Source organism: Novosphingobium sp. PhB55 (assembly GCF_004368805.1).
Lineage (GTDB): Bacteria > Pseudomonadota > Alphaproteobacteria > Sphingomonadales > Sphingomonadaceae > Novosphingobium.
In genome coordinates, this window is the sequence record NZ_SODQ01000010.1 from 1 (window position 1) to 56,369 (window position 56,369).

General features: G+C 67.1%; 55 protein-coding genes (1 of these 55 running past the window's edge). 26 read left to right on the top strand and 29 right to left on the bottom strand.

All coding sequences use genetic code 11. The features are described from left to right. The 3 genes from EDF57_RS22225 to EDF57_RS22235 all read left to right on the top strand — a co-directional run. On the top strand, positions 1-439 hold a 439-nt coding region (locus tag EDF57_RS22225; protein ID WP_243841232.1), incomplete at its 5' end, for a hypothetical protein. Then, positions 436-789 (top strand): IS66 family insertion sequence element accessory protein TnpB, encoded by a 354-nt coding sequence (gene tnpB, locus EDF57_RS22230; RefSeq protein ID WP_134095894.1) that lies wholly within the window; start codon positions 436-438, stop codon positions 787-789. The genes EDF57_RS22225 and tnpB, both read left to right, overlap by 4 nt. Positions 790-918: 129 nt before the next feature. Next, positions 919-2,505: an IS66 family transposase gene (locus tag EDF57_RS22235; RefSeq protein WP_134095982.1), complete on the top strand. Its 1,587-nt coding sequence runs from the start codon at positions 919-921 to the stop codon at positions 2,503-2,505. Positions 2,506-2,547: 42 nt separating this feature from the next. Here EDF57_RS22235 and EDF57_RS22240 read toward each other — a convergent pair whose 3' ends face one another. The 3 genes from EDF57_RS22240 to EDF57_RS25645 form a co-directional block, all read right to left on the bottom strand. Next, a complete protein-coding gene (locus EDF57_RS22240; RefSeq protein WP_134095895.1) occupies positions 2,548-3,312 on the bottom strand; it encodes a HEAT repeat domain-containing protein in 765 nt (254 codons plus the stop codon). 669 nt (positions 3,313-3,981) lie between these two features. Next, positions 3,982-5,139, bottom strand: coding sequence for an acyltransferase (locus EDF57_RS22245; RefSeq protein ID WP_134095896.1), 1,158 nt, complete (start codon positions 5,137-5,139; stop codon positions 3,982-3,984). 83 nt (positions 5,140-5,222) lie between these two features. Further along, positions 5,223-5,384, bottom strand: a complete 162-nt coding sequence (locus EDF57_RS25645) for a hypothetical protein (RefSeq protein WP_166675361.1) — start codon at positions 5,382-5,384, stop codon at positions 5,223-5,225. A gap of 64 nt (positions 5,385-5,448) precedes the next feature. Here EDF57_RS25645 and EDF57_RS22250 point away from each other — a divergent pair, with 64 nt between their 5' ends. The 3 genes from EDF57_RS22250 (at position 5,449) to EDF57_RS22260 (ending at position 8,678) form a co-directional block, all read left to right on the top strand. Continuing rightward, entirely contained in the window at positions 5,449-6,231 is a 783-nt protein-coding gene (locus tag EDF57_RS22250; protein WP_134095897.1) for a DeoR/GlpR family DNA-binding transcription regulator, read from the top strand. Positions 6,232-6,246: 15 nt separating this feature from the next. Continuing rightward, positions 6,247-7,389: an MFS transporter gene (locus EDF57_RS22255; protein WP_134095898.1), complete on the top strand. Its 1,143-nt coding sequence runs from the start codon at positions 6,247-6,249 to the stop codon at positions 7,387-7,389. 71 nt (positions 7,390-7,460) lie between these two features. Further along, complete coding sequence (locus EDF57_RS22260) at positions 7,461-8,678, top strand: BamA/TamA family outer membrane protein (RefSeq protein WP_134095899.1); 1,218 nt, start codon at positions 7,461-7,463, stop codon at positions 8,676-8,678. Between the two features lie 30 nt (positions 8,679-8,708). On the opposite strand, the gene EDF57_RS22265 is transcribed toward EDF57_RS22260, so the two are convergent. Further along, on the bottom strand, positions 8,709-9,173 hold the full coding sequence (locus EDF57_RS22265; protein WP_134095900.1) for an outer membrane beta-barrel protein: 465 nt from the start codon (positions 9,171-9,173) through the stop codon (positions 8,709-8,711). Between the two features lie 122 nt (positions 9,174-9,295). Beyond that, on the bottom strand, positions 9,296-10,378 hold the full coding sequence (locus tag EDF57_RS22270) for a Gfo/Idh/MocA family oxidoreductase (RefSeq protein WP_134095901.1): 1,083 nt from the start codon (positions 10,376-10,378) through the stop codon (positions 9,296-9,298). Between the two features lie 301 nt (positions 10,379-10,679). Between EDF57_RS22270 and EDF57_RS22275 the strand changes: the two genes are divergently transcribed. Together EDF57_RS22275 and EDF57_RS22280 are read left to right on the top strand one after the other, a co-directional pair. Next, positions 10,680-11,489: a TIM barrel protein gene (locus tag EDF57_RS22275; RefSeq protein WP_134095902.1), complete on the top strand. Its 810-nt coding sequence runs from the start codon at positions 10,680-10,682 to the stop codon at positions 11,487-11,489. A 140-nt stretch (positions 11,490-11,629) separates the two neighbouring features. Next, positions 11,630-12,184 carry a nuclear transport factor 2 family protein gene (locus EDF57_RS22280; protein WP_132268953.1) on the top strand — a complete coding sequence of 185 codons (555 nt, stop codon included), beginning with the start codon at positions 11,630-11,632 and terminating at the stop codon, positions 12,182-12,184. Between the two features lie 48 nt (positions 12,185-12,232). Here the strand turns inward: EDF57_RS22280 and EDF57_RS22285 are convergent, their stop codons facing one another. The 3 genes from EDF57_RS22285 to EDF57_RS22295 all read right to left on the bottom strand — a co-directional run bounded on the left by EDF57_RS22285 (position 12,233) and on the right by EDF57_RS22295 (position 14,881). Beyond that, positions 12,233-13,099 (bottom strand): SDR family NAD(P)-dependent oxidoreductase, encoded by an 867-nt coding sequence (locus EDF57_RS22285; RefSeq protein ID WP_134095903.1) that lies wholly within the window; start codon positions 13,097-13,099, stop codon positions 12,233-12,235. A 13-nt stretch (positions 13,100-13,112) separates the two neighbouring features. Continuing rightward, the gene (locus EDF57_RS22290; RefSeq protein ID WP_166675362.1) at positions 13,113-13,535 is read right to left on the bottom strand and encodes a nuclear transport factor 2 family protein; all 423 of its coding nucleotides are present in this window, start codon (positions 13,533-13,535) and stop codon (positions 13,113-13,115) included. A 152-nt stretch (positions 13,536-13,687) separates the two neighbouring features. Beyond that, the gene (locus tag EDF57_RS22295) at positions 13,688-14,881 is read right to left on the bottom strand and encodes a sulfotransferase (RefSeq protein WP_134095905.1); all 1,194 of its coding nucleotides are present in this window, start codon (positions 14,879-14,881) and stop codon (positions 13,688-13,690) included. A 305-nt stretch (positions 14,882-15,186) separates the two neighbouring features. Here EDF57_RS22295 and EDF57_RS22300 point away from each other — a divergent pair, with 305 nt between their 5' ends. From EDF57_RS22300 to EDF57_RS22310, 3 genes are all read left to right on the top strand, one after another. Next, positions 15,187-16,359, top strand: a complete 1,173-nt coding sequence (locus tag EDF57_RS22300; RefSeq protein ID WP_134095906.1) for a DUF1214 domain-containing protein — start codon at positions 15,187-15,189, stop codon at positions 16,357-16,359. A 45-nt stretch (positions 16,360-16,404) separates the two neighbouring features. Then, on the top strand, positions 16,405-17,580 hold the full coding sequence (locus EDF57_RS22305) for a hypothetical protein (RefSeq protein WP_208324938.1): 1,176 nt from the start codon (positions 16,405-16,407) through the stop codon (positions 17,578-17,580). Between the two features lie 86 nt (positions 17,581-17,666). After that, a complete protein-coding gene (locus EDF57_RS22310; RefSeq protein WP_165921498.1) occupies positions 17,667-18,296 on the top strand; it encodes a TetR family transcriptional regulator in 630 nt (209 codons plus the stop codon). 75 nt (positions 18,297-18,371) lie between these two features. On the opposite strand, the gene EDF57_RS22315 is transcribed toward EDF57_RS22310, so the two are convergent. The 3 genes from EDF57_RS22315 to EDF57_RS22325 form a co-directional block, all read right to left on the bottom strand. Beyond that, a complete protein-coding gene (locus tag EDF57_RS22315; protein ID WP_134095908.1) occupies positions 18,372-19,379 on the bottom strand; it encodes an alcohol dehydrogenase catalytic domain-containing protein in 1,008 nt (335 codons plus the stop codon). A gap of 34 nt (positions 19,380-19,413) precedes the next feature. Continuing rightward, positions 19,414-20,256 (bottom strand): SDR family oxidoreductase, encoded by an 843-nt coding sequence (locus EDF57_RS22320; RefSeq protein ID WP_166675363.1) that lies wholly within the window; start codon positions 20,254-20,256, stop codon positions 19,414-19,416. Between the two features lie 186 nt (positions 20,257-20,442). Beyond that, complete coding sequence (locus EDF57_RS22325) at positions 20,443-21,339, bottom strand: SMP-30/gluconolactonase/LRE family protein (RefSeq protein WP_134095910.1); 897 nt, start codon at positions 21,337-21,339, stop codon at positions 20,443-20,445. A 173-nt stretch (positions 21,340-21,512) separates the two neighbouring features. On the opposite strand from EDF57_RS22325, the gene EDF57_RS22330 reads away from it, so the two are divergent. Further along, on the top strand, positions 21,513-22,469 hold the full coding sequence (locus tag EDF57_RS22330) for an AraC family transcriptional regulator (RefSeq protein WP_243841233.1): 957 nt from the start codon (positions 21,513-21,515) through the stop codon (positions 22,467-22,469). A gap of 10 nt (positions 22,470-22,479) precedes the next feature. On the opposite strand, the gene EDF57_RS22335 is transcribed toward EDF57_RS22330, so the two are convergent. The 12 genes from EDF57_RS22335 to ectA all read right to left on the bottom strand — a co-directional run bounded on the left by EDF57_RS22335 (position 22,480) and on the right by ectA (position 37,371). Beyond that, a complete protein-coding gene (locus tag EDF57_RS22335; protein WP_134095911.1) occupies positions 22,480-24,390 on the bottom strand; it encodes a BCCT family transporter in 1,911 nt (636 codons plus the stop codon). 72 nt (positions 24,391-24,462) lie between these two features. Then, complete coding sequence (locus tag EDF57_RS22340; RefSeq protein WP_134095912.1) at positions 24,463-26,184, bottom strand: SLC13 family permease; 1,722 nt, start codon at positions 26,182-26,184, stop codon at positions 24,463-24,465. Continuing rightward, the gene (locus EDF57_RS22345) at positions 26,181-27,737 is read right to left on the bottom strand and encodes a DUF389 domain-containing protein (RefSeq protein WP_134095985.1); all 1,557 of its coding nucleotides are present in this window, start codon (positions 27,735-27,737) and stop codon (positions 26,181-26,183) included. The genes EDF57_RS22340 and EDF57_RS22345 overlap by 4 nt, the downstream gene beginning before the upstream one ends. 160 nt (positions 27,738-27,897) lie before the next feature. Further along, positions 27,898-28,812, bottom strand: a complete 915-nt coding sequence (locus tag EDF57_RS22350) for a hypothetical protein (RefSeq protein ID WP_134095913.1) — start codon at positions 28,810-28,812, stop codon at positions 27,898-27,900. 1 nt (position 28,813) lies between these two features. Then, a complete protein-coding gene (locus EDF57_RS22355; RefSeq protein ID WP_134095986.1) occupies positions 28,814-30,079 on the bottom strand; it encodes a mechanosensitive ion channel domain-containing protein in 1,266 nt (421 codons plus the stop codon). A gap of 78 nt (positions 30,080-30,157) precedes the next feature. Next, the gene (locus tag EDF57_RS22360) at positions 30,158-31,441 is read right to left on the bottom strand and encodes an MFS transporter (protein WP_134095914.1); all 1,284 of its coding nucleotides are present in this window, start codon (positions 31,439-31,441) and stop codon (positions 30,158-30,160) included. After that, on the bottom strand, positions 31,438-32,673 hold the full coding sequence (locus EDF57_RS22365; protein ID WP_134095915.1) for an MFS transporter: 1,236 nt from the start codon (positions 32,671-32,673) through the stop codon (positions 31,438-31,440). The genes EDF57_RS22360 and EDF57_RS22365 overlap by 4 nt, the downstream gene beginning before the upstream one ends. 14 nt (positions 32,674-32,687) lie before the next feature. Further along, complete coding sequence (locus EDF57_RS22370) at positions 32,688-34,163, bottom strand: aspartate kinase (RefSeq protein WP_134095916.1); 1,476 nt, start codon at positions 34,161-34,163, stop codon at positions 32,688-32,690. Further along, entirely contained in the window at positions 34,160-35,074 is a 915-nt protein-coding gene (gene thpD / locus EDF57_RS22375) for an ectoine hydroxylase (protein WP_132268929.1), read from the bottom strand. Before thpD ends, EDF57_RS22370 begins: the two co-directional genes overlap by 4 nt. Positions 35,075-35,090: 16 nt before the next feature. Next, the gene (locus tag EDF57_RS22380) at positions 35,091-35,507 is read right to left on the bottom strand and encodes an ectoine synthase (RefSeq protein ID WP_132268927.1); all 417 of its coding nucleotides are present in this window, start codon (positions 35,505-35,507) and stop codon (positions 35,091-35,093) included. A 54-nt stretch (positions 35,508-35,561) separates the two neighbouring features. Beyond that, entirely contained in the window at positions 35,562-36,872 is a 1,311-nt protein-coding gene (gene ectB / locus EDF57_RS22385; RefSeq protein ID WP_134095917.1) for a diaminobutyrate--2-oxoglutarate transaminase, read from the bottom strand. A gap of 16 nt (positions 36,873-36,888) precedes the next feature. After that, the gene (ectA, locus tag EDF57_RS22390) at positions 36,889-37,371 is read right to left on the bottom strand and encodes a diaminobutyrate acetyltransferase (protein ID WP_134095987.1); all 483 of its coding nucleotides are present in this window, start codon (positions 37,369-37,371) and stop codon (positions 36,889-36,891) included. 302 nt (positions 37,372-37,673) lie between these two features. Here ectA and EDF57_RS22395 point away from each other — a divergent pair, with 302 nt between their 5' ends. Next, the gene (locus EDF57_RS22395; protein ID WP_134095918.1) at positions 37,674-38,135 is read left to right on the top strand and encodes a MarR family transcriptional regulator; all 462 of its coding nucleotides are present in this window, start codon (positions 37,674-37,676) and stop codon (positions 38,133-38,135) included. 9 nt (positions 38,136-38,144) lie between these two features. On the opposite strand, the gene EDF57_RS22400 is transcribed toward EDF57_RS22395, so the two are convergent. From EDF57_RS22400 to EDF57_RS22415, 4 genes are all read right to left on the bottom strand, one after another. Beyond that, positions 38,145-39,605, bottom strand: coding sequence for an alginate export family protein (locus tag EDF57_RS22400; protein ID WP_134095919.1), 1,461 nt, complete (start codon positions 39,603-39,605; stop codon positions 38,145-38,147). A gap of 59 nt (positions 39,606-39,664) precedes the next feature. Beyond that, a complete protein-coding gene (locus EDF57_RS22405) occupies positions 39,665-40,855 on the bottom strand; it encodes a benzoate/H(+) symporter BenE family transporter (RefSeq protein WP_243841234.1) in 1,191 nt (396 codons plus the stop codon). 10 nt (positions 40,856-40,865) lie between these two features. After that, a complete protein-coding gene (locus tag EDF57_RS22410; RefSeq protein WP_243654401.1) occupies positions 40,866-42,113 on the bottom strand; it encodes an MFS transporter in 1,248 nt (415 codons plus the stop codon). A gap of 204 nt (positions 42,114-42,317) precedes the next feature. Further along, positions 42,318-43,241, bottom strand: coding sequence for a LysR family transcriptional regulator (locus EDF57_RS22415; protein WP_132268978.1), 924 nt, complete (start codon positions 43,239-43,241; stop codon positions 42,318-42,320). 112 nt (positions 43,242-43,353) lie between these two features. Between EDF57_RS22415 and EDF57_RS22420 the strand changes: the two genes are divergently transcribed. The 12 genes from EDF57_RS22420 (at position 43,354) to EDF57_RS22475 (ending at position 53,519) form a co-directional block, all read left to right on the top strand. Continuing rightward, positions 43,354-44,511, top strand: coding sequence for a muconate/chloromuconate family cycloisomerase (locus EDF57_RS22420; protein ID WP_134095920.1), 1,158 nt, complete (start codon positions 43,354-43,356; stop codon positions 44,509-44,511). A gap of 3 nt (positions 44,512-44,514) precedes the next feature. Beyond that, positions 44,515-44,805 carry a muconolactone Delta-isomerase gene (gene catC / locus EDF57_RS22425; RefSeq protein WP_134095921.1) on the top strand — a complete coding sequence of 97 codons (291 nt, stop codon included), beginning with the start codon at positions 44,515-44,517 and terminating at the stop codon, positions 44,803-44,805. A 40-nt stretch (positions 44,806-44,845) separates the two neighbouring features. Next, entirely contained in the window at positions 44,846-45,766 is a 921-nt protein-coding gene (locus EDF57_RS22430) for a dioxygenase (RefSeq protein WP_134095922.1), read from the top strand. 25 nt (positions 45,767-45,791) lie between these two features. Continuing rightward, on the top strand, positions 45,792-47,150 hold the full coding sequence (locus tag EDF57_RS22435) for an SRPBCC family protein (RefSeq protein ID WP_134095923.1): 1,359 nt from the start codon (positions 45,792-45,794) through the stop codon (positions 47,148-47,150). Next, positions 47,147-47,659, top strand: a complete 513-nt coding sequence (benB, locus tag EDF57_RS22440) for a benzoate 1,2-dioxygenase small subunit (protein WP_134095924.1) — start codon at positions 47,147-47,149, stop codon at positions 47,657-47,659. Before EDF57_RS22435 ends, benB begins: the two co-directional genes overlap by 4 nt. Positions 47,660-47,815: 156 nt before the next feature. Continuing rightward, a complete protein-coding gene (gene benD, locus EDF57_RS22445; protein WP_134095925.1) occupies positions 47,816-48,601 on the top strand; it encodes a benzoate diol dehydrogenase BenD in 786 nt (261 codons plus the stop codon). 11 nt (positions 48,602-48,612) lie between these two features. Next, positions 48,613-49,320 (top strand): CoA transferase subunit A, encoded by a 708-nt coding sequence (locus EDF57_RS22450; RefSeq protein WP_134095926.1) that lies wholly within the window; start codon positions 48,613-48,615, stop codon positions 49,318-49,320. Next, entirely contained in the window at positions 49,320-49,967 is a 648-nt protein-coding gene (locus EDF57_RS22455) for a 3-oxoacid CoA-transferase subunit B (protein WP_134095927.1), read from the top strand. Before EDF57_RS22450 ends, EDF57_RS22455 begins: the two co-directional genes overlap by 1 nt. Positions 49,968-49,981: 14 nt before the next feature. Then, the gene (locus EDF57_RS22460) at positions 49,982-50,299 is read left to right on the top strand and encodes a 2Fe-2S iron-sulfur cluster-binding protein (RefSeq protein WP_132268905.1); all 318 of its coding nucleotides are present in this window, start codon (positions 49,982-49,984) and stop codon (positions 50,297-50,299) included. A gap of 3 nt (positions 50,300-50,302) precedes the next feature. Continuing rightward, positions 50,303-51,073, top strand: coding sequence for a 3-oxoadipate enol-lactonase (gene pcaD, locus EDF57_RS22465; protein WP_134095928.1), 771 nt, complete (start codon positions 50,303-50,305; stop codon positions 51,071-51,073). Positions 51,074-51,078: 5 nt separating this feature from the next. Further along, positions 51,079-52,281, top strand: coding sequence for a 3-oxoadipyl-CoA thiolase (gene pcaF, locus EDF57_RS22470; RefSeq protein ID WP_134095929.1), 1,203 nt, complete (start codon positions 51,079-51,081; stop codon positions 52,279-52,281). 2 nt (positions 52,282-52,283) lie between these two features. Next, positions 52,284-53,519, top strand: a complete 1,236-nt coding sequence (locus EDF57_RS22475) for an FAD-dependent oxidoreductase (protein WP_134095930.1) — start codon at positions 52,284-52,286, stop codon at positions 53,517-53,519. A 12-nt stretch (positions 53,520-53,531) separates the two neighbouring features. Here the strand turns inward: EDF57_RS22475 and EDF57_RS22480 are convergent, their stop codons facing one another. Both EDF57_RS22480 and EDF57_RS22485 read right to left on the bottom strand, forming a co-directional pair. Next, complete coding sequence (locus EDF57_RS22480; protein ID WP_134095931.1) at positions 53,532-55,250, bottom strand: peptidase M61; 1,719 nt, start codon at positions 55,248-55,250, stop codon at positions 53,532-53,534. A 115-nt stretch (positions 55,251-55,365) separates the two neighbouring features. After that, the gene (locus EDF57_RS22485; RefSeq protein WP_243654400.1) at positions 55,366-55,845 is read right to left on the bottom strand and encodes an Lrp/AsnC family transcriptional regulator; all 480 of its coding nucleotides are present in this window, start codon (positions 55,843-55,845) and stop codon (positions 55,366-55,368) included. Positions 55,846-55,990: 145 nt separating this feature from the next. On the opposite strand from EDF57_RS22485, the gene EDF57_RS22490 reads away from it, so the two are divergent. Continuing rightward, positions 55,991-56,369: the beginning of an ornithine cyclodeaminase family protein gene (locus EDF57_RS22490; protein ID WP_134095932.1), read on the top strand. Its footprint extends 602 nt past the window's final position; 379 of the gene's 981 nt are visible here — the first part of the coding sequence; it begins with the start codon at positions 55,991-55,993; its stop codon lies beyond the right edge, outside the window.

A 56,369-nucleotide genomic window follows, 5' to 3' on the forward strand; every position in this document is an offset into this window, starting at 1 on the left:
GCATCACGCCCGACGCGCTTGTGCAGGCGAGCGTGCCGGATTATTCAACCGCAAGACTCTCGTTATGACCGAGGGACCGCCGGGGGGCAGGTCAGTCCGCCAGGTTGCTGAACGCCATGAGATTGCCGAGAGCCTGATCTATAACTGGCGGTCGGCGCGCCGCCAGGCAGCAGCCATTGCCAGTGAGGCGCTTGAGTTCATTCCCTACGGCGCGATCATACCGACGGAGCCCGCAGCTGCGCCTGAACCCCAGAAGGCGCCGCGACCTGTTTCGCCGCCGGTGCCATCAGTGTCGGAAGAACTCATCCGCCCCCATCCAGGTGCGCGCCCCGGCGCGATAGACATAGATTTGCCCAGCGGCGTTCGCCTGTCGGTGGACAGCCACGTCAACGAGAAGGCGCTGGCCCGAGTGCTGCGGGCATTCCGAGATGTCTCGTGATCTCGCTTGCGCCCGGAACGAAGGTCTATCTGGCGAGCAAGCCGGTCAGCATGCGGCTCGGTTTCGATGGGCTGGCGGCGCTGGTCCGCCCGCTATTCGCGGTCGAGCCCTACGGCGGGCATGTCTTCCTGTTTCGCAGCAAGAGCGGCAATTACCTGAAGGCGCTGCACTGGGATGGCACCGGGCTTTGCCTGTTCGCCAAGCGTTTGGAACGGAGCCGTTTCGTCTGGCCGCCGCTCATCGGAGGCGGTGTCGTGCTAACCCCGGCGCAGTTTGCGCTGCTGATCGAAGCGATGGATTGGCGGCGCACAGTGGCTCCCGATCCGCCCCGCCTGCCGGAGCAGATTTGACGCGATAATCGCCGCATTTCCGGGCTTTCTGCTTGGGCGGAAGGCCGGATTCTGCTATCGGGAAGCGTGTCTCCCGACGATCTCGAACTCCCTACCGATCCCGCAGAACTGCGCGCTTTTGCCGAGGCGATGCGTGCACGTCTGGCCGTTTCGGAGCAGGCGCTGGAAGCCGAACGGGCGGCCCATGACGCGACCCGCGAGAAGCTTCAGACTGCTCAAAACTCGATCAGGCTGACGGCGCTGCAGATCGAGAAGTTCAAGGTCCAGCTGGCCCGCCTCCGGCGCATGAAGTTCGGTCAGTCATCGGAACGCCTTGCCCTTCAGGCCGACCAGCTCGAGTTGACGCTGGAGGATCTCGAGGCCGAGCATGCCCATGCCGAGTGTGTGATCGAGGGCCATGCGCCCGAAGATTCTCCGACTAAGGCTGCCCCTCGCAAGCCTCGCCGTGCACCACTGCCCGATCACCTTCCTCGCGATGAGGTTATGCACGCAGCGCCGGATGCCGATGGCTGCTCCGCCTGTGGGAGCACGATGGGCAAGCTTGGCGAGGACGTCACCGAAGTGCTGGAGTATGTCCCCAGTCGCTTCCGCGTCGTCCGCCATGTCCGCCCCAAGCTGTCCTGCAACCGCTGCGATGTAATCAGCCAGGCACCGGCGCCAGCGCTTCCCGTGCCGCGTGGCCGTGCTGGTCCCGGCCTTCTGGCCCACGTCATCGTTTCCAAGTTTGCCGATCATCTGCCGCTGTACCGCCAATCTCAGATCTACGCCCGCGAAGGCGTGGAGATCAGCCGTTCGACGATGGCGGACTGGCTTGGTCAGGCAAGCTGGCTGCTGCAGCCGCTGGTCGATCAGATCGCCGATCACGTCATGGCCAGCGTGAAGCTCCACGCCGACGATACACCCGTTCCCGTGCTGGCGCCGGGGACCGGGAAGACGGCAACTGGGCGACTATGGGTTTACCTTCGCGATAACCGACGATGGAGCCACTTGGATAAGCCGGCTGCGCTGTTCCGCTACAGCCCCGATCGTAAGGGTGAGCGACCACGCGAGCATCTCAAGACCTTTGCAGGCTTCCTGCAGGCGGATGCCTATGCCGGTTTCGAGCGCCTCTACGCGAGTGACCGCCAGCCCGCGCCGATCACACCCGTTGCGTGTTGGGCTCATGCGCGGCGGAAGCTGAACGATGTCTACAAGACAGATCCAAACTCGGCGGCGCTCGAAGGGCTGCTGTTGATCGGCGAGTTGTACGACGTCGAGCGGCAGATCGTGCGTGAGCCTGCGGATTTCCGTCGCAAGGCTCGGAAGCTCTCGAAGCTCAAGGCACTGGATTTCTTCGCCTGGGCTGACGAGGTGCTGTCCAGGGCGTCGGCCCGGTCACCGCTCGCTGAAGCGCTGCGTTATGCTGTGAAGCTGAAGCCGCAATTGCTGGCTTACACCGACGACGGAAGGTTGGAGATCGACAACAATCCTGCAGAGAACGCCCTGCGGGGTATCTGCCTCGGCCGTAAAAATTGGCTTTTTGCAGGTGCCGACTGTGGTGGTGAACGTGCCGCAGCCATGTATTCCCTGCTTGAGACCGCCAAGCTTCACGGCGTCAATCCGCAGGAATGGCTAGCCGATGTGCTCGACCGTATTGGCAAGGGGCATCCGATCAACCGGATCGACGATTTGCTGCCATGGAACTGGTCCACCGTGCAGACACAAGTGAGCAATTAGTGGCACGCGGACAGTTTGCTTCTCAGGGACGGAAGTGACCGCTTAACCCCAGCGCTGAAGCCTTTGGAGCGCACCGAGCAGAGCGCTGGTCGGCATTTGGTCATCAAGCTCTAGCCCTAAGAGCTTCGTCGCGGACTGACGCGCAAAGACGTCATCAGGATCGTCATGAAGCATCGTTTTCAAAAATCCGAGCGCGCGCCTGTCTCGCCGACGACCGAGGCCGATGATTGCTTCGTAACGCACGTCGGCATCGGCATCCGAGAGCCGAGTGGCAAGGGCTTCTTTAATCTCACTACTGTCGGCATCGCTTTGTTGGCCGAGGCCGAACGTCGCCCAATTACGGACCTCCGCATCCCGATCGTTCATCAAGAAAAGCAGAGTTTCGTTTGCCTCGACTGAATCGACAGCCCCAAGCGCGCAGGCAGCGGCATATCGTATGCTGTCATCGGAATGTGTTGCAAAACGTATGATGTAAGGAGCCGCTCGGTCGCGGTCGATGTGCTGCAGGGCGAATATGGCAGAGAACACAACCTCATCGGCGGCATCGTCGAGGAGCGGCAGTACCGCGGCAAAGGACTCTTCGGGGAAAGTCCGGGCAGGCAACCCTATCTGGCCAAGAATATCGGCCGCCCGGGCGCGCGTAGCGGCTTCGGCGGTCTTGGTTAGAGCGCAGGCCTTGTCGAGAACCTCTTTGGAACCGCGCCAATGCAAGGCCGCGACAGCATCCCACGCATTATCGTCGTCGCATTGAAGGGCGGCCGCAAAGAGTGCGGGTACTAACCTCGGATCAAATTCTGCGTTGCCCATAGCGATAGTATAGTTCGGTTATCGGCACTTACGCCAGCGTTCGGGCATTTCCACCTCGGCGCGTTTATGCTGCCGACGGTTTGGGGCGGACGCTTACCAACAGCCCAGGCAAGCGCGCTCGTATGCGCGCGCCTTGGCGCCGCTCGCGCGACAGTAGAACCCGAGCAGGAGCACGCCGCAGGGACGGCACCTCGCGTGCAACTGGCTCTACGCCCACGCGCTCGGCGACCGGACCTGGTCATCATCTCCAGAAGATAGCCCCGCACTGCGCCCGAGCTTCCTCGGAGCCCCGGATCGCATCGACTCCGTCGAAGGCTTTGCCAATACGTGCGATCATGCTGCCATGACTGACGAACAGTCGGTTGATACCGCAGAAGGTGAAAGCGGACTTAGGCGCTGGCCCCTAATCCGTCGGTCGCACGCTCCGAGGAAGGCGGCATGAAGGCGTAGATCTATGATTCCGAGGCCGCCGGCAAAGAGACTTTCAACATTGCCGAACCCTGCTGGGGCTGCACACATGACTCAGGGTTGTTCGAGAGCAGCGAAGCGGCACATAGTTGATGCTCCAGCTACACTTCCCTGGTTTCGCTTCGGTCTGACGAAGACCGGATGGCCTCTTCAGTTCATCATACTCACGCCAGGTTCCATGGAGGGCGTCCTTTGCAGCGGTCAACTCCGCCGGAGCCACACGCGCCGCAGCCGGCGGCGGATGGGTTCGTCCCAGAACTTGTACGCGGCCCAGGCCACCGCCAGCAGCAACGGAACCAGTGCCAGGCCGATGACGGTCATGCGCGCATCGGACGGCTTGTCGTTGGCGACGTAGTTCATCCAAACATAGAGGAACGGGAAGTGCGTGATGTAGAGCGGGTAGGAGATGCGCCCGCTGGCCTTGCAGAGGCCCATCATGCCTCGGCCTGCTTCCGAATGGCTGCCGGCGTGAACGATTGCCGGAAACAGCAGCACGACGCAGAGCGCTTCGAACAGGCCGTTCATGGAAATGCCGGCCACGGGTGCCAGCGTGGGGGCCGCGGTAATGGCGGTCATGAGCGCCGTCAGCGGCAGCCAGCCCAGCCGGATCGATGGAAGGCTGGCTCTGACCCGGTAAAGCCAGAGGCCCGTGACGAACGGGAAGCACAGCCGCACCGGCGCCATCCAGAACGAAGGCCATGCCGATCCCTGGTCGATGCTGCCCAGCATGGTCGTGCAGACCACCAGCAGCGCGCCGCTGAGCACGGCCAGAATCCCCAGCGAACGCGTTCCCATGTGGCGCAGCGCGAAGGCATAGGCGATGTTGCCGATGTATTCCTGAAACAGACTCCAGCACGGGCCGTTGAAAGGATGGGTGTCCCCCCAGCGATTGGGCAGCGAGGGTGACGGCAGCAGCAGCAGCCCCAACGACAGGGCGAGCAGCAGCTCTCGCACCGGAACGTTCTGCGCGGCGCCCGCGAAGGGATCGACCAGATAGCTGACGAGGCCAAGCGCGGTGCCGAGTATGACCAGCGGGTGCAGGCGGATCAGCCGCAGGGTCATGAACTGGCGGGCCGTCATCTGTCCCCAGCGATCGTCGTAGGCATAGCCGATCACGAAGCCGGAGAGCATGAAGAAGAAATCGACGGCGAGGATGGCGTGGTGCAGGATGATGCGCGCGCCCTCCCATGCAACGGTGATACCCTGGATATGGAACAGGACCACCAGGATCGCCGCGGTGCCGCGCAATCCGTCCAGAACTTCGAAATGCGCCTTGCCGGTGGCTGTGCGGTCGAGCCTGGGTGCGTTTTGCGCCTCATGCCGGGCTTCCGGTGTTGCCGTAAGCCGTGGCCTTGCCAATCGATCCAACTTGTCCGCTCCGCAGTCACTTTTCTTGTTGCGGCCGGACTGGGTGATTTACCGTTAAATCACAAGAGCCTTTTTCAGAACGATCCGCGATCCGCGCGCGGCTGGGCATGATGCGCCAAGCTACTGGAATGGCCGGCATTCGGGCCGCCGATCGAGAAATGCAAACGGCCATAGCGCTCTTTATGCGGGTCTTCGCGGTCCTGCGGGCAGAGGCAGGCTGGCGAATCGATCTGCACGTTGTTGCATGATTGATTCTCGTTTGTGCTGGTTTTGCGCCAGCCGATCCTGTAGGCGTCGCTTATGACGAAAGAGATTCCTTCCGCCCGGCGCGAACTGATCGCGTCCCGGCTTCTGGCCGGGGAAGCTGTCAGCAGTACGGCGCTTGCCAGCGAATTCGCGGTTTCCGAAGATGCGGTGCGGCGCGATCTGCGGGCGCTGGCGGCGCAAGGCACATGTCGGCGGGTCTATGGCGGCGCCGTGCCCATAGGCGCGGGCAGCACCCCAATCGCAGCGCGTTTGAGTGAGGACTCGGAAGAGAAGCGCGCTCTGGCCAGGGCGGCGATGACGCTCATATCGCCGGGAAGCTTCGTTTTCATCGACAATGGCAGCACGAATGTGCTGGCCGCGGAGTTCCTGCCGGACGATGCCGAACTTTCGGTCGCGACCAATTCCGTTCATGCGGCGGCAAGGCTGGCGACGCGCCAGGACGTGCCCTTCGTCCTGCTCGGCGGCGGCGTGGACCTGGCGATCGGCGGCTGCGTCGACGGCACGGCCATCGAAGCCTTGTCGCGTCTGAACATCGATCTCTGCCTGCTTGGGGCCTGCGCGGTCTCTGCGGAGCGGGGCGCCAGCGCGTTCGACGCGGCCGATGCGGCGTTCAAGCGCGCGCTCGTCGGGCGGAGCCGGTGCACGGTCGTGCTTGTTTCGAACGACAAGCTGACCGCGACGGCGCCGTTCACGGTTGCCGATCTGGACAGCATCGACCACATCGTACTCTCCCACGACGCCCCCTCCTCCCAGGTTGCCGAGCTTGAGCGGGCCGGTGCAAAAATCCTGCGCGCTGCGGCACCGCAGGCGAACTAACGGAAATCACCGATCATGACACACGATGCCGGCTCCCGGTTCGCGACCCGTGCCGCCTTTCTCGTGGCCGGCTTCGGCCTTGCCTGCTGGGCCCCGCTCGTCCCGCTGGCGAAGGCGCGCCTTGGCGTGAGCGATGGCACGTTGGGGCTGCTGCTCCTGTGCCTGGGACTGGGTTCGGTCGCCGCCATGCAACTTGCCGGCCCGCTGACCTCGCGCATGGGCGCTCGTCCGGCGGTGATCGTCGGCGGAGTGGGGCAGGCGGTGCTGCTGCCTTTCCTGGCCTATGCGCCCGGCGTCGGATCGATGGCGCTGGCCTTGCTGCTGTTCGGGGGCTTTCTTGGCGTGATCGAAGTGGGCATGAACGTGCACGCGGTGGAAGTCGAGAAGCGCGCCGATCGTCCGCTCATGTCGGGTTTCCACGGACTCTTCAGTGTGGGCGGCTTTGTCGGCGCATCGATGATGACGCTTGCGCTTTCGGCCGGACTGGCGGCCGTGACCGGCGCGATCGTCGCCGCGGCGCTCATGATCGCGGCGCTGATCCTGGCGGCGCCTCGATTCATCGCGACGCCCCGCGCGCAGGAGGCACCGCTCCTTGTGGTGCCGCGCGGCATCGTCGTCCTGCTTTCTCTGCTGGCCGCGCTCACTTTCCTGACCGAGGGCGCGATCCTCGATTGGGGCGCGCTCCTGCTGAGCGGCAAGGGGCTGATGCCGGCAGCGCAGGCGGGGATCGGCTATAGTGTCTTTGCCGTGGCGATGACGTTCGGCCGCCTGACCGGCGATGCCGTGGTGGCGCGGCTCGGCGATCGGCGCACCATGTTCTGGGGCGGACTGCTCGCCATTGCCGGCTATGGCGTGCTGCTGACAGCGCCGGTCGCGCCGCTTGCTTTCGCGGGCTTCCTGCTGATCGGTCTTGGTGCATCGAACACGGTGCCGGTGCTGTTCCGACTGGCCGGAGCGCAGAAGGCGATGCCGTCGGGCCTGGCCATCGCCTCGGTCACGACGGTGGGCTATGCCGGTATCCTGGTCGGCCCGGCCGCCGTAGGCTTCGTGGCGCAAGGCATCGGACTGCCGAACGCCTTCTGGATCCTTGCAGCGATGCTGCTGCTGGTGCCGCTCTGCGCCGGCCTTGCCACTGGCCGGGCTTCGCGCGGGTCCTGATCGGGCGGCCCTGAACTCGGGGTAAGTGCCCATTCCGGCGACCCGGGAATATAGCCATTCTCGAAAGCGAAATGGCCCCGCCTGCTTCCTTGTCCGGCTCACCCGGCGGCGCGTCCTGCGGTAGCCGGGAGCCGTGGGGGCGGCTCTGGATGACGGCGCTGCTCCTGCCCCTTGGGCTCACTCTTGTGACCGGGACCGCCAGCGCCGCCGGTCCGAACGACCAGATGGACGAGATCGACGAGCAGGCGACCGCGGTGGCCGAGGCTGCCAGGGCCGGCACCGGGAAGAAAGGGGACAAGGACGTGCTGGCCGTGCCCTTGCCCATCACCAGCCCGGTGCTGGGCGTCGGCCTCGTCGTGGCCGGCGTGGTGTTCTACAATCCGAACGGCGCGCCTTCGCCCTGGATCAGCGGCGCCGCGGCGATGAAGACCAACAACGACAACTGGCTGCTGGGCGGCTTCCACAGCATGTCGCTGGCAGACGACCGCTTTCGCTTCACCGCCGCCGTCGGTGCCGGCAAGCTCGTCACGGACTACTACGGAACCGGCGACGCTGCCGGAGACCGGGACGTTGCCGCCCAACTGGACGAGAAGACCGTCGCGCTGCGGCTGCAGCCCCAGATGCGGGTGCTGCCCGGGCTCTATGCCGGCGTTCGCGCCCTGGCCATGCATGTGAAAGTGAACCCGCGGGATGCGGACCCGGCCTTTCCGGATCTGGCCATTCCCCAGGACCAGCGCAACAGTACCCTCGTCCAGCTCGGCCCTGCCGTGACATACGACCGGCGCGACGACAGCCTGAACCCGCGGCAAGGCGCATTCCTGCATGCCGAGTGGCTCTGGGGGATCAAGGCGCTGGGCAGCGATTACAAGGGCGGGAAATTCACGGCGGGCGCCAGCGTCTACGTTCCCTCGGGCACCAGGACGGTTTGGGCGTTCCATGCCGGTCTCTGCGATGCCGCGGGCGATCTGCCTTACTTCGACTTGTGCCTCTATGGGCAGAAGAACGATCTCAGGGGGTACAAGGCCGGGCGCTACCGCGACGGCATGAGCTGGGCACTTCAGGCGGAATGGCGGCGGCACTTGTTCGGCCGCGTGGGCATGGTGGCATTCGGCGGGATCGGCGGGATCGCCCCCAGTCTTGCGCAGCTTGGCAGGACCGATTTCCTGCCGGCCGGGGGCGTCGGGCTGCGGTTTCAGCCTTCGCGGGCCACCAACATCAACCTCCGGCTCGACCTTGCGGTGGGGAAGGATTCGCAGGCCGTCTATCTCGGGATTGCCGAGGCCTTCTAGCGCCTGGCCCGCGATGTCCGCCAGATGGCGTCAGAACATCACGCCGAGACCCAGGATCCCCACGTTGGCGTTCGGTTCCCCGTTGCCCACGAAGAGGTGCTTGAATTCCACTTTGGCATAGAGCTTTTCGGTCAGGTTCTGCTCCCAGCCGGTTCCGAGCCCGACGGCATTGCCGCAGTCCCGGCAATCCTTGGACTGCCAGTTCAGGCCCACGAAGACTTTGCTTTGCGGCAGGACTTCCGCTCCGGCGCGGCCGCCGATACCCCAGGCGACGCGGGTGCCGCCCGTCAGCAGCTTCTCGGCCGTGCCTTCGACGCCGACGAAGAAGGTCTCGTTCAGATCGACATCGTAGCCCAGGGCCACGCCGGTGATGGCATCGGTTTCCTCGTCGTTCCAGTTCACGCCGCCCGTGACTTCGACATAGGCCTCATCGGCCCATGCGGGCGTGCCGGCGAGCATCAGGAGGAGAGCGAAAGGAACTGCTGCGCTGCGCATGTTTCGGGACCGTCCATAGGAATGGCGGCCCCAACCCTAGCAGCCCTGTTTCGCGAACGATCTCGGGGTTTCCACCGCTATCCGGGCGGACGATGCCCCACCCCGCCTAACCGCGCGCGTGGTCACGCCAGCGTTTGCAAGGCGCCGCCTTGCGCTGCGGAGGCGCGTATGGCGTCCATGATCCGCATGCATTCCAGGCCGTCTCGGAATGTCGGCACCGCCACGGCGCCCGCCTGGGCCTGTCCGGTGATCCGCGCTTTCAGCGCCTCGGCGAGACGGGTGAAAGGCGCCAGTTCGAACGGCGGGGCGTGACCGGAGGCGGCCGGATCGGACGGGGCGGGATCGGACGGGGCCGGAGCCTGCGGGAGCGCCAGTTCGGGGGGCGCCTCAAGCTGGCGGGTGCCGGTGCTGTCGGCCAGGAACACCTTGCCGCCATCGATCCAGACGGTGCCTTTCGACCCCGCGCAACGGCAGAGGCTCGCCGGTTGGCCCCAGGCGCCCGCCGATTGCTGCATCGAACCTTCGACACCGCTCTTCGTCACGAAGCGCACCGAATAGGAATCCTCGGCCACGTCCTTTCGGTCGGACACGGTCAGGAGGTTCGCGCTCAGCGCATGGATGTCGCCCAGCCAGGCGCGGACCTGGTCGATCAGATGGGAGCCCCCGGCGCCCAGCCAGCCGCCACCGGCCTCCGCGTCGAACCACCAGCGCGGGAGCCGGGCGGCAGGATCCGCGCAAAACGGAATGAACTGGTCCATGACCAGGAAGCGCGGCTCGCCGATCAGGCCGTCCCGGATGGCCTGGCCGAACAGCGCCCGCTCGGGCAGCCAGCGGAATTCGTGCGAGACCATGTGCACGATCTGCCGCTCGTCCGCGGCGTCCAGAAGGGCGGCGCCTTCGACCGCATTCAAGGCGAAGGGCTTTTCGCAAAGGACATGGCATCCGCGGGCGATGGCCCGGTGGGCCAGGCTTGCATGCGTGTCAGGCGTGGTGGCGATCGTCACCACTTCCGCGCCGGTGGCGGTGATCGCTTCGTCGAGATCGGTGAACCTGGCGGGAACCCCGCTGTCGGCGGCCTTGCGGGCGAGCCTTTCCTCGTTCCGCCCGACCAGCGCGGCTACCTCGAACCCAGCGGCGCGCAAGGCCGGAACATGAATGCGGCAGCCGAAACCGGTGCCGACGACGATGGCTGGGATGGTCTTCATGCACGATTCTCCGCGGAGCGGGCCGGCTCCGTAGTCTTGACGCCAGCGGCGCATTTCCGCCGCCGATTGTTCACAAGAAAGTGCGCACTGTCGATGCCGGGCAGGCCGGATCCACCGCGCTCGCGGCGCTATTCGCCGGTGCGATGTCTCCCTTGCCGCGGTCAGGGCGCTTTACCTCGGCCTGTTTCACCGCCACCCCGGAAGGCCGCCAAGGCAGTCGGCGCTCTCTTGGAGCGGCGCCTGCCTTTCACCTCCGCAGCGGTGCCGGGCGGTCCGCTGCGCACGCTCGATCGGGACCAGGATGCGGCCGGTAAGTCTTGAATTCGTCAGCACCTTCGGCCTGCCGCCCGTAGAGTCCGTGCAACTGGCGGCGCGGCTCGGCTATCAGCATGTCAGCACCGTGCTGGAACCGTTCCGCGAAAGTCTGGAGGGCCACCCGCATTTCTCGCTGCGCAGCGACGCGGCGCTGCGGCGGGACCTGCTGGCAGCGATGACCGACACCGGCGTCACGATCGCCTCCGGGGAAGGCATCGCCGTGCTGCCCGGCCGCGATGTTCGGGATCTCTACGCCGGGGACCTCGAAATCATGGCCGAACTGGGCATTCCCAGGATCAATGTGGTGAGCCTCGATGCCGACCTTGTGCGGACATTCGACCAGCTTGGCCGGTTGAGCGAAATGGCCGGTTCCTTCGCCATCGAGACCCTGATCGAATTCGTTCCCATCTTCCCGATCCGCGACGTGGAGACGGCGATGTGCGCGATCCGCCATGTCGGCCGCAGGGATTGCCGGCTCACGTTCGACATGATGCATTTCTTCCGCACCGGCGGGCGAACGCAGGACATTGCTGCAATCGACCCGCAGGCGATCGGCTATATCCAGCTATGCGATGCGCCCTTCACGCCGGTCATCGCGGACTACATGGAAGAAGCCGTGTGCGAGCGGGCCGTGCCCGGGGAAGGCGAATTCCCCCTGGCAGAGGCGCTCGCACAGCTTCCCACGGACCGGGTGGTGGGGATCGAGGTGCCGCAACGATCGGCAGGCGCTGCCGGGGTCTCCCTCGATGCCAGAATGGCGCACTGCCTGGCGGCGGCACGCCGGCTTCTTGCATGAGGAGCGGCCGGGAAATCCTTCAACGCCCAAGCGATGGTTGCACGCCGGGGCTGCACCTGGGCCGATGTCCGGCGGGCGGAAATTGACCCTGCGCGCGCCGCTGCGCTAAACATCCGTTCAACAGTGGAAAGGTGCCGGCAATGGATCTGGAAAGCGAAGTCGCGGCCCTCAGGCGCAGCGTGCAGCACATCAGGGACCGGCAGGAGATCCTCGATGTCATCGTCCGGGAATCGCGGGGGCGGGACCGCCACGACGAGGCGCTGACGGCAAGTTGCTACTGGCCCGAGGGTGCGGACGAACACGGCCCCGTGCCGCTGCCCGCAACGGAATATCCCGCGAAGGCCAATCGCGGGCATGCCGCGATGTTCGCGATGAACCAGCACAACCTGGCCAACCATTCCTGCGAGATCGACGGCGACACCGCCTATTGCGAGACTTACGTCATCGGCACCCTGCTTTCGCACGACGGCCTGACCTGCACGATGGCGGCGGGTCGCTACATGGATCAGATGGAGCGGCGGGACGGCGAGTGGCGGATCCTGTGGCGTCGCTCGACGGTGGAGGCCGCGATGCAGGGCGATGCCTCGTGGTTGCAGACACCGGCCGTGAAGGGCTTCCTCAAGGGACGGCGCGACCGGGACGATCTTTCCTACGACCGCCCGGTCGCAGTGGGCGCGGCGGGTACGCGCTGGTGAGGGGCGCATTGGTGGAGGGGGCTGGGCAGGTTGCCCTCCTGCCGGAAATCAGCGGATAATCAGGGGGTGGTGGCGGTGCGGCGCCACCTTGTGGGTATCGCGGTATGACGGCGGCTGGCGGCCGCCCTCGTCGGTCAGCCCGTATCGCACGGCCATTTCCGCCCCGATCACGGTTTCGCCGTTGAGCGCGGCCAATTCGGGATCGTTGTAGAGCGCCCAGATCACATGGCCGGTAAATTCCGGCGTTTCGATCTGGCCGCGAAGATAGCCGTACTTTTCCGGATCGGCGGCGATCATGGCCAGCAATCGGTCGGTCGCCAAAGCCCCCATCCAGATCGACAGGGCCGCGACGCGGGTACCGGCCGCCTTGAAGTCCACCGCCATGTCGAAGGCCATCTTGTCGATCCCGGCCTTGTGCGCGCCATAGGCAGGCCCCATCGCGTAATGCGCGGCGCCCGAGGCCGAGGTGAAGACGATCAGCCCATGGTCCTTCGCGGCCATGCCCGGCGCCGCCAGCCAGCTCGCCACGTAGCTGCTGCGTATCCCGACATCGATCATGTCGGCAAGTTTGCGCGGCTTTTCCCAGAACTGCCCGGGCATGGACAGCTCGTCATAGACGGCGGCGGCATTGTTGACGAGAATGTCGATCCGGCCTTCGTTCGCCAGGACCTGATCGAACAGCGCTTCCACCTGGGTGTCGTCGCCATGATCGCAGCGCACGGCGATGCCCTTGCCCCCGGCGCGCGTCACCGCCTCGGCGGTTTCGTAGATGGTGCCGGGCAGGGCATGATCGCCCTGCCGTTCCGACCGGCCGGTGACGTAGACGGTGCATCCGTGGCTGCCCAGCGCAATGGCAATCCCGCGTCCGGCACCCCTGCTGGCGCCGGTGACGATGGCGATGGTCCGCTCTGTCATGTGCCGTTCTCCCTCAGGCCGCGCGACCGGCCAGCGAGGCTGGCTGCCCGATGGGGGTATAGGCGCGGTAGGCAAAGCGCCATTCGCCGCCCTCCCGCACAAGGCGGTCGGTATAGAGGCCGGTCATCGTCATGCCGCTTCCGGATTTCAGCGCGATGGTCTCCAGCACGGTGGAGAGCACGCTGGCGCCGTCCTGCGTGAAGGCGATCGGGCCGATCTCGTTGAAAGGCGTGACGCTGCGGAAATCGGTCCAGGTCGCGGTCCACATTTGCTCCAGCGCGGCATGGCCGGCAACTTCGAACTGGGGCGTTTTCCAGGTGGCGTCCGCGGACCAGCAGTCCAGCCAGTCGGCGCCGTCCTGGCGGACGACGGCCATGGCATAGCGCCCGTAGACTTCGCGGATGAGCAGCCGGTCTTCGATCCTGCTATCGGACATGTCCTGCGTTCTCCCGTTCCCGCCCCGGCCTGCGCGGTGTCCGCCGATTTGCGAGCGGCCGGCGCGGCTTGTCAATGCGGGCATCCCAGAGCGCGCAGGGGCGATGCCAGAGGCCGGGACCGGACCCTTTCAGGCGGCGGCTGGCGGCGCCGTCAGCGGGCCTTCTCCAGGAGATCGTAGCGCTGGATATAGTCGCGGAACGGTTCGCGGGCCTGGTCCGCGGTCATGCCGAAATCGGCGATGTCATACTTGTGCGTCCCGCGCGCGAGTTCGGGTTTTTCCGCAATCCGCTTCGCCAGCCCCGGCCGGAGGGTTTCGGGAATGTCCATGTCGATGAAGGCGTAGATGCGTTCGAGGACGGCCATCGGATCGGCATGGAAGTCGGCATGGACGACATCGAGGACCTGCCCGGGAAAGCGGCTGCGAACCCGCTGGGCCTTCTCGACCGCCTCGGACCACTTGGCCACTTCCCGGATCAGCATGTTTTCCGACCGCTCCTGCCGGCGGCCTTCCTCGAAGAGCGGGTGAAGGTTCGCCATGAGCGACACGAGCGAGGGGATCGCCTTGCCGGGATCGCGGTGCGTCTGGATGATCTTCGCATCGGGGAACACCGCAAGCAGCAGGTCGAGGTTCTCGATATGCCCCGGGTTCTTGAGCAGCCACCGGCGATGGGGCTCGTTGCTGCCGATCAGCTGCACGCAGGCGCGGAAGTAATCGTAGGAGGCCGCTTCGGACTGGCTTCGCCACCAGGCGTCGTAAGTCTGCGCGGAGGGCCCGGCGCAGGCCAGGATGTTCGAGGTGAAGCCGTGCCACAGGATCATGCAGCATTCGTGGACTTCCTCGGCCGCGCGGAAATGGGCGGCCTGGTGATCGGGCGCGGCGGCGTGCTGGGCATCGATGCCGGCCATGGTCTTGCGGAACTGCGGATAGTCGGCCCAGGTCTCGATCGGCGGGCGGGGCATCGGGGAATCGATCAGCCAGGTCTGAAGCCCCTGAAAGCGGGGATCCACGGCCATCAGGCGGTGCAGCGCCGTAGTTCCGGTGCGCGGAACGCCGGTGATGACGACCGGGCTCACCACCGGATGGCGGTCGAAACCGGGATGCTGTTTCATCGCGCGATAGGCATGTGCCCGGCCGCGCAGGATGGCCACGATCTGGCCCCAGGCCGCGCGCCGTCCCTGTTCGTGAAAGCGGGGGTCGTAGTCCATGGCATGAAGGTAGGCATTCAGCCCGGGGCGATAATCGTCCGGGCCGAAGTCGCTGCTGCTGATCTCCGCGGCGACGAGTTCGTGCAGGGCATCGCCGGCATGGCGGAATGCGCTGGGGGGGTCGTACGTCAGGTCCATTCGAAATCATCCTCGCCCGCGGCCGTTCTTGCGCGAGGCACCATGTTCGATCGGCGATTCAAGACAGTCAAGACTATCTAGCTTGGCCGGGCCGATATCCTGCCTGCGATGTGGCGGGGCTGCTCCCGCCAGAAGGCTTGCGGCGCCGTACTATGACAGTGCATGCTGTCCTCGGCGCGATGCCCGGCCCGACGCGGTGCCGGGACGGCCGTACTCGACGGGACCGGACAACCGGACGCTTTCAGCAGAAATCCATGCCGCGAAAACCCCCGGGTGGGCGCGGAGGGAATGGGTGAGGATATCGTATGGGTCCTTCAACAGAACCGCTCGCCAGCTACCTGGCCCCTCTCGAAGAAGCGGCCGCGGAGCTGGCGAACACCTGGCACCCGGAAGACCCGGCCTATCGGGCGGAAGTCTGCCGGCAGGCGCTGATGAACCTGTCCTACGGCTATTTCGTCCATTTCAACGCCGATGCCGAGCATCCGGACTGGAGCCCGCTCTACAACCCGGTGTTCCTGTGCCAGCCCAATCCCGACGACATCTACCTCTTCAGCCCGCTGCGCGATGACCTGACCTACCGCGTCAGCGGCGACAGGGGCACCGTGAGCAAGCTGATCTTCGTCACCCAGCGCGGGATTCCCGGCACGCTCGAAACGGTGGGTGAATATGGCGCGGCCAGCAGTTTCGACGATTCGGACTTCACCGTCGGCCCCGACGGGCGGATCGATATCGTGTTCAGCGCCGTGCGGCCCGAGGGATACGAGGGCGACTGGTCGCAGCTCAAGAGCGGGGCCGACTGCATCTTCGTACGCTATCGCATGATCGACTGGAACTGCGAGGTCGATCCGCAGCTTACCATCGAATGTCTGGACGAAGTGCCGATGAAGCCGCGTCTCTCGCCCGAAGCGATCGCCGCGCGCCTGGGGCGTCAGGCCGCGGTTCCCCGCAACCAGAACCGGCTGTTCTACACGATGCAGAACGAGATCCTGGAGGCGGTCGGCCAGAACAGGATCCATCCGGTGCGGCTGCCTGGCCTCGACAAGCAGCTCTACTGGCCCGCGGTGTTCTCTTTCGAGGAGGACGAGGCGCTGATCGTCGAGACCGAGATGCCGGCGGTCGCGCGCTACTGGAACATCCAGCTCAACGACCCTTTGTTCAACGCGGTCGAATATGTCTACCGGCAGAGCAGCCTCAATGGATCGACCGCGATCATCGACGGTGACGGCAGGCTTCGCATCGTCATCGCGCTGACCGATCCCGGCGTGCACAACTGGCTGGACCCTGCGGGCTATACCGAGGGAACGCTTTACGGGCGCTGGTACGATTGCTCCAGCCTGCCGATCCCCACCATCACGACCGTCAAGCTGGCCGACCTGAAGGCGCACCTGCCGCCCGGCACGGCCACGGTTTCGCCCGTCGAGAGGGAGCAGGCCCTGCGCAGCCGCGTGCGCGCCGCCCAGCGCCGGCGCCGCTGGTAAGGCCCTTCCGCCCCCGAGACCGACCATTCCGACTGGAGACGCATTGTGGCCACCAAGACAACCTCGATCCTGGATTACCTGGGCGATCTCGAACAGGCGGTGGACAATCTGGCGATGAGCTGGCGGCCCGAAGACCCGGCCTATCGCGCCGATGTCTACCGCCAGACGATGACCAGCCTGTCCTATGCCTATTTCATGTATTTCCACGCCGATGCCGAGCATCCCGACTGGGCGCCGCTGTGGAACCCGGTCTTCACGCTTCAGCCCAACCCGGACGATATCTATGTGCAGAGCCCGATCCGGGGGGACCTGCGCTACCGGGTCTCGGGCAATCGCGGGACCTGCCGCATCCTCTCGTTCACCACGCAGAAGGCGCTTTCGGGCACTGTCGACGAGATGCCCCGGCCCAATGGCCATAACGAGGTGGACTGCGACGATCTGGGCATCGGACTGGGCGAGGACTTCGAGATCCTGTTCAGCGCCGTGCGGCCGGAAGGCCATGCCGGGCACTGGGCGCCGATCGATCCGGAGGCGCGGGGCATGTACTTGCGCTACCGGATGTATGACTGGGAGGACGAGACCGATCCGCAGCTCTCGATCGAATGTCTGGACCCGGTTCCGCCCAAGCCCCGGCTCTCGCCCGAGGATATCCTGGCGCGGATCGGCGAGATGGCGCGCTTCCCGGCGCGCAAGACGAACCTCTACTACCCCATGCAGAACGGCGTGAAGGACCGCGTGGGCTTCAACGTCTTCGAGCCGGTCCGCATGCCCGGCGCGCTGGTCAAGCAGGTCTACTGGCCGGCCTGCTTCCAGCTCGCGGAAGACGAGGCGCTGATCATCGAGACCGAGATTCCCGACCGGGCGCCTTACTGGAACATCCAGCTCAACGACCCGCTCTTCAATGCGCTGGAATATGTCTACCGGCTGTCCAGCACGAATGGCGCCATGGCCAGGCTCTCGTCGGACGGACGGTTTCGGGCGGTGATCGCGCTGACCGACCCCGGCGTGCCCAACTGGCTGGACCCGGCCGGCTACACCGAAGGCGGCATCTATGGCCGCTGGTACGATTGCAGCGCGGAGCCGACGCCGACGATCCGGCGCGTCAAGCTGGCAGAGCTGCGCGATCACCTTCCCGAAGACACGCCCCATGTCACCCCCGCCGAGCGGCGCGAAGAGATCGCCCGGCGCGTGCGGGCCTGCCAGCGCCGCCGGCGCTGGTAATACCGCGCTTTGGCGCCAGGAGTGGCCAAAGCCGTGGCGGCGCTATAGGACGGCCGCAAGTGAGGCGGTGTTTGGCGGAGCAGAGTTTGGGCAGGCAGAACGACAGGCCGCGGCAAAGGCGCGCTCCCGCACAAGTTCGGGAGGAAATTCTCCGCGCCGCGGAAGCGGAGTATTCGCGCTATGGTTTCTCGGGCGCCACCACGGCGGCCATCGCGGCGCGCGCCAATACGACCGAGACGCAGATCTTTCGCTACTTCAGCTCCAAGGCCGAGTTGTTCCGCGAAGCGATCCAGCGCCCGTTGGACAGCCACCTCCAGAACTTCATGTCGAACGTCTCCGCCGCCAGCGGCGATGCACCGCTGGAAGCGCAGGCCAAGACCTATATCGCCGAGTTGCAGGACTTCATCGCCGAGCACCAGCGCATGTTCCTCTCGCTCATCATGGCGGAAACCGGGAAGAGCGGCGAAGTGCAGGGCATGGCCGCGGTCGATGCCCTGCACGACTATTTCGCGCGCGGCGCCGAAGTGGTGCGCGGCCGTACCGGGGGCACGGACAAGCTGCCGCCCGAACTGATGGTCCGCATCAGCTTCGCCTCGCTGCTGGGCTGCGTGCTGTTCAAGGACTGGCTCTATCCCGAAGGCATGGCCGACGACGACACCCTGCGCGCGGCGACCACGCGCTTCGTGATGGACGGGATCTACGCGGACCCCGCGTAGCCCTGGGCGTCGATGGGGGTGGGATGCGGACCGGATCGGGTCCGGTCCCACGCTATTCTGTCTCACGCCATCCTGTCACGTCATCGTGACGTGGACCTTGGTTTCCTCGTTCGGGCCGCGCAGCATCGCCATCGTCTCGGGCAGGGCCGTCAGCGGCACGGTGCTGGTGACGATCGCCTTGGGGTCGACGTGGCCCTTGTCCATCTGGTCGGCGATGTAGAGGAATTCCTTCATCGAATAGCCGACCAGGAACTGCACGTTCACGCACTTGTAGGAGGCGAGGGCGGGTATCACCGGGTCGGGCGAGGTGCAGAAGCCCAGCGAGACGACCCGGCCGAACGGCCCGGCATGCAGGATCGCCTTGCCGAGCATCCCTTCCGCGCCCACGCATTCGAACACGACGTCCGGCACGCCGCCGAGCGCTTCCCTCACTTCGCCCATTTCGTCGCTTCCATAGGGAATGAAGCGGTCGGCGCCCATCTGCAGCGCCAGGTCGGCGCGGCGGGCGGAACGGGACATGACGACGATCCTGCCCGCGCCAAGACGCCGCGCCCAGTAGATCGCGTAAAGCGCCACGGTGCCGCCGCCCAGCACCACGACCTTGTCGCCGGGCTGGATCCGTGCGTGCTTCACACCGTAGAGGCTGATCGCCATCGGTTCGATCAGGGCGCCGTCGGTGAGCGTGAGGACGGACGGTAGCCGGGTGGCCACGGCAGCCGGCACCCGCGCCAGTTCGGCAAAGCCATGCATCGCGCTGCCGGGCGAGGCCTGGCACAGCACGTTGTTCTGATGCGCGCAGCCCGGGCACTCCCCGCAGGCGACCGAGGGCAGCACGGCGATGCGGTCTCCGATCGCCAGGGTGGAGACGCCCGCGCCGAGCGCGACGACTTCGCCGGCATATTCATGGCCGAACTGCGAACCCGCGCCGAAATCCCAGCCGGTGCCCTTGGTCATCGACAGGTCCGTGCCGCAGATGCCGCAGCGGCTGACCCTGATCAGCACTTCGCCGGGCGCGGGCTCCGGGTCGGGCAATGTCTCGATGACGACAGGCTGGCCCTGCCCGGGATAGATGGCCGCTTTCACGAATGCGTCTCCATGGTTGTCACCGCGATCGCGTTCAGGCGACCTCGCCTTTCATGAAGGCGGGGTTGATGGCGCCGGTGAACACGCCGCTGGCGAAGCCCTGGTCGGTGTAGAGGAAGCTGCCGGTAACCGCGCCGTTGAGCGGACTGTTGAGCAGGACCAGCGGCCAGGCCTGATCTTCCGCCGTGGCCATGCGCCCCAGCGAGGGATAGGGCCAGGCGTCGAGAAAGCCTTCCGGCAGCAGCTTTTCCTGCTCGTCCATGAAGGCGGTGCGGGTGGGACAGGGGCCGATCGCATTGAAGCGGATGCGCCGGGCATTGCCGTATTCGACCGCCTTGTTGGCGACCCAGACCACCAGCATCTCCTTCGAGCTGGTATAGCCGTCGCGGACGCGGGCATCGGGATCGGCCTCGCACCAGGCATAGGCTTCGTCCGGGTCGGAGATCGCCAGCATCTCCAGCGACTGGGCGAGGTTGCCCTGCCAGCCCATCGCCGCATCGGAAGAGATCAGCGCGATCCCGCCGCCGTCGCGGACCGAGGGCAGCAGTTCTTCCACGAACAGACGCGTGCCTATGTAGTTGACCCGCATGCAATACATCGGCCCCTTGATGTGCGGCGGCAGGCCGGCGCAGGGGAACACGAAGTCTATCGGCGCTTCTGCCGCCAGCGCGGCGGCGGCGGCGCGGACCTGGTCGAAGTCGGAGAGATCGCACTGCCGGAAGCTGAGGTGCGGCACTTTGGGCGCCTGGATGTCGACGATGTGCACCTTGGCGCCGAGTTCGCCGAGGATGCGCGCGACTTGCTCGCCCATGCCGGACGACCCGCCGGCGACCACGACTGTCCTGTCCCGATATCCCAGCCCGTCGAGGTTCTGCATGCTCAATCCCTTCGCCATGGTCCGATCGCGCTGCTGGAGCCGGACTCGCCTTGTGTCGTGACCTATCACCCCGGCGCGCCGTGCAGAAGGTGGATAGCGCGCACTATCCTGTTTCGCAGCTTCCCAAGGGCACTGAAACCGCTGCGGCGATGCCCGCCGACAGCCGCGGCGCCCCGCCCGAAACGCTCAGTCCAGCCTGAAGCGCGGCAGGTCCAGCTTGAGACCCGGCGTGCCTGAACGACCGCGATAGAGGAAGGAGTTCCGGGCGGTGATCTCGCCCCCTTCCTTCAGGGTATCGCCGCCATCGACGGGCACGGAATTGACGTAGACGTCGCGCATGTCGGCGCCGCCGAAGCGCACCTGGGTGATGGCGCCGCCCGGAGTGGGACAGTCCGCCAGCCGGGTACCGTCCGGCGCGAGGCGGGTGAGGGCATTCGAGCGGAAGCCCGTGATCCAGAGGTTGTGATCGGCGTCGAGGGCCATGCCGTCGGCATCCTCCTTGTCGAGGATCATGCGCCGGTTGGACGCGGTGAGGTCGTCCGCCACGTCGAAGGCCCAGGTGCCCCGGAACGTGTCGTTGCAGTAGAGGCGCCGGCGTCCGGCATCGAACATCAGGCCATTGGTGAAGCCGATGTCCCCGGCGACCTGGATGACTTCGCCGGAAGCGGTCATGCGATGGATCGCCGTCGGCCGGGCAGGTTCGCCCTTGATGACGCTGGCGATGTCGAGCGTGCCGAAGAACAGCCCGCCTCGGCCGTCCGGCGCCATCTCGTTGATGCCGTTGATCGGCTGGCCGTCGATTTCGCGCAGCAGCCAGCCAGATCGCCCGGATTCGGGGTCGTTCCACATGATGCCGCCCTCGCCGGTGGAGAGCACTGCGCCATCGGCGTTCATCGTCACGCCGCCGGTCCACCGCCGATCGGGGTTGAAGGACGCGACCCGGGTGCCGTCGGGCTTCACGCCGTGGATGCCGCCGGCAATGACGTCGCTGTACCAAACGATGTCGCGCAGATGGTCGATCGCGAGGCCCTCGATGTAGGTCCCCGCCGCTATCCTGTCGAACGCCTCGATTGCCGCCTGCATCGATTGCCTCCTCCCGCCGGCCGTTTCATCGGCGCTGTCTTCCCGCCGGGCAGGATGTTGGCCGCGCCATATCCTGTCAAGGCGGAGGCGAGCCGGCGGCGACCAAGCGGATCAGCGCGCTGGGGCATGGCGGGGAGGCCTGGGGGCACTTGCCCGAATCCCGCCGCCGATCCATGCCGAAGCGCAAGATCGGTCGAGCAGGTGTCCGCGATCCGTGGCTAACGGAGAGCGTCACGGAGGAAGGAACGATGAAGGCGGCGCTCGATACCTACCATGCCCGGATGCTGCGGGCGCTGGACCATATCGACCGGCACCTCGACAAGGCGCTGGACCTCGAAACGGTGAGCGGCGTGGCCGCCTTTTCGAAGTTCCACTTCCATCGGCAGTTCACGGCCATGTTCGGGATCTCCGTCCATCGCTATGTCCAGCTGGCCCGCATGAAGCGGGCCTCGCACCGGCTGGCCTATCGCGAGGGGCAGAGCGTGACCGACATAGCACTGGATGCCGGTTACGAGGCGCCGGACGCTTTCGCCCGCGCGTTTCGGCAGAGGTTCGGGCAACCGCCGTCCTCGTTCCGCAAGAGCCCCGATTGGGCGCCGTGGCTTTCGGCCTTCGAGCCTCTCGACACAGCCAGGAGCAAGTTCATGCACAGGACATTCACGCAGGAAGACGTCGTTATCCGCGAGGTGCCGAAGCAGTTGGTGGCGATCATGGAGCACCGGGGCGACCCGGCCGGGTTGGGAGGCACCATCCAGCGCTTCATCGCCTGGCGCCGCCGCGCCGGTCTGCATCCCTCCAAAAGCCCGACATTCAATATCTGGCGGTCGGAGCGCCGCCCCGCCGCCCCGGCCGATTATGGTATCGACCTTTGCGCGGGCATCGAGGGGCCGGTCGCGGCCGATGGCGAGGCGGTGCGGATCGGCGAGATCCCCGGCGGCCGCTGCGCGGTGCTGCGGCAGGTCGGCCAGACGGATAACCTGGAGCCGGCGGCGCTCTTTCTCTATCGCGACTGGCTTCCCGGCAGCGGCGAGGAAGTCCGCGACTTCCCGCTCTATTGCCAGCGCCTGCGCTTCTTCCCGGAAGTGCCGGAGCACGAAGCGGTGGCAGAGCTGTTCCTGCCGCTGAAATAGCGCGCACGGTTCAGGCGGCAGGCCGCCATCGTTCGAGCTGGGTCAGCACGTCGTTCACGATCTGCTGTTCGGTAAGGCCGGTAAGGTCGCGGTGGCGCTCGGTGGCGACCTGCCCCGTCATCATCCAGGTCAGGCTGCGGCGGCCTTCCGAGGCTTCCAGCGCGGTATAGGCGGGCAGGGGGCGCGACCGGGTGCCCAGGCTGTAGACGAACCGGCTCTCCGGCCCGAACGTGATGGTGAGCGCGGCCTGCCCCTCGCCCTCGGTGACATGGCTGTCGGCCCAGCCTTCCGCCAGCATCGCTTCGCAGACGGATCGCAGCGCGGGGGCGCCGCGCTCCGCCAGTTGCCGGACGATCTGCGCCTTGCTGGAAGGCACGAAAAGGCGTTTGAGCCTTTCGCTGACGGTCGCGGGCTCGTCGTCGGAAATGGTGATGCCGGCAAGGTCGGCGCTGGTCTGGCGGACCAGCCCGAAGGCGAGCAGGATCATCACGAAGCAGAACGGCAGCGCGGCCAGCAGGGTAGCGGTCTGCAAGGCGCCCAGCCCGCCGGCGATGAGCAGCGCAGTGGCCGTGGCGCCCAGCAGCAGGCACCAGTACATCCGCTGCCAGCGCGGCGTATCCTCTTCGCCGCCCGATGCCAGGGTGTCGATCACCAGAGCGCCGGAATCGGCCGACGTGATGAAGAACACCGCCACCAGCACGATCGACAGGGTGGAGGTGAAGCCGGAGCCGGGAAGATACTCCAGGAACTTGAACAGGGCGGTGGAGAGGTTCTCCTGCACGGCATGCGCGATCTGGCCGCCGGCAGTGCCGAGGTCGAGCGCGATGGCGGAGTTGCCGAACACGGTCATCCACAGGAAGGTGAAGGCGGTGGGCACGAAGAGCACGCCGATCACGAATTCGCGGATCGTGCGCCCGCGCGAGATACGCGCGATGAACATGCCCACGAATGGCGACCAGGCGATCCACCAGGCCCAGTAGAACAGCGTCCAGTCCGCCATCCAGGCCCGCGGCTCATAGGCATAGAGCTTGAAGCTGCGTTCGAAGAAATGGTCGAGATAGAGCCCGAAGTTCTGCACCAGCGCGCGCAGCAGGAACAGCGTCGGCCCTTCCGCCAGCACGAAGAGCATGAGCAGCACGGCCAGCGCCAGGTTCAGTTCGGAAAGCCGCCGCACCCCGCGGTCCGCGCCGCTGAGCACGGATAGCGTCGCAGCGCCCATGACCAGGACGATCACGCCCACTTTCATCGTCGTGTTGTCGGGCAGGCCGTAGTTGTAGGCGAGGCCGGCGGTCATCTGCGAAACGCCGAAGCCGAGCGAGGTGGAGACGCCGAACACCGTGCCGCAGACCGCGAAGATGTCTATGGCATCGCCGATCGGTCCGCGGATGCGCTTGCCCAGGATCGGGTAGAGGCCGGATCGCAGCGTCAGCGGCAGGCCCTTGCGATAGGTGAAATAGGCAAGGCTCAGGCCCACCAGCGCGTAGATCGCCCAGGCATGGACGCCGTAGTGATGGAACGTGATGGCCATCGCCTCGCGCGCGGCGTCGATGGTGCCGGGCTGTGCTTCGGGCGGGGCGCTGTAATGCTGGATCGGCTCGGCCACTGCGAAATACATCAGCCCGATGCCCATGCCGGCCGCGAAGAGCATAGCCAGCCACGATACGTAGGGGAAATCGGGCTCGGCATCTTCCGGGCCGAGCTTCAACCGGCCGGCCGGGCCGAAGCCGAGCGCCAGCACCACGACCAGGAAACCGACGACCGCGGCGATGTAGAGCCATCCGAACGTGTCGATCGCCCAGCTTTGCGCGGCCTTGAAGACCAGGTCGGAGGCGCCGGGGGCGACCAGGGCGGCGGAGAGCATGGCCAGGATGACAGCGGAGGCACCCCAGAATACCCGCCGGTTCATTCGGCTTTCGATCATGGTTGCCCTAACGCATATCTGCAGACGAACCGGAACGCGTCGCGGCGGTCGCTGTTCCCCGCAGCCGGACCCCTACCCATAAAGAACCGAGAGCGTCACCGCCGCGCAGGCGACCACCGCCACCACCAGCGGCGCGCCCATGCGGGCGTAGTCGCTGAAGCGATAGCCGCCCGGCCCCATGACCAGCAGGTTGTTCTGGTGCCCGATGGGGGTGAGGAAATCGGAAGACGCGCCGATCAGCACCGCCAGCAACGCAGCGTCCGGACTGACGTGCAGCAGGCCGGCGGCGTCTATCGCCAGCGGCCCCATGATGATCGCGGTCGCGACGTTGTTGAGGAAGATCGAGAGCAGCAGCGTCACCGTGCAGAGCGCCGCCAGCACCGCCACCAGCGGCATTCCCGCCAGGACATGACCCAGCCACTGCGCGGCGATGGCCGCCGCGCCGCTGTCCTCGAAGCTCTGGCCGACCGGGATCATCGCCGCCAGGAGGACGATGACGCTCCAGTCGATGGAGCGGTAGATTTCCTCCGGCGGCAGCAGCCGCAGCGCCGCGATCAGCACCGCCGCGCCGGTGAAGGCCAGCGCCGGGGACATGCCCAGCCCGACGATGCAGGCGATGGCTGCGGCAAAGACCGCGAGGATACCCGAGGCGCGCCCCCGCGCGGTGGGAACGGGATCGTGGCGGTCGATCTCCAGCACGCGGGCGCCGGCGCTGAAGCTGCCGAGTTCCGCCTGCGGACCGCGAATGTAGAGCTGGTCTCCTGCGCTGATCCGCATGTCCGCCAGTTGCCGCCGCTCCCGCGCCACGCGCGGCCCCACCGCCACCACCTGCAATTGCTGGCGGCTGCGGGTGCGGACTTCGTCATAGCCCAGCCCGATCAGCGGCGATCCATGCGCCACCGCGACCCGCACGGTGACGGCATCGGGGACGTGATCGACGGAAAGATCCGAAACCAGCCCGGCCGTGGTCCCGACCGACCACTGGTTCTTGCGCGAGAGGACCAGCAGCCGGTCCTGCGCCTGCAAGGCGCCTTGCGCGCCGATCCGGTCGATGCCGCGAAAGGCGGCCAGCAGGCGTCCACCGGCGCCGCGCAGGCGCGCCCGCACTTGGGCCGCGTCCAGCCGCTCGTCGGGGACGACCAGTTCGTAGACGCGCCAGGGCGGCTTGCCGTCCGCCGCATCGCCGCGCCGCGCCGGCAGGAGCCGCCAGCCGACCACGCAGAGATAGGCCAGCCCCACCACCGTCACCGCCACGCCCACGGGGGTCATCGTGAAGAACCCGAAAGGCGCGCCCAGCCGCGTTTCGCGCACCGAGGAGAGGATCAGGTTGGCGGGCGTGCCGATCAGGGTGGTCATGCCGCCCAGGATCGTCGCGAAGGCCAGCGGCATCAGCGTGGCGCCGGCCGAGCGCTTGGCCGAGCGGGCGATCTCCGCGGCGATCGGCATGGTGATGACCAGCGCGGCGATATTGTTCATGAACGCGGAGAGCAGCGCGCCCACCAGCAGCAGGCAGGCAAGACGCATCGCGAAAGGCGCGCGGGCGGGGATGATGCGGTTCGCCACGGCCCCGGCGGCGCCGCTGAGTTCGATGGCGCGGCCCACCACCAGCACGGCCGCCACCGCGATCACCGCCGGATCGGCGAAGCCCGAGAAGGCATCGCCCGGCGCGACGAGACCGGTGACGAGGCAGGCGATCAGGGCCAGGAAGGCCACGAGATCGTGCCGCACCTTTTCGGATACGAACAGAACGAGCGCGCCCAGCAGGATGAAGGCGCTGAGGGCGGCGGGGCTCAAGGCTGGGTCTCGCCCTCATCGATGCGGCGCAGAGCGAAACGGCTGCCCGCGGCCGGGGCCGGGAGAGGCGCTATGCCGTTCTCGCGGAGCAGCGCAGCCACCGCCAGCGCGCGCCGCTGGACGAGCGTGGGCTTCTCCGGCGCCTCCTCCGCGGCTTGCTCCGATGATGCCGGGGGCAGTCCGGGAACGCCCAGGCTGCGCACGTTCCAGCGCCGCGCGGCCCAGGCACTGACCAGCACCGCTTCCCGCGCGGGGGCATCGAGCGTGTCCGCACTGCCGGTGAAGGCGATCATCGGCGTGGCCATTTGCGGCGGGGTCAGCACCACGTCCCAGCCGTCCGCCTGCGCCGCGGCGCGTTGCTCCAGCACCCGGTAGGTGGCCAGCGAGGCGCCCGGCAGCGGCACGGCATCGGCCATGGCGCGGTGATGGTCGCGGTCCACGGTGACGCCGTCCGCCGTGGTCCCGGCGGTCAGGGCCAGCATCTGCGAGAGCGCGGCGATGCGCTGGGTCTCGATGGCAGCGGCGTCGCCCGCCTGGCGGATTTCCTCGCGCTGGGCCTCGATGGCGCCGGCGCCGGGTTCGAGCACCACCTGGTCCAGCCGCAGGCGCAGCGGCTTGCCCAGGCGGCTGGTGAGGTCTTCCTGCAGGGCCGCGGTGCGCTGCATCCGCCCGCGCGGGGTGATGACCACGGCGCGCACCACCACGGGATCGGCATCGAAGTCGATCTCAAGCTGGGTCACCCGCGCGTCGGCGCCGAAACGCTCGGACAGGAAGGAGCGCGTCTGGTTGACGGTGACTGCCTCCCCGGCGATCTGCTTGAGCGAAATGCCCAGCGGAATGGCCATGGCGACGAAGACGAACAGCAGGACGAACGTCTGCGTCCAGCTCTGCTGGCTGGTGAGATGGTGGCCGAACCCGTAGAAGCGCGCCATGGCCGTGGCGGAGAGGGCAATGGTCACGAAGTTGGTGACGAACAGGGCGAAAGCGCCGCCCAGCACGGGCATGTTCCATGTCGCCAGACCGAAGCCGACCACTGCGAGCGGTGGCATCAGGGCCGTGGCGATGGCGACGCCGACGATCGTGTCGCCGCGCCCGCGGATGATCGCGAAAGTCCCTGCCAGGGCCGCGAACAGCGCCACTGCCAGGTCGAACAGGTTGGGCCGGGTGCGGGCGATGATCTCGCTGGTCGGCGCCTGCAGCGGGGAGAGGGCCACGATCAGCGCGGTGAAGATCACCGCTGCCACCGCGCCCACCGCCAGGGCGGTAAGCGAGCGGCGCATCTCGGAGAAATCGAACAGGGCCAGGCTGAAGCCCAGCCCCAGGATCGGGCTCATCAGTGGCGAGATCAGCATGGCGCCGATGACCACGGCCGGCGAAGAGAGCAGCAGGCCGAGCACGGCGATGCCTGCGGACATCATCACCATGAAGGCATAGCGCGGCGACCACCCGGAATCCTCGGTGATGCGCGCCATCACGCTCTCGTGATCGACCCGCCCGACGACCGAGCGCCGCCACCAGCGATAGAGCGCGATCTGCTCGAACCGGTCCTGCATGGCGCTGTTTGGGCTTTCCGCCCCTGCTGCCTGTTCCAACCCCGTTACCTCCTTGTCTGCAGTCCGGCCCGATCCGCGGTCCGGCAACAACCCTCCGCGCGCCCTTCGGTTTCCGCCTGGCACGAAATCGGCCCTCTCGCCGTTCCGCGCAAGCCGGCGCTCAGGACATGGTGCGCGGGCAGCTGCCCAGTGCGGCGAGCACCATGCGGTAGTCGGTGAGGGCCTGCATCTTGCCCTCGTAGGTGGCGGAGATATTGGCGCGTTCGGCCGGGGCGGGCGGCAGGAAGCAGGCCAGGCTGTACCATTCCAGCGTGCCGCGCGCGGGTGGGCGGCCCGCTGTTGCCACCACCGCGGAGAACGAGACGCCCCAGGCGGGCGCCTGGCCCGGTTCATGGCGGACCGTGATCGAGGCGCTGCGCCCGCCCTCGGTGTCGAGGAAGATCTGCGTGCGTCCCTGCCCGGCGAGGTTGCCGGGCACGTAGAGCATTTCGCGCACCCGCGTGACATTGCTGGGCGCATTGCGGGCGACCCGGCTGCGCAGGACGGCGCGCAGGCGCACTTCCTCGTCCGGGGTCCAGAGGATCTGGGCGGTGGGGGCGATAAGTTTCAGGTCCTCGGGGCGGCCCGGCACCGGGGAGGCGAACAGGATGACATCGCGGCCGGGCAGTTCCGCCGGTCCCATTCCGGTCATGACGCCGTTCGCGGGGCCATTCTGGGGCAGGTCCACCAGATAGCGCAGCGATCCGCCGATCGGCGCGGCGCCGAACAGCAGCGCGCCGGTTGTGGCCTCGACATAATAGCGGGCATGGCCGGGCGCGGGGATGCGCTGGCTTGCGGTGTTCACGCGCGTCACGCCGGCGACTTGCGCCCTGACGACCATATCCGCCCGTTTCGCGAGCGAGACCACGTCGGCATCGGTTGGCCCCGCCTGCGCAGCAGAGAGTCCCGCCTGCGCAGCAGAGAGCCCTCCCTGCGCGGCGGCGGGTGGGGGCGTCAGGGCAAGCAGGGCAGCGGCCGCCACGGCGGAGACTGCGGAAAGGCGGCGGGCGGCAGGCATGGGTAAGGCGGCCTTCATGTCACGCAGGGTCCTGAACGGGAAGGGAGGGAGCGGGGGGCAGGACGGCGTCCGGCGAGGATGCCGACCGCGCGACCGCGCCCGCCAGGTCGAGGCCGGTGGGCCGCTGGAAAACGCGGAGGTCGAATTCGGGGATGATCGCGATCAGGTGGTCGAGAATATCGGCCTGGATGCTTTCGTACTGGGCCCAGGCCGTAGTGGAGGCGAAAGCGTAGATCTGCAGCGGCAGGCCGTATTCGCCGGGTTCGAGCTGGCGCACCAGCAGGGTCTTGTCCTTCGCGATGTCCGGGTGCGCGGTCAGGTAGGCGTGCACATAGGCGCGGAAAGTGCCGATATTGGTCAGGCGGCGCATGTCCAGGATCTCGCCTTGCGCGTGGTCCTGGTTCCAGCGGTTCACTTCGCCGCGGCGCTCCGCCAGGTACTGGCGCAGCAGGGTGAAGCGCGAGAGCGCCTCCAGTTCCCCGGCCGTCAGGAAGCGCACGCTGTTCTGGTCGATCATCAGCGAGCGCATGATGCGCCGCCCGCCCGATTCCGACATGCCGCGCCAGTTGCGGAAGCTCTCGGTGATGAGCCGGTGAGTCGGCACGGTGGTGATGGTCTTGTCGAAGTTCTGGATCTTCACCGTGTGCAGCGCGATGTCGATCACGTCGCCATTGGCGTCGAGCTTGGGCATCTCGATCCAGTCGCCCACGCGGACCATGTCGTTGGAGGTGATCTGCACCGATGCGACCAGCGAGAGGATGGTGTCCTTGAACACCAGCAGCAACACGGCCGCCATGGCGCCCAGCCCGGACAGCAGCAGCAGCGGAGACTGGTCCATCAGCGCGGCCAGCACCAGGATCGCGGCGGCGCCGTAGACCAGCAGCTTGGCCACCTGGACATAGCCCTTGATCGGCCGGTGCCCGGCTTCCGGGCGGCGTTGGTACACGTCGTTGGCCAGGGTCAGCGCCCCGGACAGGGCCAGGGCGAGCGTCAGGATCACCACGGCCGCGCAAAGGCTGTGCACGAAGCCGACCAGCGCGGGCGGCAGGCCGGGCACCGTGCCGATCCCGCCCTGCACGATCACGGCGGGCAGGATGTTCGACAGGCGCGCGACGATGGCGCCGATATGCCCCGCCTCGACATCGAAGGGCGTGCGCCGCAGCAGGCGCATCATGCCGCTCAGGACGATGCGCTTGGCGATCCAGTTGGCCAGCCAGGCGGCGGCGGCCAGGAGCAGCAGGGCGATTCCGGTGTGCATCCAGGGCTCGGAGGCCCAGGGCCCCATGGCCCAGGGCCCGCTTGTTCCGGGGGCAGCCAGGGCGGCGAAAGCATCGGTTTTCAAAGGGAATCCTCGGTTAGGCAGTCAGACGGCGCGCAGCGGCTTGCCGGCGGTTTCCTCGGTATAATGCAGCGCCACCAGCCCGACGAGACAAGCGGCGATCATCACGTAGGCGGGGGTGAGCGGATCGCCGGTCCGGTCGATCAGCCAGGCGTTCGCCGCCGGAGCGGTGCCGCCGAACAGCGAGGTCGAGAGGTTGTAGGCGATGGCGAAACCGGCAAAGCGCACCGGGGTGGGGAAGAAGGCGGGGAACGTCGCCGAAATCGTCGCCAGTTGCGGCACGTAGAGCAGCCCCAGCAGGGCATAGCCGATCACCGCGCTGGCAAGGCCGGTATCCATGAAGTGATAGAGCGGCACCACCGCCAGCATCAGCCCGATCAGAGAGGCCATCCACATCGGCTTGCGCCCCACCCGGTCCGACAGGGCGCCCGCAAAGGGAAGCAGCACCATCATGAACAGCATGCCGGCGATGGGCACGGCCAGCGCGGCGTCGGTCGAAAGGCCCAGCCGGCGCTCCAGATATGTCGGCATATAGCTGAGCAGGGTGTAATTCACCACGTTGAGCGCGATCACCAGCCCGCTCATCGCCAGCAGCGGGCGGCGGTGGCGGCGCATCAGGTCGCGCAGCGGCGTGGCGGATGCGTTCTGGCCGCTCTCTTCCGCTTCGCGGAACAGCGGCGTCTCTTCCATGCGTGCCCGCAAGTAGACGCCTACGAAACCCAGCGGTCCGGCCAGCAGGAACGGCAGGCGCCAGGCCCAGTCGCGCATGGCGGCATCGCCCAGCAGCAGCGAGAAGCCCAGCATCAGCAGGGCGCCGCCGCAGAAGCCCGCCAGCGTGCCGACTTCCAGGAAGCTGCCATAGAAGCCGCGCTTCCGGTCGGGCGCATACTCGGCCATGAAGATCGCGGCGCCGCCGTATTCGCCGCCGGTCGAAAAGCCCTGCACCATGCGCAGCACCACCAGCAGCGCCGGTGCCCAGAGGCCGATCGCCGCGTAGGAGGGGATGAGGCCGACGCCCACCGTGGCCGCCGCCATCATCACGATGGTGATGCCCAGCACCGCCTTGCGGCCGTAGCGGTCGCCCAGCGGACCCCAGAAAAAGCCGCCCAGCGGCCGCACCAGGAACGAGATCGCGAATGTCGCCAGCGCGAAAAGCGTCGCTTCGGCGGCCTCGCCGGGGAACAGCGCGGCGGAGATATAGCTGACGCCATAGGCATAGATGCCATAGTCGAACCATTCGGTGGCATTGCCGATCGCGGATGCGGCGATGGCGCGGTGCAGTACGGCCGGCGAAGTCTGGTCGGTCATTCAAGAGTGCTTTCGTCCGAGGCCAACGGGTCGAGCGCGGCGGACATGGGCGTGGTGCGCGGCAGCACGACGTAGGTTTCCTGGAGATGGCCGGGGACCGGCTCGGAGCGGACCTGTCGCCACAGGCCGAATGCCAGCGCGGCGCCGGCGCAGGCGGCAACGAAGAGGAACAGCCCGGCCGTTCCCAGCAGGGTCATCGCCAGCGCCCCCAGCGAGGGGCCGATGGCGGCGCCCAGCGAATAGAGTAGCACCAGCCCGCCGCTGGCGGCCACGCGCTGCTCGGCCGAGAGGTGGTCGTTGGTATGGGCGACGCAGAGCGGATAGAGCGCGAAGCTGAGGCCGCCCCACAGCGCGCCGAACGTCAGCAGCGGCAGGTTGCCCTCGGTCAGGGCGATGGCCAGGCTGGCGGCCAGCGTGCCGGCGAAGGCCATGACGATCACCATGCGCCGGTCCATCCGGTCGGACAGGCGGCCTAGCGGCCATTGCAGCGCCACGCCGCCCATGATGACGACGCTCATGAACAGCGCGGTCGCGGAAAGGTCCAGCCCCGAGCGCCGGGCATAGACCGCGCCCATCGCGTAGAAGGCGCCGAGCATGATCCCGGTCAGGAAAGCGCCGACGATCCCCAGCGGCGAGACCGCGTAGAGTTCGCGGAACGAGAGCGAGGAGGCTTCCCCCGGTGCGGGTGCGGCGATGCGGGTCAGCACCACGGGCACGGCGGCGAGCGAGATCAGGATCGATCCCACCATCAGCGGCATCGTCGATGCCGCGCCGCCGAGGTTGAGCGTGAACTGCCCGATCGCCTGCCCGCCGTAAAGTGCGATCATGTAGCCGGCCAGCACGCTGCCGCGCCCGGCGCCTTCGGCCCGTTCGTTCAGCCAGCTTTCCAGGCAGACGTAGATGCCTGCCAGGCAGATTCCGTCCGTGAAGCGCAGCAGGCCCCAGAACGGCACGTCGCGGTGGATGGCATAAGCCAGCGTGCTGGCGCTCAGCACGGCCACGAAAGCGGCGAAGGCGCGGATGTGGCCGATGCGGCGCAGCAGCGACGGCGCGCGCATGGAGCCTGCGACCAGTCCTGCGAAATAGGCGGTGCCGACCAGGCCGATCGCCAGGGTGCCAGACCCCCCGCGCTCCAGGCGCACGCTGACGAGCGTGTTCATGAAGCCGCCGCCCGCCATCAGCACGAAGATGGCGAGCAGCAGGCTGCGCACGGGGAGGATGGCTTTCAGCATGATCAATCAAGCGATCAGGCGGCAGCCAGTTCCTGGGTTCCGGCCGGTTCCGGGGTTCCGCCCACCGGGGCGGCGGCACCGCCTTCGACCAGCGCCTTGTGCAGCACCCGCACCGCCTGGTCGAAGGCCTCGACCGCGACGATGAACTGCACGTCGACATTGCGGATCTGGTGCTGCATCGCGGCCATGCCGATTCCGGCCTCGGCCATCGCCATCAGCGCGCGCGGGACCAGGCCCGGCTCCGCAAGGTCGCTGCCGATCACCGAGACCATCGCCACCGGCTGCACCGTCACGGCGGCGCCGGGCCAGTGCGCCTCGATGTCCGCGACGATGGCGGCCATCTGCGCCGGGCTGGTGCCCGAGAGGTAGTGCGTGATGGTGTTGGCGTTGGAGCTCTTGCTGACGATCCACGCCCCGTGGCGGGTCAGCGCCTCCAGGATCGCGGCGTCGTAGCCCTTCTCGCCGACCATGTCCTGTTCGAACACCTGCAGCGCCTGGACCGAGGCCAGCCCGGTGACGATCTCCACGCGCGGACGGTCGGAAACGTAGTCGCCGCAGATCAGCGTGCCGCCGTCGTGCCGGTCGAACGTGTTGCGCACCCGCAGCGGGATGCCGGACTGGCGCAGGCCCCGCCCGGCCCGCGGGTGGATGGCTTCCATGCCCAGGTTGGCAAGCTGGTCCGCCACGTCGTAGTTGGTGCGCCCGATCTTGCGCGCCACCGTCTCGCCCACCAGGCGCGGATCGGCGCTGGAAAGGTGGAACTCCTTGTGGATGATCGCCTCACGCGCCTGCGTCAGCACGGCGATGCGCGAGAAGGTCATTTCCGAATAGCCGCGCGCATAGCGGCGCACCATGCCGCCCTCGCAGCCCGCATAGCCGGTGACGATGGGCATCTGCCCGGCAAGGTCGATCGGCGCCATGGCCTCGACGATGCGCTCGTCCAGGCTGCGCATGTCCGCGTGGTCCCAGAGCGTCAGGTCGACGAAGACCGCGTTCACGCCCCGGTCGCGCAGCATCAGCGCGGTGGAGTGCGCCGAATGTGCCTCGCCCAGACCGGCCAGCATCTCGCGCACGGTGGTCATCTGGTCCTTCAGGCAGAAGCGACCATGCGCGCGCAGGCGGTCGAGATCGTCCAGGCAGGTTTCCAGCGCGGCGATGCGCATGGCCACGAAGGCATCCGCTTCCTCCCGGCTGGCGGAGCGCGCGAACATCTCGGCATTGCGCGCCCACATCGCGCCCATCACGTCCGCCAGGGCGGAGCGCCAGGCGCCGGGCACTTCGTTGCGGATGAAATGGGCATGGACGCCGGGCTCGCCCGACTTCTTGTGCTCCAGCAGCAGGTCGGTCATCCCGGCATAGGCCGAGACCACGAAGATCCGGTTGTAGAGGTCCGCGCCCTTGCGGCCGGCGACCAGCACGTTGTCGAACACCGTGGAGGTGGCCGCCATCGAGGTGCCGCCGATCTTCTCGACGGAATGGGTCCGGTTCATGCGGCTTCTCCTTCGAGGATGCCGGAAACCGGCGTGATCGTCTTCACCTCGCGCGCGGCGATGAAGTCCGGACGCGGGGTGGCGGCGGCGAAGGGCGCTTCCAGCCGGTTGCTCACGGCGTTGTAGACCAGGAAGGCATTGGCGCGCGGGAAGGGCGTGATGTTGCCGTTGGACCCGTGCATGGTGTTGCAGTCGAACACGATGACCGTCCCCGGCTTGCCGGTGGGCGAGACGATGCCCTGGCGGTGCGCCAGCTGGGCCAGCGTATCTTCATCGGGCACGCCGTATTCCTGCTTGCGCAGCGACGCGCGGTAGTGGTCTTCCGGCGTCTCGCCCACGCAGGCGATGAAGACGTGCTGCGATCCGGGCATGACCATCAGCGGGCCGTTGTGAGGCGTGTTTTCCGCCAGCAGCACCGACATCGACAGCGCGCGCATGCGCGGCATGCCGTCCTCGGCGTGCCAGGTCTCGAAGTCGGAGTGCCAGTAGAACTCCTTGCCCTTGAACCCCGGCTTGTAGTTCAGCCGCGACTGGTGGATGTAGACCTCGTCGTCCAGCAGGTAGCTGGCGACGCCGGCCAGCCGCGCGTCGGCAGCCAGGCGGCCCATGGTCTCGCTCTGCTCGTGGATCTCGAAGATCGAGCGGATCTCGCGGCTGCCCGGCTCGGCGATGACGGTTTCGTCCTTCAGGCCCGCCGGGTTGCCCAGGAGGCGGCCGGTCTCGGCCTGGAGCGCGGCCATTTCGGCCTCGGAGAACACGTCCTCCAGCACCAGATAGCCGTCACGGTCGAACTGGGCGATCTGCTCGGCGCTGAGCGGTGCGCCGGGCTGCCATTCGCGGCGCGCGACGGGTTCGTCGCGGGGAAAGAGCTGCGGCTGCGCAGCGCAGCGCGTGGGATAATGATCCTGCATCGTCTGGCCTTCCTCCTCAGTCCGTGAGGGCCGGCTCGCCGGCATCTTCACTGGCGTCGGCGGGATAGGCGCCGCTTTCGTCATGAACCTCGCGTCCGGTGACCGGCGGGTTGAACACGCAGGCGCAGAGGATGTCCTCGGTGGGCCGCACGATGTGCTTGTCGTTCTGATTGAGCGCGTACATCACGCCGGCCTTCAGCTCATGAGTCAGGCCGGTGCCGAGGTCCTCGATGGTCCCGGCGCCCTTCAGCACCAGCACGGCTTCCAGGTGGTTCTGGTAGTGCATGTGCAGTTCCTCGCCCGCGAACATCGTCGTGACGTGGAACGAGAAGCCCATGCCGTCGTCCTTGAGCAGCAGCCGGTCGGAGTGCCAGCCGTTGGACTCGACGTGGCGGTCGGACTTGCGGATTTCCTTGAGTTGGCGAACGATCATATGGTCAATTCCTGTAAATCTGTGCCTCTAGTTCGAGGCGATCTGGAAGGGTGCTCAGGCAGCGACGCCGAGCGGGCGCTTCACCGGGGCGATCGCCTCGGCCAGCGCGGTTTCCAGGATGTCGAGGCCCGCGTTCAGCGTGGCATCGTCGATCACGAGCGGGGCGAGCACCTTGACGATCTCGTCATGCGCGCCGCTGGTCTCGATGATCAGGCCGGCATCGAAGCAGGCGCCGGTGATGCGGGCGGCGATCTCGCCGCTGCCCACGTCGATGCCGCGCATCATGCCGCGCCCGCGGGTCGAGAGGCCATGGCGGTCGGCCATGCGCTCCAGCCGGCCTTCGAGGATGCCGCCGCGGCGGGCGACGTCGTCGGCAAAGGCGGGATCGGCCCAGAATTCGCGCAAGGCCGCCGTGGCGGTGACGAAAGCGTGGTTGTTGCCGCGGAACGTGCCGTTGTGCTCGCCCGGCGCCCAGATATCGAGGTCGGGGCGGATCAGGGTGAGCGCGAAGGGCAGGCCCATGCCCGAAAGCGACTTGGCCAGGGTGACGATATCCGGCGTGAAGCCCATGCCCTCGAAGCTGAAGAACCCGCCGGTGCGGCCGCAGCCGGCCTGGATGTCGTCGACGATCAGCAGCGCGCCGTGCTTCCGGGCGAGCGCGGCGATCTTGCGCAGCCAGCCGGGGCTGGCGGCGTTGAGGCCGCCTTCGCCCTGCACCGTCTCCACCAGGAAGGCGGCGGGCGCATCGAGACCGCTCGACGGATCGGACAGGCGCTGTTCCAGCAGGTCCGCGGTATCCACGCCCTCGCCATAGTAGCCGTCGAAAGGCTCGTGGCTGACATGGTTGAGCGGCACGCCCGCGCCGCCGCGCTTGCCGGCATTGCCGGTGCAGGCCAGCGCGCCCAGCGTCATGCCGTGGAAGCCGTTGGTGAAGGCCACCACCATCTCGCGGCCGGTCACCTTTCGCGCCAGCTTGATCGCGGCTTCCACCGCATTGGTGCCGGTCGGCCCGGTGAACATCATGCGATAGTCCAGCCCGCGCGGCTCCAGCACGACATCCTCAAAGGTGCGGAGGAACTCGGTCTTGGCGTCGGTGTGCAGGTCCAGCGCGTGAGTCACGCCGTCACCGGCGATGTAGTCCACCAGCGCGGCCTTGAGCACGGGATGGTTGTGGCCGTAGTTCAGCGAGGAGCAGCCCGAAAGGAAGTCGAGATAGCGGCCGCCCGCGTTGTCGTGCATCCACACGCCCTGCGCCTTGCCGAACTGGCGCGGCATGGAGCGGGAATAAGTACGCACGGCGGATTCGCGGCGCTCGTAGATTTTCGTGTCGGGCGCGGCGGCGCTCGGCATGGGCATCTTGGTCATGTCAGGGTTCCCCTGTTCAGGATTGGGCGGACGGCAGGGGCGCGATGCTCGCCTGCCATTCCGTGTCGTGCGCACCGGCAAAGTGCGCGTCGCGCTCGAAGCGCGGCGATTTCGAAAGCTGCGCGCCGTGGCGGCGCGCGAAGGCCGTGAACAGCGCCCAACTGGCGGCATTGTCCTCGGTGATGGTGGTGGTCAGCGTGGCGGCGCCGCGCACGGCGGGCCGGGCCAGCAGGGCATCGAGCATGCGTCCTGCCAGTCCCTCGCCGCGGGCCGAGGCGGCCACGGCCACCTGCCACACGAAAAGACGCTCGGGATGCGAAGGCGGGCGATAGCCGGAGACCCAGCCGACGGCCTGCCCATCCCGCTCCGCAAGCACGCAAGTATCGGCAAAATCGCTGCACTGGAGCAGGTTGCAATAGGCCGAGTTGGGATCGAGCGGCGGGGAAGCCGCGATCAGGGCCGTGACGGCAGGGCCGTCTTCGGCAGTGGGGCAACGCAGGCGTAGCGGCGCTTTGGCCACGTCTTCCTGCGGCGCGTTCTCGGGGCCCCCGGAAAGATCCCGGAGGCTTGCCTCGTTCGCATTCAAATCTAAGATTACTTCACCCTCCGAAGCACATCGTTGTGCTTGGCTATTGCCTCATAGTGACTGCGCTTGCGGCGAAACATACTGATTCGGCGCGGCATTGCAACAGCCCACCGGGGGAATGGTTCCAGAGACCCTGCCGTTTCGTGTCACAAATCTTCCATATCCGAAGCATATTCACACTTGGCGCAAAGCCTCGTCAAAGCTAGCTGTCGGGCATGGAATCGGACCTCACGCCAGCGGCGCTGACGGCGCTGCGAAAAATTATCGACGCCGCCGATCTGGATAACCGGAAAATGGCCGCCGCGACCGGTCTCACCCCGTCGCAGGGCCTGGTCCTGCGCCAGATCTGCGGGCACGAATCGATCACGCCCGGTGCGGTCGCCACGGCGCTGCGGTTCGGCCAGGCGACGATCACCAATATCGTCGACCGGCTGGTCGCCGGCGGCCTGGTCACGCGCACCCGCAGCCTGACGGATAAGCGGCAGATGCTGCTGCAGGCGACGGACGAGGGGCGCGAGAAGCTGCGCGCCTCCCCGTTCCCGCTGCAACTGCGCTTCAGCCAGGGCTTCGGCGCGCTGGAGCGGTGGGAGCAGGCCATGATGCTGGCCGCTCTGGAGCGGCTCGATGCCCTGCTCACCCCCGGCCGGGGCGAAGAGACGTCGCCCCCGGCGCGCTAGACTGCTCCGCTAGATCCGGAACGTCAGGTAGGCGGCGGCATAGAACAAGTCGCGCCCCGGCTTGAACTTCTCCGAAACATCGCCGTAAATCGTGTAGAAGCCGAGCGTTGTGAAGGGGTTGAGCGCATAGCGCCCGGCCGCCGTGGCGCGCTTTCCGAAGAAGCGGGAATCGGTCTCGTCGGCGCGGCGCAGCACTTGCCCGCCCAGCGAATAGACGCCGTCGTGGATCGAGGTGCGCCACAGGCCTGCCGCCGAGAAGTCGAGCGTCAGCTTCGCGTTCGGCTGGAGCGTCAGCATCGGCTGGAAGATCGTCAGGTTATGCGGCCCCAGGTCGCCATTGTAAGTGAGCGGCTTGGGGAACAGCGGGCCGTAAGTGCCGGCCTTGCCGTCGCCGGGATTGCGGTCGCCCGAGCCCACGTCCACGCGCAGGGCCAGCTTGGGCTTCCAGCCGCCCTGCCAGCCGTGAGCGATTGTGCCGGTGACGTAGTAGGCATCGATGTCGAGGTTCCCGAACGAGCCCCATTGCCGGATGCCCTCCACATCGACGCTCCAGGCATCGGCCTTCCCGGCATAGCGCAGCGAAAGCGTGCGACGCCGGTCGCGCGCGGCGGGTGCGGTGGCGAAGGACACGCTGGCGCGGTCGGAGGAGACGAACAGCATTTCGGCCCGGCCGGTATGGCTTCCGGCGCCGAAAGTGCGTCCGGCGTGGAGCCCGGTCAGGTCGTAGTCGTGGTTGGTCTCGTCGTCGAAGGTGCCCAGCTTTTCCAGCACCGCGTGGCCGGTGAGGAAGCCGCCGTCCCACGGGCCCATCGTGCCCATCACGCGCAGGAGGTCCAGCGAGCGGCGGGTGTTGGCGCCTTCGCGCATGTCGAACACGGTCTGGTTGCCGATGCCGATTTCCTGGCGGCCGAAGCGCGCGGTGATCCGCGCAGTGCCGACCGGCACATGCGCCTCGACGAAGGCCTGGTTGAAGTCCAGCCGGCCCTCCTCGATCGGCGCGACCACGGAATCGAGCCCGGTGCTGGTGGCGTGCTCCAGGTCCACGAAGGCGCGGAACAGGCCCTCGACCTGGAGGTCGCCCCAGACGCGGGTGCGCTGCTGGAAGTTGCCGTCGTCGTCCTGCGGACCGCGTCCCCAGCGCTCCCCGATGCGCAGTTCGGGCCGCAGGCGTAGCTCTCCGCCAAGCGAGGCATACGTATTGCCCGCCAGCGGAATGTACTTGATGCGGGTCCAGAGATTGGCGTCGCGCACGGCGCGGAAGCTGGAATAGTCCTCGTCATGGTTGATCGGCTTGAAGGCCGGCTTGGGCGCCTTGGGCCGGTTCGGGCTTTGCGGCGCCGCGATCTCGGTCGCGGCGGTCTGTGTTGCGGCGGGCGCCTCGGCGGGTGCTTGCGCCGATACCGGCACGGGGACTTGTGCGGGCACCTGCGCGGTGGCTGCGGTCAGGGCATGCGCCATGATCTGGAACATCGATACTCTCCCGTTTTTTCGTTTGTTCTGAAGGGGGCGACCCAGTTGCAGCCGCTATGTCATCGTCTTGCGGCGAAAGTCTGGAGCATGTGCACGGCCAGCCCGAAGACCAGTCCCCAGAAGGCGGAGCCGAGGCCCGCCAGTGTCATGCCCGAGGCGCTGACGGCGAAAGTGACGAGCGCCCCGTCGCGGCCCTGCTCCGCGCGCAGGGCGGTGCTGAGCGAGCCGGAGACGACCGGAAACAGCGCCAGCCCGGCCAGCGCGGCGATCAGGGTCTTGGGCAAAGTGGCAAACAGGGCCAGCACCGTCGCCGCGAAAGCGCCGAAGATCAGGTAGGTCACGCCGCCCGCGATCCCCGCGAGATAGCGCTTCGCCGGATCGGGGTGCGCGTCCGGGCCGAGGCAGATCGCGGCGGTGAAGGCCGCCAGGTTCAGGCCGTGGCAGCCGAACGGGGCCAGCAGGATCGAGCCTATGGCGCTGGCCGAGACGATCGGGCGCGCCGGCGGCGTCTCGTAGCCCGCGGCGCGCAGCACGGCGATGCCGGGAAGGAATTGCCCGGTCAGCGCCACGACCGCCAGCGGCAGGGCGATGCTGGCGGTGGCGGCCCAGTCGAAGCGGGGCGTGGTCCAGACCGGCACGGTCAGGCGGGGGGTGCCGATGGTGCCCGAAAGGCCGCCGTCCAGCATGGTCAGCACTACGCCCGTCACCAGCACGGCGACGACGGCATAGCGCGGGGCGAGCACGCGTCCGGCGAAGAAGGCGGCGATCATCGCGATCACCGTGACCGGCGCGGAGGGGACGGCGCTGATCATGTCGATCACGAAGCGGAACAGGATGCCGGCCAGCATGGCGGCGGTGATCGCGGCGGGCAGGCGCTTCATCAGCCGGTCGAACGCGCCCGAAGCGCCTACCGCCAGCACCGCGAGGTTGGCGACGATATAGGCGCCCACGGCCGTCGCGAAATCGGTCTGGGGCAGCATGGTCACCAGCAGCGCCGAACCCGGCGCCGACCATGCCACCACGATCGGCACGCGCCAGCGCCAGCTCAGCACGATGCCCAGCACCCCGCTGCCGATCGAGATGGCCCAGATCCACGAGGCGACGACCGCCGGCTCCAGCCCTTGCGCGGCCTGGAACACGATCACCAGCGGTCCGGCATAGGATATGGTGGTGGCGATGATCCCGGCGACGATTGCCGGGATCATCGATGTCTGGCCTTGTGCCGGGAGCGTCTCGATGGTGGTGGTCATGATCGTCCGTTCACGCCGCGAGGGCGTAGGCTTCCCGGCTGCGCTGCTGGCGGCGGCTCACCATGTAAAGCGCGGTCGCCAGTACGGAGACGAGGCCCGGAATGGAGAAGGCGAGGAAGTTGAGCGCCATCGGCAGCTCCGCCGCGAGCAGCAGTCCGCCCAGCATCGGCCCCACGATCGCGCCGACCCGGCCCATTCCCGAGGCCCAGCCCAGCCCGGTGGATCGGACGGAGAGGCTGTAGAACTCCGCGACGCTGGCATAGAGCAGGATCTGCGTGCCGGTGGTGCCGGCGCCGGCGATGAAGATCAGCAGGTAGAGCACCGGCATGGCGCTGTTCAGGCCGAGCAGGGCGATGCACAGCGCGCCCAGGGCGAAATAGGCCATGACCACGCGGGGCAGCCCGAAACGGTCGGCCAGGCGCCCGCCCATGATCGCGCCGAACATGCCGCCGAAATTGAGGGCCAGCAGGAACGAAAGGCTGGAACCCAGGCTGTATCCGGCGCTGCGCATCAACTGCGGCAACCACGAACCCAGCGCATAGACCATCAGCAGGCAGCAGAAGAAGCACAGCCACATGGACAGCGTGCCCAGCGTGCGGTCATGCCGGAACAGTTCGCCCACCGAGGCGCGCCCCGTGTCGGCCTCGCGCAGGACCAGCGGCGCGCCGGAGGCGGCCTCGGGGGAGAGCTGGCGAAGGATCGCGCGGGCCTTGTCCTGCTCGCCCTTGCGCACCAGGAAGCCGACCGATTCCGGCAGGCCGCGCAGGATCAGCGGAAGCAGCGCCAGCGGCACGGCGGCGGCCAGGAACATCGCCTGCCAGCCGAACCGTGGCAGCAACCAGATGCCCAGGCCCGCCGCGACCATGCCGCCCACGGCATAGCCGCTGAACATCAGCGCCACGAGGGTGCTGCGCATCCGCCTGGGGGCATATTCGTTGGTGAGCGCAACGGCATTGGGCATCAGCCCGCCGCAGCCCAGGCCCGCAGCGAAGCGCAGCACGCCGAACATCGTCGGCGTCGTCACGAAGCCGTTCAGGAAGGTCGCGGCGCTGAACAGCGTGAAGCAGAGGGTGATGCACTTCTTGCGGCCGATCCGGTCACCCATCGGTCCGAACAGAAGCGCGCCGGACATCATGCCGAACAGCGCCCAGCTTGCCAAAGAACCGGCTTGCGGTGCGGTAAGTTGCCACTGCTCCATCAGCTTGGGGAGCACGACTCCGTAAATGAATACGTCGTAGCCATCGACTATAAGCAGCAATGCGCAGGCTATAATTATCTTGAGGTGCAGATTTCCGAATCTGGCTTCGTCGACAAGACGACTTACATCGATACCTTGCATATCGATTCCTCTCCCATTTCACGTTGTGTGATTTTCCGGGAAAGTGAATGACCTGCAGGGGTTCAACAAATACCGTTTAAGTCCGATGCGAATACGCAGCGGGTATCGCCGGAAACGCGCCGGTCACAATTCCTCGCTCAGCGCGGCGGGCACGTCATAGCCCCACTGCGCATATTGCCGCGCGATCACCGCGGCCATGAGCGCCAGTTCGGGAGAGCGGTCTCCCGGGCGGTGGCTCATGATGATGGGGGAGGTGGCCGGTTCCACCAGTTCGCGGAAGGCGACATCGTGGCTGCGCGCGCGGCGCACCGATTCCGGGACGATGGCCATGCCTTCCTCCGCCGCGACGAGGCCGATGGCGATCTGCAGTTCGCGCGCCTCGTGCACGATGCGCGGCTCTATCGAATGGTCGCGGAACAGCGAGATCACCTGGTCGGCATAGCTGGGGCGGGGCGCGCGCGGATAGATGATCTGCGGCTCATCGGCCAGGTCGCGCAGCGAGATCGGCCCGCTCCCGTTGGCCAGCGGGTGGTCGACCGGGAAGGCGGCCACGAGTTTCTCGTTGCGCAGGATGATGCGGCGGACCGAAGGGTCCTCGAAGCGGATGCGCCCGAAGCCGACATCGATGCGCCCGTCCTTCAGGGCGGCGATCTGGTCCAGCGTGGTGGCTTCTACCATGACCAGTTCCACGTTCTCCGCCGCCTTGCGGAATTCGCGGATCAGTTCGGGCAGGCGGGCATAGATGGTGGAGGCGACGAAGCCGATCACCAGCCGCCGCCGCTCGCTGGTGGCGGCGGCCCGCACCATGGCCTCCACGTCCTCCATGCGGGCCAAGACTTGCAGGGCCTGTTCGTGGAGCAGGCGGCCGACGGCGGTGAGCCGCAGCGGGCGCGTGCCGCGATCGAGCAGCGGCGCGCCGACATGCGCCTCCAGCTGCTGGATCGCGCGCGAAAGCGGCGGCTGGGCGATGTGCAGCCGTTCGGCGGCGCGGTTGAAGTTCCCCTCGTCCGCCACGGCCACGAAGTAGCGCAGAAGGCGCACGTCCATCACGATAATATACCTCTCAGGTATAGGCCTGTAACCGCATTGATCTTTGCAGCCGCTGCGACCGAGGCCTAACTTTCCCATCGAAAGCTAAACATTCGGGAGAGTCGCTGCAATGGCCCTGTTGAGCCAAGCTGATACCTTAATCGTCGATGTACCGACGATCCGCCCGCATGTTCTGGCCATGGCCACGATGCATTCGCAGGCGATGGTGATCGTGCGCCTGACCGACAGTGACGGCGTAGAGGGCATCGGCGAGGGCACCACCATCGGCGGCCTCAGCTATGGCGAGGAAAGCCCGGAAAGCATCAAGTCCGCCATCGACACCTATATCGTCCCGGTCCTGAAGACTTGCGATATCGCCCGCGTCGGCGCGACGATGGCCAAAGTCGCGAAGTGCGTGCGCGGCAATCACTTCGCCAAGTGCGCGGTGGAAACCGCGCTGCTGGACATGGCGGGCAAGCGCTTGGGCGTGCCGGTCTCTGACCTCATCGGCGGGGGCCGCGTGCGCGACGACATGCCGGTGGCCTGGACCCTCGCCAGCGGCGACACCGCGCGCGACATTGCCGAGGGCGAGGAGATGCTTTCCCTGCGCCGCCACCGCATCTTCAAGCTGAAGATCGGCAAGCGCGATGTGCGGGCGGACGTCGCCCATGTCGGCGCGATCTGCAAGGCGCTGGGTGACCGCGCCAGCGTGCGCGTGGACGTGAACCAGAACTGGAGCGAGGCGCAGGCCAAGCTGGGCATGGCGATGCTTCAGGACGTGGGCTGCGATCTGGTCGAGCAGCCCATCGCCGGGGACGACATCGCGGCGATGACCCGCCTTGCCACCACGCGCGGCGTGCCGCTGATGGCGGACGAGGCGCTGCACGGGCCGCGCACCGCGCTGCGCATCGCCTCTGCCGGTGCGGCGGGCGTCTTCGCGCTGAAGATCGCGCAATCGGGCGGTCTGTTCGCCACCGCCGAAGTGGCCGCCATCGGCATGGCGGCGGGGATCGGCCTCTATGGCGGCACGATGCTGGAAGGCGGCGTAGGCACAGTGGCCTCGGCCCATGTCTTCGCCACCGTCCCGGAGCTGGCCTGGGGCACGGAGCTGTTCGGCCCGCTGCTGCAGACCGAGGAAATCCTGACCGAGCCGCTCGGCTACGGGGACTTTTCGCTGAAGGTGCCGACCGGCCCCGGCCTCGGCATCGCGCTCGATCCCGACAAGATCGACTTCTTCCGGCGTGACCGTTCGGGTCCGCGCCTTCACGCCGTAAACGCAGGAGCCTGAGCCATGCTGTTCATGGTCGAAATGGACGTCAACATTCCGCTGGACTTCGACGCGGAAGAAGCCGCGAAGATCAAGGCGGCCGAGAAGGCCTATTTCCAGAAGCTCCAGACGGCGGGCACCTGGCGCCACATCTGGCGCAAGGTCGGGCTCTATTCGAACGTGTCGATCTTCGATGTCGAGAGCAATGCAGCGCTGCACGACACGCTGATGGGCCTGCCGCTCTACCCCTTCATGACCATGAAAATCACGCCGCTCTGCCGGCACCCATCCTCCATCCATGACGACGATCGCTGATCGCCGGAGCCACTGAATACAGTCCTTGGGAGAGAACAAAATGGACGTCAGCTTCGTAAAGACCCCGGAAATCCAGCAGCTGCTCGATCGCGCCGCCGGCGTGAACGAGAGCGGCGGCAGCCCCCGCCTCAAGGCGATCATGCGCGACCTTACCGAATCGGTGATGGAGCTGATCGTCCGCCACGACATTTCCGAAAGCGAGTTCTGGCTCGCCATGAAGTACCTTTCGGACAGTGCGGGCGAGATCGGCCTGATCGTGCCGGGCACAGGGCTTGAGCACTTCCTGGACCTCTACATGGATGCCAAGGATGCCGAGGCCGGCCTCTCCGGCGGCACCCCGCGCACCATCGAAGGCCCGCTCTACGTCGCCGGTGCGCCGCTGGTGGAAGGCAACGTGAATCTCTCCGTCGACGAGGATGAGGGCACCACCGTCCTGCACATGACCGGCAGTGTCACCGGCCCGGACGGCGAGGCGGTGGAGAACGCGATCGTCCACGTCTGGCACGCCAATTCGAAGGGCTGGTATTCGCACTTCGACCCTACCGGCGAACAGACCCCGTTCAACAACCGCCGCCGTATCAAGCTGGCTAAGGACGGGCGCTATGCGTTCCATTCCAAGCAGCCGAGCGGTTATTCGGTGCCGCCGGGCGGTTCGACCGACCAGCTGATGCAGGCGCTGGGCCGTCACGGCAATCGCCCCGCCCACGTCCACTTCTTCATCGAGGCGCCGGGCTACCGCACGCTGACGACGCAGATCAACTTCGGCGACGATCCCTTCGCGGCCGACGATTTCGCCTTCGGCACCCGCGCGGGTCTGCTGCCGGTGCCCAGCCGCCAGGGCGACAGCGCCTACATCCAGTTCGACTTCCAGATGCAGCGCGCCGCCGATGCGGACGACGAGCACTTCTCGTCCCGCGCCCGGGCCGAAGCCGAACCGCAGCCCGAAACAGAAACGGCCTGACCACAGAGAAACGGGAGACAGGATCATGTACGAACGCCTCATGCACCGGGTCTCGACCGCCGTGGTCGATGATGTCGAAACCGGCGAGTTCCGCTGCCGCCGGGACGTCTTCACCGATCCGGCGCTGTTCGAGCTGGAAATGAAGTACATCTTCGAAAGCAACTGGGTGTACCTCGCCCACGAAAGCCAGCTTCCGAACAAGAACGATTACTTCACGACCTTCATCGGGCGCACGCCCGTGATCCTGACCCGGGCCAAGGACGGCGCGATCAACGGCGTGGTCAATGCCTGCGCGCATCGCGGCGCCAAGCTGTGCCGCCGCAAGCGGGGCAACCAGCCGCTGTTCGTCTGCCCGTTCCACGGCTGGAGCTTCAAGACCGACGGCAAGCTGCTGCGCGCCAAGGATGCCAGCACCGGCGCCTATCCGGACAGCTTCGACCACGAAGGGTCGCACGACCTGACGAAGGTGCGCGTAGAAAGCTATCGCGGCTTCGTGTTCGGATCGCTGAACCATGACGTCCTGCCGCTGGAAGACCATCTGGGTGAAGCGAAAGTCATCATCGACCAGATGGTCGATCAGGCGCCCGAGGGGCTGGAAGTGCTGACCGGCAATTCCACCTACACTTTCGACGGCAACTGGAAGATGCAGATGGAGAACGGCTGCGACGGCTATCACGTCAGCTCCGTTCACGAAAACTACCAGTCCACCATGGGTCGCCGGGCCGAGGGCGGCACCAAGGCAGTGGACGCCAACGGCTGGTCCAAGGCGCCCGCCAGCGGCGTCTATGGCTTCGAGCATGGGCACATCCTGCTCTGGACGCAGGTGATCAATCCCGAAGTGCGGCCGATCTGGAACCACAAGCCGGAACTCGACGCCCGGCTGGGCGAGGATCGGGCCAGGTTCATCATCGAGCAGACGCGCAATCTGGCGCTCTATCCGAACGTGTTCCTGATGGACCAGTTCTCGACCCAGATCCGCGTCGTCCGCCCGATCGACGTGCACACCACCGAAGTGACGATCTACTGCTACGCCCCCAAGGGCGAGAGCGCCGAGGACCGCGCCCACCGCATCCGCCAGTACGAGGATTTCTTCAACGTCACCGGCATGGGCACGCCCGACGATCTGGAGGAGTTCCGCTCCTGCCAGAAGGCCTACGAAGGCGCGGGCGAGCTGTGGAACGACCTCAGCCGCGGCGCCACCCGCTGGATCCACGGCGCGGATGCAAATGCCAAGGCCATGGGCATGAACCCGCTGCTCTCCAGCGAGCGCAGCGAGGACGAGGGGCTGTTCGTGCGCCAGCACGAGTTCTGGGCGCAGATCATGCTCGACGGTCTGGCCAAGGACGCGGCCAATCAGCCGTCGATGATGGAGGCGGCGGAATGAGCACGCTCGACATGACCCGTGAAACCCTCTCCTACCGCGAGATCTGCGCCTTCCTCTACCGCGAGGCGCGCCTGCTGGACGATCGCCGGTTCGATGAATGGCTGGAATGCTATTCGCCCGACGTGGAATACTGGATGCCGGCGTGGACCGACGACGATGAACTGTGCTCTGACCCGCAGACCGAAATCTCGCTGATCTACTACGCCAACCGGCAGGGGCTGGAAGACCGCGTCTACCGCCTCAACACCGAGCGCTCCTCCGCGTCCACGCCCGAGCCGCGTTCGGCGCACTTCATCGGCAATGTCGAAGTGCTGGAGAGCCGCGATGGGCAGGTGGACTTGCGCTACAACTGGCACACGCTCAGCCACCGCTACCAGCAGACGCAGCAGTTCTTCGGAACCACGTTCCTGACGCTGGATACTGCCGATGAGACGCCGTTGATCCTGAAGAAGAAGATCGTCCTGAAGGACGACTACATTCATCAGGTCATCGACATCTACCACGTCTGAGGAGGTGGGCATGTCGGTTCACTCACTCTCTTCGCGATCGTCCTCCTCCCAACCCTCGTCATTGCGAGGAGGCGAAGCCGACGCGGCAATCCAGAGCGGCGCAAAACCGCCCCTGGATTGCTTCGCTCCGCTCGCAATGACGAAGGGTGCGGTGTCATGATCTTCGCAGGACGCTTTGCAGGCAAAGTCATGGTCGTGACCGGCGCGGCGCAGGGCATCGGGGCCGGTGTCGCAACCCGCGCCGCTGCCGAGGGCGCGAGCGTGGTTCTGGTCGACCGCGCCGAATTCGTGACCGAGGTGGAATACGCCATCGTGGCGGCGGGCGGAAAAGCCGTCTCCATCTGCTGCGACCTTGAGACCTACGAAGGCGCGGCGGCGGCGATGGCCAAGGCGGTCCAAGCCTTCGGCCGTATCGACATTCTCATCAACAATGTCGGCGGCGCGATCCGCATGCGGCCCTACGCCGAGTTCGAGCCCGCGCAGATCGATGCGGAAATCCGCCGCTCGCTGATGCCGACGCTCTACTGTTGCCATGCCGTTCTGCCGACCATGCTGGAGCAGGGCGCGGGAACCATCGTGAACCTGTCCTCCAACGCCACGCGCGGCATTCGCCGGGTGCCCTATTCGGCGGCGAAGGGCGGGATCAACGGCCTCACCCAGAGCCTGGCTATGGAATATGCGGAAAGCGGCATCCGTGTCGTCGCGACGGCACCGGGCGGCACCAGCGCTCCCCCGCGCCGTGTCGCCCGGAATGCCGAAGGCGACAGCGCGCAGGAGCAGGCGTGGATGGCCGAGGCGGTCGCGCAAGTGACCGATTCCGCCTTCCTGAAACGCTACGGAACCCTTGAGGAGCAGATCGCCCCGATCCTGTTCCTCGCCTCGGACGAGGCCAGCTACGTGACCGGCACCGTGTTGCCCGTCGCGGGCGGCGACCTCGGTTAAGGAGACACGCGATGTCGAAAATCTACGATAGCCCCCGCAGCGCTCTCGATGGCCTGCTGTTCGACGGCATGACCATCATGTCCGGCGGGTTCGGGCTTTCGGGCAATCCCGAGAGCTTGATCCCCGAAGTGCGCGCGGCGGGCGTGAAGGACCTGACGGTCATTTCCAACAACGCGGGCGCCGACGGCTTCGGTCTGTGGATGCTTCTGGAGAGCCGGCAGATCCGGAAGATGATCTCCTCCTACGTGGGCGAGAACAAGCTGTTCGAAAGCCAGTACCTCTCGGGCGAGCTGGAGCTGGAACTCAACCCGCAGGGCACCCTGGCCGAGCGCATTCGCGCGGGCGGCGCGGGCATCCCGGCGTTCTACACGAAGACCGGGGTCGGCACCGTGGTCGCCGAAGGCAAGCCGGTCGAGGTGTTCGAGGACGAGGAATACGTGCGCGAAACCTGGCTGCGCGCGGACCTGTCGATCATCAAGGCCTGGCGCGCGGACGAGGAGGGCAACCTCCAGTTCCGCAAGACCGCGCGCAACTTCAACCCGAACATGGCGACGGCGGGCAAGGTCACCGTGGCCGAGGTGGAGGAGATCGTCCCCGCAGGGACCTTCGATCCGGACTGCATCCACACCCCCGGCATCTACGTCGACCGCGTGGTGCTTTCGACCATCAACGAGAAGCGCATCGAGAAGCGCACCGTGCGTGAAAGGGAGACGGTCTGATGCCTTGGACCCGCGATGAAATGGCCGCCCGCGCTGCGAAGGAACTGCGCGATGGGTACTATGTGAACCTGGGCATCGGCATCCCGACGCTGGTGGCGAACCATGTGCCGGAGGGCATCAAGGTCACGCTCCAGAGCGAGAACGGCATGCTAGGCATCGGCCCGTTCCCCTATGACGACGAAGTCGATCCCGACCTCATCAATGCCGGCAAGCAGACGATCACCGCGCTGCCGACGTCCAGCTTCTTCTCCAGCGCGGACAGCTTCGCGATGATCCGCGGCGGCCATATCGACATGGCCGTGCTGGGCGCGATGGAAGTCTCGGCACGCGGCGACCTCGCCAACTGGACGATCCCGGGCAAGATGGTGAAGGGCATGGGCGGGGCGATGGACCTCGTCGCGGGCGTGAAGCGCGTGGTCGTGGTCATGGACCATGTCTCGAAGAACGGCGCGCCCAAGATCCTGCCCCAATGCAGCCTGCCGCTGACCGGCAAAGCCTGCGTGGACCTGATCGTCACCGACCTTGCCGTGATCGCCGTGGACCGCATTCGCGGCGGGCTGACGCTGGTCGAACTCGCCCCCGGCGTCACCGAAGCGGAAGTCGCCGAGAAGACCGGTGCGCCGCTGGCCCTGCCGGAAGCGGCGTAAGACAGGACTGTTCCGTGCCTAGACTGATCGTCGTCGACCGTTCGGGAGACGAAACCGCCATCCATGCCGAAGAGGGCCGCTCCGTGATGGAAGCGATCCGCGACAACGGCTTCGATGAACTGCTGGCGCTCTGCGGGGGCTGCTGCTCCTGCGCCACCTGCCACGTCTTCGTCGACGAGGACTGGACCGCCGCGACCGGAGCCATGTCCGAGGACGAGAACGACCTGCTCGATTCCTCCGACCATCGCGGCGCCCGGTCGCGCCTGTCGTGCCAGATCGCCATGACCGCCGCGCTCGACGGGCTGCGTGTCGCCATCGCCCCGGAGGATTGACCCATGGCCTTCACTCACGTTCCCGGCGCCAGCCTCTACTGGAAGCGCGACGGCCGCGACCACGCACCGGCACTGGTGCTGCTCAATTCCATCGGCACGGACATGGACTTGTGGGACGCGGTCCTGCCGCACTTGCAGGACCGTTTCGCGCTGCTGCGCATCGACACCCGCGGTCACGGCGCTTCGGTGGCCGAGCCGGGTGACTTCTCGATGGCACGACTGGCCGAAGACGTGCTGGCGGTGGCCGACGCCGCCGGGATCGCGCGCTTTTCGCCGGCGGGCGTGTCGCTGGGCGGCATGATCGGCATGGAACTGGCCCTGCGCGCGCCGCAGCGGATGGAAAAGCTGGTGCTCGTCTGCACTTCCGCCACAATGGACAGCGCCTCGTGGAACGACCGCATCGGCACCGTGCGCACCGAAGGCATGGCCGCCATCGCCGACCTCGCCATGGGCCGCTTCCTCTCGGACGCCGCCGCGCCCGCACTGTTTGAAAGCGTGCGCCGCCAGCTCCTCGGCATGGACCCGCAAGGCTACGCCGGTTGCGGCGCGGCGATCCGCGACATGGACCTGGGCCCGCGCATCCCCGCCATTGCCGCGCCCACGCTGGTCGTCACCGGCACGCGCGATAGCTCCACGCCGTTCGCCGGGCACGGCGAGCACCTCGTCCAGAGCATTCCCGGCGCGGCGCATGTCTCGCTCGAAGCTGCTCATCTTGCCCCCCTGGAAGCGCCCGGGGCGCTGGCAGGGGCACTCGCCTCGTTCCTGGAAAGCTGAAGATCATGGCCGAAGCCTTCATCTGCGACGCCGTGCGCACCCCCATCGGCAAGCTGAACGGCTCGCTTGCCGCCTTGCGCGCTGACGACCTTGCCGCGCTGCCGCTCAAGGCGCTGATGGCGCGCAACCCGGATGCCGACTGGGGCGCGATCGACGATGTGATCCTCGGCTGCGCCAACCAGGCGGGCGAGGACAACCGCAACCTGGCGCGCATGGCCGTGCTGCTGGCCGGGATGCCCGAAGGCGTGCCCGGCGTGACCGTCAACCGGCTGTGCGCCTCGGGCCTCAATGCGCTGGGCATGGCGGCGCAGGCGATCCGCGGCGGCGATGCGGACTTTCTCATTGCCGGGGGCGCCGAGAGCATGACCCGGGCGCCCTATGTCATGGGCAAGGCCGGCAGCGCTTTCGGCCGCGACCAGAAGATCGAGGACACCACGCTGGGCTGGCGCTTCGTCAATCCGGCGATGAAGGCAGCTTACGGCGTCGACACGATGCCGCAGACCGGCGAGAACGTGGCCGAGCAGTGGCAGGTGAGCCGCGAGGAGCAGGACCGTTTCGCCCTCGCCAGCCAGGAAAAGGCCGCGCGCGCGCAGGCCGATGGCCGCTTCGCCGCCGAGATCGTTCCGGTATCGGTCCCGCAGCGCAAGGGCGATCCGGTGATCTTCGCGCAGGACGAGCACCTCCGCGCCACCAGCCTCGAAGCGCTGGCGAAGCTGAAGCCGGTAGTGAAGGCGGACGGCACCGTGACGGCGGGCAATGCCTCGGGCCTCAACGACGGCGCGGCGGCCATGCTGGTGGCCAGCGCGGAGGCGGCGAAACGCCACGGCCTCGCCCCGCGCGCCCGCGTGGTCGGCATGGCGGCCGCGGGCATCGCCCCGCGCATCATGGGTGCAGGCCCGATCGAGGCGGCGCGCAAGGTGCTGGCGCGTCATGCGCTGGGCGTGGACGACCTTGACGTGATCGAGCTGAACGAGGCTTTCGCCAGCCAGGCCATCGCCACCTTGCGCGATCTCGGCATCGATCCCGGCGACCCGCGCGTCAATCCCAACGGCGGCGCCATCGCGCTGGGCCATCCCCTGGGCATGTCCGGCGCGCGTATCGCGCTTTCGGCGGTGGAGGAACTGCATCGCACCGGCGGCCGCTTTGCGCTGGCCTTCATGTGCATCGGCGTCGGGCAGGGCCTGGCCGTGCTGCTGGAGCGCGTGTGACCATGGCGGAGCGTGCAGACGTCGTTATCGTGGGAGCCGGGCACGGCGGTGCGCAATGCGCGATCGCCCTTCGCCAGAACGGTTTCGAGGGGACCATCACCGTCATCGGCCGCGAGCCGGAGCATCCTTACGAGCGGCCGCCGCTCTCCAAGGAATACTTCGCGCGCGAGAAGACCTTCGACCGTCTCTACATCCGCCCGCCGACGTTCTGGGCCGAGAAGGAGATCACCTTCAAGCTCGGCACCGAAGTGACCAAAGTCGATCCGGCGGCGCAGGAACTCGCGCTCTCGGACGGTGAGACTTACGGCTACGGCAAGCTGGTCTGGGCGACGGGCGGCGATCCGCGCCGGCTGTCGTGCTCGGGCGCGGATCTGGCAGGGGTCCATGCCGTGCGCACCCGCGAGGATTGCGACACGCTGATGGCCGAAATCGATGCGGGCACGAAGAACGTGGTCGTGATCGGCGGCGGTTACATCGGCCTCGAAGCGGCGGCAGTGCTCTCGAAGATGGGCCTCAAGGTCACGCTGCTGGAAGCGCTGCCGCGCGTGCTGGCGCGCGTGGCAGGGGAGCCGCTCTCGGAATTCTACCAAGGCGAGCACCGGACGCACGGCGTCGACCTGCGCACGGGCGTCGCGGTCGATTGCCTGGTGGGCGATGGCCACAAGGTCACCGGCGTGCAGCTTGCCGGCGGCGAAGTCCTGGGCGCCGAGGCGGTGATCGTGGGCATCGGCATCGTCCCGGCGGTCGGGCCGCTGATCCTGGCCGGCGCGGCCGGAGCCAACGGCGTGGACGTGGACGAATATTGCCGCACTTCGCTGCCGGACATCTATGCCATCGGCGACTGCGCGGCTTTCGCCTGCGACTTTGCGGGCGGCACGGTGATGCGCGTGGAATCGGTGCAGAACGCCAACGACATGGCGACGTGCGTGGCCAAGGCGATCTGCGGCGATGCCAAGCCCTACAAGGCGTTTCCGTGGTTCTGGTCCAACCAGTACGACTTGCGGCTGCAGACGGCGGGCATCAGCCTGGGCTTCGACCAGACCGTGATCCGCGGCAATCCCGAGGACCGCAGCTTCTCGGTGATCTACCTCAAGGAAGGCAAGGTCCTGGCACTCGACTGCGTGAACGCGGTCAAGGACTACGTCCAGGGCCGCAAGCTGGTGGAAGCGGGCGCCTTGCCGAATGTGGACCGCCTTGCCGATGCGGGTGTGCCGCTCAAGGAACTGCTCGCCGGGTGAGCGCCGCCGGGGCTACCGGGCGGCGCAGTCGGTGCCTGCCCGGGCCTGCCACTGGTAGGTGCCGGGCACCGTTTCGCCGCGCGGCAGGTAGGCGATGCGCAGATGCTGCCCGCCGCGCTCGACCTCCAGCGTGACTTCGGCTTTCTGGTCGCCCTGGAGAGCGTCCTGCGGGAAGCGGTTGAGAATGCGGTCGCCATTGCGCAATCCCGCCGCTTCGGCGTTGGAACCCGGCTTGAGCCCCGCCACGATCCGGTCCTTGTTGACGAGGATCATCGGATCGAAGCCGAGATCGAAGCGTTTCATCGGGCGCGTCACGCGTTCGAAGCAGGGACCGAAGGCATCGGAAGGCGGCAAAACCGTGCCGCCTGCCAGCATGGCGTCGAAATCGGCCAGCCCCCGCGCGCCGAGTTCCTGGCCGAGCAGTCTCTTCCAGAGCGCCAGGTCCATCGGCCGGCCTGCGCGCCGCTCCGCCAGCATGTGGCGGACGAGATCGTCCAGCGAGCGCTTGCCCTGCGAGGCGGCGCGTATCTGCGCGTCCACCGAGGCGAAATAGAGCGAGCCGCGATCGTAAGGCAGCACGCGGATGCGCGTGTCCTTCCAGAAGCCTTCGGCGATCTGCGCGTTCGGCGTGGCGATCAGGGCATTGGTGTAATAGCGGCCCGCCGTGGAGTTGAGATCGTCGAGGAAGGCTTGCGAAGAGATCAGCCCGGCGCGGAAGGGCAGGATGCGCTGGTAGTGGACGGCCAGCCCTTCGCCGAACCAGGAAAGCCCCAGCCCGCCGGGCGCATCCATGGAATCGCTGAGCGAATTGATCCAGGCGTGGACCATCTCGTGCGCCAGCAGGCCTTCGAGATCGGCGATCGGGGTCTTTTCGCTGAACGTGAAGGCGAAGCTGTCGGTCAGGCCGATGCCGCTGCCGGGATTGACGTGGTTGGTCCGCGCGAAGACGCCGAAGCTGGCGGGGCGCTGGTCGAAGAACGTGCCGTAGAAGGCCTGGAGCCGGGCGGCCCAGTCCATCAGGTCCGGTCCGTTGAACCCGAAACGGCCCTGCCAGGTGCCGAAGAACGTGCCCTTGGCATATGTGCCGACCTGCCCGGCCATGTAGTAGCCGCCGGCGATCTGGTCCGAGCGCAGGGGACGGCCGCTGCGGCTGTCGCCCACGCCGATGCTGGAAACGCCGCGCGCGTCCTTGCCGGCGCGCGCGAGGTCCCAGTGCACGACGAGGTCGCGCGGCAGGGTGTCGGCAGGGAGGACGAGGAAGGCGTTGCCCGCGCCGGACAGGCCGCCGTCGCTGGCGCGCAGTTCGTACTGCGGCTTGGCCTGTTCCGGCTGCGCCGGATCGATCGCCAGCCGGTAGGAGACGGTGACCGCACCCTCGACCGGGCGCAGCGGTTTCCACGTCCGGTCCCGGTTGTCGCCGTCCCTGGCCGCGTCCTGCGCTTCCACGGGCAGGGCGCCCTTCGCATCGGAAAAGGCCAGCGCTTCCATATGGCCGGCAGACGTCTCGACGGTGTTCGCGGTGAGGGCGATCGCGGCCAGGGCATCGCCTTGCGGCGGGGCCTCGAAACGGATCGCGACATCCATGCGGGTAAGCGCGCCCCGGGGATCGGCGACGGGCGCGAGGGTAATCGAGAGATCGGGCGCATCGTCTGCCCGCGCCGCCGCGAAAGGCGCGGATGCGATGAGGACGGCGGGAAGCGCGGCGATGAAGGCGATGCGATGCGAGGTCATGGCACGAGGCTAACAGTCCGTTCCGAAGGATAATGTGCAAAGAGCATGGCGCCGGCCCGCCGGCGCGCATGAAATATGCTCGTCGCTGCGATCGGCGGCGGGCTCCGCCTTGCGGTCAGCCCGGCAGCGAGGGCAGCGGCAGCCGGTGCGTGCACTTCAGTTCGGACAGGGTGGCGGTGGAACGCACGTCCTCCACGCCGGGCAGGCGCAGCAGCGTGCGGAACGTGAAGTTCTGGTACCAGGCGATGTTCGGCGCGAGGACCTTGAGCATCACGTCCATCTCCCCGAACAGCGTATAGGCTTCCAGGATTTCCGGCGTGGCCTCCACCGCGTGGACGAAGCGGTCGCGGTCCTCGTCGGACAGGCGGGACATCTTGAGCTGGGCGAAGATGAACATGCTCTCGCCGAACTTCTCGCGGTCGAGAACGGCCACGGTATGGCGCACGTAGCCCTCCTCCTTCAGCCGCTGCATCCGGCGCCAGCAGGGCGATTGCGACAGCCCCACGCGGTCGGCGATTTCGCTGGAGGATTCCGAGGCGTCGATCTGGAGGCGATCGAGGATCTTCATGTCGAGCCGGTCAAGTTCGGCGGGCAAGATTATGCTCCCTGTTATGGTTTGTTGGTTTGAACATGCCACGCAAAACCGATCGAGCGCAATAAAGGCGGAGATATTTCCAGGCACGGCGCTATCACTGATGCTCGACGCAAACCGATAATCGGCAACAGGGACGGGTCATTCTATGAAACGAGGCGAACTGGCGATCTTCGATGCGGAGGACGTGCGCGCGCTGCTCGACTATCCCTCTTGCATCGCGGTTGTTCGAGAGGCGATGAAGGCGCTGTCGTTGGGAGAAACCCGCCAGTTGCTGCGCACCATGATCCACATGGGAGAAGGGCGGACTTTCGGGCTGATGCCGGGAGCGCTGTCCGAACAGGGGATGTTCGGCGCCAAGCTCATCAGCGTCTTCGCGGAGCCCGGCAATCCCGGCGTGCGCCGCCATCGCGGGGTGGTGACGTTGTTCGAACCCGTGGAAGGCCGCCCCGTCTGCGTGGCCGATGCCGAGGAGATCACGCATATCCGCACGGCCGCCGCCACCGCCGTCGCCACGGCGGCGCTGG

Bases quoted from the DNA above. Each gene is read 5' to 3' on its own strand.
- EDF57_RS22345 (WP_134095985.1), bottom strand. From the start codon at position 27,737: ATGCAGGACCGGTTCGAGCAGATCGCGCTCTATCGCTGGTGGCGGCGC.
- EDF57_RS22235 (WP_134095982.1), top strand. From the start codon at position 919: ATGCGTGCACGTCTGGCCGTTTCGGAGCAGGCGCTGGAAGCCGAACGG.
- benB (WP_134095924.1), top strand. From the start codon at position 47,147: ATGAGCACGCTCGACATGACCCGTGAAACCCTCTCCTACCGCGAGATC.
- EDF57_RS22400 (WP_134095919.1), bottom strand. From the start codon at position 39,605: ATGTTCCAGATCATGGCGCATGCCCTGACCGCAGCCACCGCGCAGGTG.
- EDF57_RS22370 (WP_134095916.1), bottom strand. From the start codon at position 34,163: ATGAACCGGACCCATTCCGTCGAGAAGATCGGCGGCACCTCGATGGCG.
- EDF57_RS22255 (WP_134095898.1), top strand. From the start codon at position 6,247: ATGACACACGATGCCGGCTCCCGGTTCGCGACCCGTGCCGCCTTTCTC.
- ectB (WP_134095917.1), bottom strand. From the start codon at position 36,872: ATGACCAAGATGCCCATGCCGAGCGCCGCCGCGCCCGACACGAAAATC.
- EDF57_RS22330 (WP_243841233.1), top strand. From the start codon at position 21,513: ATGCCGAAGCGCAAGATCGGTCGAGCAGGTGTCCGCGATCCGTGGCTA.
- EDF57_RS22335 (WP_134095911.1), bottom strand. From the start codon at position 24,390: ATGATCGAAAGCCGAATGAACCGGCGGGTATTCTGGGGTGCCTCCGCT.
- EDF57_RS22475 (WP_134095930.1), top strand. From the start codon at position 52,284: ATGGCGGAGCGTGCAGACGTCGTTATCGTGGGAGCCGGGCACGGCGGT.
- EDF57_RS22280 (WP_132268953.1), top strand. From the start codon at position 11,630: ATGGATCTGGAAAGCGAAGTCGCGGCCCTCAGGCGCAGCGTGCAGCAC.
- EDF57_RS22365 (WP_134095915.1), bottom strand. From the start codon at position 32,673: ATGCTGAAAGCCATCCTCCCCGTGCGCAGCCTGCTGCTCGCCATCTTC.
- EDF57_RS22435 (WP_134095923.1), top strand. From the start codon at position 45,792: ATGTACGAACGCCTCATGCACCGGGTCTCGACCGCCGTGGTCGATGAT.
- EDF57_RS22285 (WP_134095903.1), bottom strand. From the start codon at position 13,099: ATGACAGAGCGGACCATCGCCATCGTCACCGGCGCCAGCAGGGGTGCC.
- catC (WP_134095921.1), top strand. From the start codon at position 44,515: ATGCTGTTCATGGTCGAAATGGACGTCAACATTCCGCTGGACTTCGAC.
- pcaD (WP_134095928.1), top strand. From the start codon at position 50,303: ATGGCCTTCACTCACGTTCCCGGCGCCAGCCTCTACTGGAAGCGCGAC.
- benD (WP_134095925.1), top strand. From the start codon at position 47,816: ATGATCTTCGCAGGACGCTTTGCAGGCAAAGTCATGGTCGTGACCGGC.
- EDF57_RS22430 (WP_134095922.1), top strand. From the start codon at position 44,846: ATGGACGTCAGCTTCGTAAAGACCCCGGAAATCCAGCAGCTGCTCGAT.
- EDF57_RS22300 (WP_134095906.1), top strand. From the start codon at position 15,187: ATGGGTCCTTCAACAGAACCGCTCGCCAGCTACCTGGCCCCTCTCGAA.
- pcaF (WP_134095929.1), top strand. From the start codon at position 51,079: ATGGCCGAAGCCTTCATCTGCGACGCCGTGCGCACCCCCATCGGCAAG.
- EDF57_RS22355 (WP_134095986.1), bottom strand. From the start codon at position 30,079: ATGGGGCCCTGGGCCTCCGAGCCCTGGATGCACACCGGAATCGCCCTG.
- EDF57_RS22260 (WP_134095899.1), top strand. From the start codon at position 7,461: ATGGCCCCGCCTGCTTCCTTGTCCGGCTCACCCGGCGGCGCGTCCTGC.
- EDF57_RS22250 (WP_134095897.1), top strand. From the start codon at position 5,449: ATGACGAAAGAGATTCCTTCCGCCCGGCGCGAACTGATCGCGTCCCGG.
- EDF57_RS22240 (WP_134095895.1), bottom strand. From the start codon at position 3,312: ATGGGCAACGCAGAATTTGATCCGAGGTTAGTACCCGCACTCTTTGCG.
- EDF57_RS22395 (WP_134095918.1), top strand. From the start codon at position 37,674: ATGGAATCGGACCTCACGCCAGCGGCGCTGACGGCGCTGCGAAAAATT.
- EDF57_RS22295 (WP_134095905.1), bottom strand. From the start codon at position 14,881: ATGGACCTGACGTACGACCCCCCCAGCGCATTCCGCCATGCCGGCGAT.
- EDF57_RS22290 (WP_166675362.1), bottom strand. From the start codon at position 13,535: ATGTCCGATAGCAGGATCGAAGACCGGCTGCTCATCCGCGAAGTCTAC.
- EDF57_RS22455 (WP_134095927.1), top strand. From the start codon at position 49,320: ATGCCTTGGACCCGCGATGAAATGGCCGCCCGCGCTGCGAAGGAACTG.
- EDF57_RS22360 (WP_134095914.1), bottom strand. From the start codon at position 31,441: ATGACCGACCAGACTTCGCCGGCCGTACTGCACCGCGCCATCGCCGCA.
- EDF57_RS22270 (WP_134095901.1), bottom strand. From the start codon at position 10,378: ATGAAGACCATCCCAGCCATCGTCGTCGGCACCGGTTTCGGCTGCCGC.
- thpD (WP_132268929.1), bottom strand. From the start codon at position 35,074: ATGCAGGATCATTATCCCACGCGCTGCGCTGCGCAGCCGCAGCTCTTT.
- EDF57_RS22320 (WP_166675363.1), bottom strand. From the start codon at position 20,256: ATGCAGAACCTCGACGGGCTGGGATATCGGGACAGGACAGTCGTGGTC.
- EDF57_RS22275 (WP_134095902.1), top strand. From the start codon at position 10,680: ATGCGGCCGGTAAGTCTTGAATTCGTCAGCACCTTCGGCCTGCCGCCC.
- EDF57_RS22265 (WP_134095900.1), bottom strand. From the start codon at position 9,173: ATGCGCAGCGCAGCAGTTCCTTTCGCTCTCCTCCTGATGCTCGCCGGC.
- EDF57_RS22380 (WP_132268927.1), bottom strand. From the start codon at position 35,507: ATGATCGTTCGCCAACTCAAGGAAATCCGCAAGTCCGACCGCCACGTC.
- EDF57_RS22350 (WP_134095913.1), bottom strand. From the start codon at position 28,812: ATGAAGGCCGCCTTACCCATGCCTGCCGCCCGCCGCCTTTCCGCAGTC.
- EDF57_RS22405 (WP_243841234.1), bottom strand. From the start codon at position 40,855: ATGACCACCACCATCGAGACGCTCCCGGCACAAGGCCAGACATCGATG.
- EDF57_RS22415 (WP_132268978.1), bottom strand. From the start codon at position 43,241: ATGGACGTGCGCCTTCTGCGCTACTTCGTGGCCGTGGCGGACGAGGGG.
- EDF57_RS22325 (WP_134095910.1), bottom strand. From the start codon at position 21,339: ATGCAGGCGGCAATCGAGGCGTTCGACAGGATAGCGGCGGGGACCTAC.
- EDF57_RS22450 (WP_134095926.1), top strand. From the start codon at position 48,613: ATGTCGAAAATCTACGATAGCCCCCGCAGCGCTCTCGATGGCCTGCTG.
- EDF57_RS22420 (WP_134095920.1), top strand. From the start codon at position 43,354: ATGGCCCTGTTGAGCCAAGCTGATACCTTAATCGTCGATGTACCGACG.
- EDF57_RS22480 (WP_134095931.1), bottom strand. From the start codon at position 55,250: ATGACCTCGCATCGCATCGCCTTCATCGCCGCGCTTCCCGCCGTCCTC.